Annotated in this window: 52 protein-coding genes and 4 pseudogenes (1 of these 56 running past the window's edge); 47 read left to right on the top strand and 9 right to left on the bottom strand. The window is 35.4% G+C overall.

Translation table 11 applies throughout. From position 1 onward, the window contains the following. Positions 1–674, top strand: the final stretch of a protein-coding gene (locus ACQKII_RS20025) for an amidase (protein WP_427462240.1). 787 nt of this gene lie to the left of the window's left edge; 674 of the gene's 1,461 nt are visible here — the last part of the coding sequence; the start codon falls outside the window, past its left edge; its stop codon occupies positions 672–674. Between the two features lie 81 nt (positions 675–755). Further along, positions 756–914: a hypothetical protein gene (locus ACQKII_RS20020; RefSeq protein ID WP_427462239.1), complete on the top strand. Its 159-nt coding sequence runs from the start codon at positions 756–758 to the stop codon at positions 912–914. Between the two features lie 126 nt (positions 915–1,040). Here ACQKII_RS20020 and ACQKII_RS20015 read toward each other — a convergent pair whose 3' ends face one another. Further along, complete coding sequence (locus ACQKII_RS20015; protein WP_427462238.1) at positions 1,041–2,198, bottom strand: Ger(x)C family spore germination protein; 1,158 nt, start codon at positions 2,196–2,198, stop codon at positions 1,041–1,043. A gap of 904 nt (positions 2,199–3,102) precedes the next feature. On the opposite strand from ACQKII_RS20015, the gene ACQKII_RS20010 reads away from it, so the two are divergent. The 4 genes from ACQKII_RS20010 to recQ all read left to right on the top strand — a co-directional run bounded on the left by ACQKII_RS20010 (position 3,103) and on the right by recQ (position 8,571). Further along, positions 3,103–3,882, top strand: a complete 780-nt coding sequence (locus tag ACQKII_RS20010) for a GNAT family N-acetyltransferase (RefSeq protein ID WP_427462237.1) — start codon at positions 3,103–3,105, stop codon at positions 3,880–3,882. Between the two features lie 389 nt (positions 3,883–4,271). Then, positions 4,272–5,453, top strand: a complete 1,182-nt coding sequence (locus ACQKII_RS20005; protein WP_427462236.1) for a CynX/NimT family MFS transporter — start codon at positions 4,272–4,274, stop codon at positions 5,451–5,453. Between the two features lie 134 nt (positions 5,454–5,587). Then, on the top strand, positions 5,588–6,802 hold the full coding sequence (locus tag ACQKII_RS20000) for a hypothetical protein (RefSeq protein ID WP_427462235.1): 1,215 nt from the start codon (positions 5,588–5,590) through the stop codon (positions 6,800–6,802). A gap of 8 nt (positions 6,803–6,810) precedes the next feature. Continuing rightward, positions 6,811–8,571: a DNA helicase RecQ gene (recQ, locus tag ACQKII_RS19995; RefSeq protein WP_427462234.1), complete on the top strand. Its 1,761-nt coding sequence runs from the start codon at positions 6,811–6,813 to the stop codon at positions 8,569–8,571. A gap of 220 nt (positions 8,572–8,791) precedes the next feature. Here recQ and ACQKII_RS19990 read toward each other — a convergent pair whose 3' ends face one another. Next, the gene (locus ACQKII_RS19990; protein ID WP_427462233.1) at positions 8,792–9,082 is read right to left on the bottom strand and encodes an MBL fold metallo-hydrolase; all 291 of its coding nucleotides are present in this window, start codon (positions 9,080–9,082) and stop codon (positions 8,792–8,794) included. Between the two features lie 228 nt (positions 9,083–9,310). Continuing rightward, a complete protein-coding gene (gene msrA / locus ACQKII_RS19985; protein ID WP_427462232.1) occupies positions 9,311–9,832 on the bottom strand; it encodes a peptide-methionine (S)-S-oxide reductase MsrA in 522 nt (173 codons plus the stop codon). A gap of 173 nt (positions 9,833–10,005) precedes the next feature. Here msrA and ACQKII_RS19980 point away from each other — a divergent pair, with 173 nt between their 5' ends. The 3 genes and pseudogenes from ACQKII_RS19980 to ACQKII_RS19970 form a co-directional block, all read left to right on the top strand. After that, positions 10,006–10,956 carry an LCP family protein gene (locus tag ACQKII_RS19980; RefSeq protein WP_427462231.1) on the top strand — a complete coding sequence of 317 codons (951 nt, stop codon included), beginning with the start codon at positions 10,006–10,008 and terminating at the stop codon, positions 10,954–10,956. 64 nt (positions 10,957–11,020) lie between these two features. Continuing rightward, positions 11,021–12,220, top strand: a complete 1,200-nt coding sequence (locus ACQKII_RS19975) for an AI-2E family transporter (RefSeq protein WP_427462230.1) — start codon at positions 11,021–11,023, stop codon at positions 12,218–12,220. A gap of 161 nt (positions 12,221–12,381) precedes the next feature. Beyond that, positions 12,382–12,624: pseudogene (locus ACQKII_RS19970) on the top strand (hypothetical protein); the annotation flags it as partial. 121 nt (positions 12,625–12,745) lie between these two features. On the opposite strand, the gene ACQKII_RS19965 reads toward ACQKII_RS19970, so the two are convergent. Next, a complete protein-coding gene (locus tag ACQKII_RS19965; RefSeq protein WP_427462229.1) occupies positions 12,746–13,921 on the bottom strand; it encodes an aminotransferase class I/II-fold pyridoxal phosphate-dependent enzyme in 1,176 nt (391 codons plus the stop codon). A 246-nt stretch (positions 13,922–14,167) separates the two neighbouring features. On the opposite strand from ACQKII_RS19965, the gene ACQKII_RS19960 reads away from it, so the two are divergent. Next, complete coding sequence (locus ACQKII_RS19960; protein WP_427462228.1) at positions 14,168–14,980, top strand: hypothetical protein; 813 nt, start codon at positions 14,168–14,170, stop codon at positions 14,978–14,980. A 52-nt stretch (positions 14,981–15,032) separates the two neighbouring features. Here ACQKII_RS19960 and ACQKII_RS19955 read toward each other — a convergent pair whose 3' ends face one another. Beyond that, positions 15,033–15,830: an enoyl-CoA hydratase/isomerase family protein gene (locus tag ACQKII_RS19955; RefSeq protein WP_427462227.1), complete on the bottom strand. Its 798-nt coding sequence runs from the start codon at positions 15,828–15,830 to the stop codon at positions 15,033–15,035. 365 nt (positions 15,831–16,195) lie between these two features. Here ACQKII_RS19955 and ACQKII_RS19950 point away from each other — a divergent pair, with 365 nt between their 5' ends. Continuing rightward, positions 16,196–17,071: a tyrosine-type recombinase/integrase gene (locus ACQKII_RS19950; RefSeq protein ID WP_427462226.1), complete on the top strand. Its 876-nt coding sequence runs from the start codon at positions 16,196–16,198 to the stop codon at positions 17,069–17,071. A 202-nt stretch (positions 17,072–17,273) separates the two neighbouring features. On the opposite strand, the gene ACQKII_RS19945 is transcribed toward ACQKII_RS19950, so the two are convergent. From ACQKII_RS19945 to ACQKII_RS19935, 3 genes are all read right to left on the bottom strand, one after another. Then, on the bottom strand, positions 17,274–18,128 hold the full coding sequence (locus tag ACQKII_RS19945) for a transglutaminase family protein (protein ID WP_427462225.1): 855 nt from the start codon (positions 18,126–18,128) through the stop codon (positions 17,274–17,276). A 61-nt stretch (positions 18,129–18,189) separates the two neighbouring features. Further along, positions 18,190–19,155, bottom strand: coding sequence for an alpha-E domain-containing protein (locus ACQKII_RS19940; RefSeq protein WP_427462224.1), 966 nt, complete (start codon positions 19,153–19,155; stop codon positions 18,190–18,192). Next, positions 19,109–20,596 (bottom strand): circularly permuted type 2 ATP-grasp protein, encoded by a 1,488-nt coding sequence (locus tag ACQKII_RS19935; RefSeq protein ID WP_427462223.1) that lies wholly within the window; start codon positions 20,594–20,596, stop codon positions 19,109–19,111. Before ACQKII_RS19935 ends, ACQKII_RS19940 begins: the two co-directional genes overlap by 47 nt. 77 nt (positions 20,597–20,673) lie before the next feature. On the opposite strand from ACQKII_RS19935, the gene ACQKII_RS19930 reads away from it, so the two are divergent. The 32 genes and pseudogenes from ACQKII_RS19930 to ACQKII_RS19775 form a co-directional block, all read left to right on the top strand. Beyond that, entirely contained in the window at positions 20,674–21,096 is a 423-nt protein-coding gene (locus tag ACQKII_RS19930; RefSeq protein WP_427462222.1) for a hypothetical protein, read from the top strand. 324 nt (positions 21,097–21,420) lie between these two features. Continuing rightward, a complete protein-coding gene (locus ACQKII_RS19925) occupies positions 21,421–22,395 on the top strand; it encodes a tyrosine recombinase XerC (RefSeq protein ID WP_427462221.1) in 975 nt (324 codons plus the stop codon). A gap of 121 nt (positions 22,396–22,516) precedes the next feature. Continuing rightward, positions 22,517–22,666: a transcriptional regulator gene (locus ACQKII_RS19920; protein ID WP_143998710.1), complete on the top strand. Its 150-nt coding sequence runs from the start codon at positions 22,517–22,519 to the stop codon at positions 22,664–22,666. A gap of 331 nt (positions 22,667–22,997) precedes the next feature. After that, positions 22,998–23,171, top strand: coding sequence for a transcriptional regulator (locus tag ACQKII_RS19915; RefSeq protein ID WP_427462220.1), 174 nt, complete (start codon positions 22,998–23,000; stop codon positions 23,169–23,171). 343 nt (positions 23,172–23,514) lie between these two features. Next, positions 23,515–25,215 (top strand): sensor domain-containing protein, encoded by a 1,701-nt coding sequence (locus ACQKII_RS19910; protein ID WP_427462219.1) that lies wholly within the window; start codon positions 23,515–23,517, stop codon positions 25,213–25,215. A gap of 242 nt (positions 25,216–25,457) precedes the next feature. Beyond that, the gene (locus ACQKII_RS19905) at positions 25,458–25,784 is read left to right on the top strand and encodes an ArsR/SmtB family transcription factor (RefSeq protein ID WP_427462218.1); all 327 of its coding nucleotides are present in this window, start codon (positions 25,458–25,460) and stop codon (positions 25,782–25,784) included. After that, positions 25,781–26,197 carry an SRPBCC family protein gene (locus tag ACQKII_RS19900; protein ID WP_427462217.1) on the top strand — a complete coding sequence of 139 codons (417 nt, stop codon included), beginning with the start codon at positions 25,781–25,783 and terminating at the stop codon, positions 26,195–26,197. The genes ACQKII_RS19905 and ACQKII_RS19900 overlap by 4 nt, the downstream gene beginning before the upstream one ends. A gap of 182 nt (positions 26,198–26,379) precedes the next feature. Beyond that, positions 26,380–26,523 (top strand): hypothetical protein, encoded by a 144-nt coding sequence (locus ACQKII_RS19895; RefSeq protein WP_427462216.1) that lies wholly within the window; start codon positions 26,380–26,382, stop codon positions 26,521–26,523. A 427-nt stretch (positions 26,524–26,950) separates the two neighbouring features. Continuing rightward, positions 26,951–30,121, top strand: a complete 3,171-nt coding sequence (locus ACQKII_RS19890; protein ID WP_427462215.1) for an ATP-binding cassette domain-containing protein — start codon at positions 26,951–26,953, stop codon at positions 30,119–30,121. Between the two features lie 429 nt (positions 30,122–30,550). After that, positions 30,551–31,837: an NtaA/DmoA family FMN-dependent monooxygenase gene (locus ACQKII_RS19885; protein ID WP_427462214.1), complete on the top strand. Its 1,287-nt coding sequence runs from the start codon at positions 30,551–30,553 to the stop codon at positions 31,835–31,837. Between the two features lie 307 nt (positions 31,838–32,144). Further along, positions 32,145–32,801, top strand: a complete 657-nt coding sequence (locus ACQKII_RS19880) for a TetR/AcrR family transcriptional regulator (protein ID WP_427462213.1) — start codon at positions 32,145–32,147, stop codon at positions 32,799–32,801. Between the two features lie 48 nt (positions 32,802–32,849). Continuing rightward, positions 32,850–33,764: an ABC transporter ATP-binding protein gene (locus tag ACQKII_RS19875; RefSeq protein ID WP_427462212.1), complete on the top strand. Its 915-nt coding sequence runs from the start codon at positions 32,850–32,852 to the stop codon at positions 33,762–33,764. A 16-nt stretch (positions 33,765–33,780) separates the two neighbouring features. Further along, the gene (locus ACQKII_RS19870; protein WP_427462211.1) at positions 33,781–34,662 is read left to right on the top strand and encodes an ABC transporter ATP-binding protein; all 882 of its coding nucleotides are present in this window, start codon (positions 33,781–33,783) and stop codon (positions 34,660–34,662) included. 15 nt (positions 34,663–34,677) lie between these two features. Further along, positions 34,678–35,463 (top strand): ABC transporter permease subunit, encoded by a 786-nt coding sequence (locus ACQKII_RS19865; protein WP_427462210.1) that lies wholly within the window; start codon positions 34,678–34,680, stop codon positions 35,461–35,463. A 94-nt stretch (positions 35,464–35,557) separates the two neighbouring features. Then, positions 35,558–36,769: a YhgE/Pip domain-containing protein gene (locus ACQKII_RS19860; protein WP_427462209.1), complete on the top strand. Its 1,212-nt coding sequence runs from the start codon at positions 35,558–35,560 to the stop codon at positions 36,767–36,769. Between the two features lie 222 nt (positions 36,770–36,991). After that, complete coding sequence (locus ACQKII_RS19855) at positions 36,992–37,270, top strand: ArsR/SmtB family transcription factor (RefSeq protein ID WP_427462208.1); 279 nt, start codon at positions 36,992–36,994, stop codon at positions 37,268–37,270. A 97-nt stretch (positions 37,271–37,367) separates the two neighbouring features. Next, positions 37,368–37,754, top strand: a complete 387-nt coding sequence (locus ACQKII_RS19850) for a VOC family protein (protein WP_427462246.1) — start codon at positions 37,368–37,370, stop codon at positions 37,752–37,754. A 241-nt stretch (positions 37,755–37,995) separates the two neighbouring features. Next, a pseudogene (locus ACQKII_RS19845) lies at positions 37,996–38,301 on the top strand (PhzF family phenazine biosynthesis protein); the annotation flags it as partial. Between the two features lie 233 nt (positions 38,302–38,534). Then, positions 38,535–38,660 (top strand): hypothetical protein, encoded by a 126-nt coding sequence (locus ACQKII_RS19840; RefSeq protein ID WP_427462207.1) that lies wholly within the window; start codon positions 38,535–38,537, stop codon positions 38,658–38,660. Positions 38,661–38,830: 170 nt separating this feature from the next. Beyond that, complete coding sequence (locus ACQKII_RS19835) at positions 38,831–39,451, top strand: DUF2306 domain-containing protein (protein ID WP_427462206.1); 621 nt, start codon at positions 38,831–38,833, stop codon at positions 39,449–39,451. A 729-nt stretch (positions 39,452–40,180) separates the two neighbouring features. Beyond that, the gene (locus ACQKII_RS19830) at positions 40,181–40,546 is read left to right on the top strand and encodes a DUF2089 domain-containing protein (protein ID WP_427462205.1); all 366 of its coding nucleotides are present in this window, start codon (positions 40,181–40,183) and stop codon (positions 40,544–40,546) included. A 13-nt stretch (positions 40,547–40,559) separates the two neighbouring features. After that, a complete protein-coding gene (locus tag ACQKII_RS19825; protein ID WP_427462204.1) occupies positions 40,560–40,949 on the top strand; it encodes an SHOCT-like domain-containing protein in 390 nt (129 codons plus the stop codon). A gap of 10 nt (positions 40,950–40,959) precedes the next feature. Further along, positions 40,960–41,241, top strand: a complete 282-nt coding sequence (locus ACQKII_RS19820) for a hypothetical protein (protein ID WP_427462203.1) — start codon at positions 40,960–40,962, stop codon at positions 41,239–41,241. A gap of 1,121 nt (positions 41,242–42,362) precedes the next feature. Next, positions 42,363–42,947, top strand: a complete 585-nt coding sequence (locus ACQKII_RS19815) for a CGNR zinc finger domain-containing protein (protein WP_427462202.1) — start codon at positions 42,363–42,365, stop codon at positions 42,945–42,947. 123 nt (positions 42,948–43,070) lie between these two features. Continuing rightward, the gene (locus ACQKII_RS19810; protein ID WP_427462201.1) at positions 43,071–43,625 is read left to right on the top strand and encodes an HPP family protein; all 555 of its coding nucleotides are present in this window, start codon (positions 43,071–43,073) and stop codon (positions 43,623–43,625) included. Between the two features lie 239 nt (positions 43,626–43,864). Then, complete coding sequence (locus ACQKII_RS19805) at positions 43,865–44,272, top strand: hypothetical protein (RefSeq protein WP_427462200.1); 408 nt, start codon at positions 43,865–43,867, stop codon at positions 44,270–44,272. A gap of 150 nt (positions 44,273–44,422) precedes the next feature. Continuing rightward, complete coding sequence (locus tag ACQKII_RS19800) at positions 44,423–46,579, top strand: ATP-dependent helicase (protein ID WP_427462199.1); 2,157 nt, start codon at positions 44,423–44,425, stop codon at positions 46,577–46,579. Positions 46,580–47,298: 719 nt separating this feature from the next. Next, on the top strand, positions 47,299–47,640 hold the full coding sequence (locus ACQKII_RS19795) for a hypothetical protein (RefSeq protein ID WP_427462198.1): 342 nt from the start codon (positions 47,299–47,301) through the stop codon (positions 47,638–47,640). Positions 47,641–48,985: 1,345 nt separating this feature from the next. Next, complete coding sequence (gene bluB, locus ACQKII_RS19790; protein WP_427462245.1) at positions 48,986–49,678, top strand: 5,6-dimethylbenzimidazole synthase; 693 nt, start codon at positions 48,986–48,988, stop codon at positions 49,676–49,678. 23 nt (positions 49,679–49,701) lie between these two features. Further along, positions 49,702–50,229, top strand: a pseudogene (locus ACQKII_RS19785) (GNAT family N-acetyltransferase). 418 nt (positions 50,230–50,647) lie between these two features. Next, positions 50,648–50,878: a hypothetical protein gene (locus ACQKII_RS19780; RefSeq protein WP_427462197.1), complete on the top strand. Its 231-nt coding sequence runs from the start codon at positions 50,648–50,650 to the stop codon at positions 50,876–50,878. Between the two features lie 950 nt (positions 50,879–51,828). Then, positions 51,829–52,035: pseudogene (locus tag ACQKII_RS19775) on the top strand (DUF4037 domain-containing protein); the annotation flags it as partial. Positions 52,036–52,157: 122 nt separating this feature from the next. Here the strand turns inward: ACQKII_RS19775 and ACQKII_RS19770 are convergent. Continuing rightward, positions 52,158–52,433: a YqhV family protein gene (locus tag ACQKII_RS19770; protein WP_427462196.1), complete on the bottom strand. Its 276-nt coding sequence runs from the start codon at positions 52,431–52,433 to the stop codon at positions 52,158–52,160. 596 nt (positions 52,434–53,029) lie between these two features. Between ACQKII_RS19770 and ACQKII_RS19765 the strand changes: the two genes are divergently transcribed. The 4 genes from ACQKII_RS19765 (at position 53,030) to ACQKII_RS19750 (ending at position 57,201) form a co-directional block, all read left to right on the top strand. Next, positions 53,030–53,899: a PhzF family phenazine biosynthesis protein gene (locus ACQKII_RS19765; RefSeq protein ID WP_427462195.1), complete on the top strand. Its 870-nt coding sequence runs from the start codon at positions 53,030–53,032 to the stop codon at positions 53,897–53,899. Positions 53,900–54,379: 480 nt separating this feature from the next. Next, positions 54,380–54,604 carry a hypothetical protein gene (locus ACQKII_RS19760; protein WP_427462194.1) on the top strand — a complete coding sequence of 75 codons (225 nt, stop codon included), beginning with the start codon at positions 54,380–54,382 and terminating at the stop codon, positions 54,602–54,604. 116 nt (positions 54,605–54,720) lie between these two features. After that, on the top strand, positions 54,721–55,287 hold the full coding sequence (locus ACQKII_RS19755; protein ID WP_036130195.1) for a TetR/AcrR family transcriptional regulator: 567 nt from the start codon (positions 54,721–54,723) through the stop codon (positions 55,285–55,287). Positions 55,288–55,344: 57 nt separating this feature from the next. Then, positions 55,345–57,201, top strand: coding sequence for an alpha/beta fold hydrolase (locus ACQKII_RS19750; RefSeq protein WP_427462193.1), 1,857 nt, complete (start codon positions 55,345–55,347; stop codon positions 57,199–57,201). The last annotated feature ends 470 nt before the right edge of the window (positions 57,202–57,671 follow it).

The raw sequence follows: 57,671 nt of genomic DNA, 5'->3' as shown, positions 1-57,671 counted from the left end.
CAAAACTGAATTCAGGTGTACCGGTGGATGAGGAGTGTTTAAAAGCACTCTACGAAACTGTTCAATTATGCCGAGAGTTAGGTCATATTGTAGTGGAGGCTTCACCGCAATTCGAGCAAGAACCATTCGCTAATGCAACGTTAAATATATGGACGGCGAATATTTATAAAACGATTGAAGTTGCAGCGAGTTTAACTGGTAAAACACCTTCTGAGAAAAATATTGAAGCGGCTATCTGGCAATGCTATCAATATGGGAAGGAATTAAAAGCTTCGGATTTATTAGATGCGATTAATACTAATGCAATGGTATCCAGACAGGTCGGGGGATTCTTTACGGATTACGACATCTTATTATCGCCAACTTTGGCAAATTTGCCGGCAAAAATTGGTGAACTAAATGCCAATAATTCGTCGATTAATGCACAAGAATGGCATGAACAAATTTTCTCGTATGCACCATTTACGAATTTATTTAACGTAACTGGCCAGCCTTCAATTTCATTACCTTTGAAGATGAGTAGTACTGGTTTACCTATTGGGATGCAGTTTGCAGGCAGATTCGCTGATGAAGCTACGTTACTTCAATTAGCGGTGCAATTAGAACAAGCCTTACCATGGAAAGATCGCAAACCAAGCGTGCATACATCGAACATTTTAGAGAAAATCAATTGAAATAGGGGCAAGTGAAAAATCCCCAGTAAAAAAATGGAGGGCACTGAAAAAGTCCATTTCGTTCACTTTGTGAGGTATTCGATGATTCAATCGTCGAATACCTTTTTTCATTTAGCGTTGTTGTTCCTCCCTCTGTTGTTAAGCATTCCACTCGCTTTCTCGATCGAACATCCGATTGCTACGGCACAAAATCCGATGCAAGGATGGATTTGCAACGAAGAAAAGGAAAAAGTGTACTGACCGGTGGATCATTACGGCATGGAAGGAGAGCGTAAGCAATCATGGTTTATTGATGGGGTTATCAAATACCATCGAAAAATATCAACGATAGTACTCATTAATTTTGAGCCTGGTCATTTTGTTTGGTTATTCTTCAATTGTTTCACTAAAATTTTTTCTACCAGGATTAACTTTATTTACATGAATGTCTATTTTGCTAATTGAATCTTCAGTCAAGGGTATTTTGCCGTCACTCTCCAGATTTTTCCATACTTTTACGTTTTCTCGATATAGTTGTTCCGATAAACGATAAATGTCAACATCCAATTTTAATCCCTCTTCATAGGATGTTTTTATTTCTTTTTTAACCTCCTCTATAATATTTTTTCTTATCTCACCTGAAGTTACTTTCCCTTTAAAACCATTCACGGTAGCATTAAATGTTACTGCTATTTCAAATTTAACGTGATTGTTTTTTACAATTGGTTTAACGTCTAGACTTATTTTTTCTAAATCTACTGTTAAGTAATCCCTTTTACTACTTTTGATTTTAAAGGTTATTTCTCCACGGCTCTTTTTTTTCTGCATCCATTGCATACCTCTTATAGCATCATCCTTGATAAAACCTTTAAAACCATCTTTTGAAAGTACCCCTACACCTGTCAATGCAGTTTCCTCATATGACTGGTCTGTTGTCCGCCATTTTTTATTAATAGTCACTAATGGAATACTGACTTCATGGCTTGGCTCATTTAACTCGATAATTAAATTGCGTAAATTAATGGGCTGAATAAATGACTCTTGTGCACCTAAATTGAGTGGGTTACTCAGTTTCGATGCTGTAAGAGATTTTTTTATGATAGGTGTGATTAAAAGAATCTCTTCAATAGGATCCTGTGTGCAATAGGTCCAAATTTGATATCTTGTTTCCCTATGACGTAAAAAACTGTCGATTATAGGTACAGCATGTTCACTTTCCATTGCTTCCTCAGACAAAATAAAAAAGGTCATATGTCCCCAAAATACTTTTTGATCGATGGAACGATATAATTTGAAAAACGCCTCTTCCATAGTTTTCCCTTTTGCACGTCCCACTTCAGCCTGCGTTGAAGTGGGATTAAGTTGCTCAGATTTAGCTATAGTTGCAAAGTCGATAATTTGCATGAATACTTCATATTGATCGTCTTTGAAATCAATACCGATCCCAAGAATGTAATACATTTTTTGAGGTTCGTTAACATCCCAACAAGCAGATAGTAGTAATGTAACGCTTAAACTTACTATTAATGAAATTTTTTTCTTCACTATTTATCCCTACTTTTTGATGTGCGTGTATAAACTAGAGAAACTGGGGCTTTATTGAAATCTACACAGCTTTTTGGCGATAATCGAGAGAAGCTCTCTAATGTTAATTAATACATTTTAGTTTAGACAAAAAGTGAGATGGTTATAAGCTGTGACAACTTAACTTTTCCTTGCTTGAAGCATCAATTTGTCCAAATAAAACTTGAACTGTCATGTGGCTTTATCAGTATCATTCGAAAAAATTATTGTAGTGAAAAATGGACCCATACTGGTAACTCATTAGATTTGCAGAATGGTACAATGACAACTGATCGTTTGATAGGCCTGTTTATAACAACTCAGCAGTGTAGAAGTAAATAATAAATTACACAACTTGTTCAGATTTTGGTCAGACCGATGTAGTAATCTAACGATGTCAGGGTTAACAAACGAACACGCATAGCAGTAGAGGCCAGCAAAGCTAATTAGCCGAGCGTGTCAGATGAAATAATCTTAACCTTCTGTAGTTGGCTACTTTTTATAGATTTTAAATCAAGTTCGATAATTGCTAGTAGAATGAGATGTTTGTCTGTGAATATAAGTGTTCAGGGTTTATCGACACTTAAATTACTGTTTAGTCAGTAGAATCTGACTAAAAAAGGCTACAAATTCTGATGGCATCTCTTATAATATATGGCCATAAATCTCCATTCTTACATATAATCAGCTCAGTGATTTGTAGGAGCTTTACATTTACCATTCGACATAAGGTGTATAAAGTTAGAATTGCAGGAATTATATGTTTTTTAGTGAGAGTATAGTAACATAGTTATAGTGTTCGGAATGTGTGATTGTTCACTCGGTATTTTAACAAATTGTTTGAGTAATTAAAAAAGACATCAATGATGAAAGAAGAGGGATAGACATGGAAAAAGAAGCGCTTATTTCAATATTTCATAAAGAGCTACGGCAATATGCAGAGGTAGAAGGTTACATAAGAGAAGAAACGGAATATGTTGTGCGTCATATATCCCAGTTCGGTGAGCAAAGTTTTATTATTTCTTCAAACCTAACCGATACTAATGTAGAAAAAGTTATTGAACAAGAAGTTAACTATTTTCGAGAGCTGAATCAAACTTTTGAATGGAAGGTATATAGTTATGATAAACCGACTAATTTAAAGGAGCGGCTTGCTCAGCAAGGCTTTAAAATCGAAGATCCTGAAGCGGTGATGGTTTTAAAATTGGATGAACAGCACTCTCTACTCTTGGAGCAAACACATCTCAATTTGAAGGAAATAACGGATGAACAAGGTATTCAAGATATTGTTAAACTAGAAGATTCAATTTGGAGCGTTTCACATCAAGACTTGGGAAAAAGACTTTGGCGTGACAAACAAGCTATACCTGAATCTCTTCACCTTTACGGTATTTATGAAAATGACCAACTGGTGAGTGCAGCATGGATGTATACTGAAAATAATTCATCCTTTGTCAGTTTATGGGGAGGTTCAACATTGCCTGACTTTCGAGGAAGGGGATACTATTCTGCACTTTTAGCGGCAAGGGCAAAAAAAGCACTTGAAAAAGGCTATTCTTATCTTACTGTCGATGCTAGTCCGATGAGTAGACCCATTCTTGAAAAATTTGGTTTTTGTTGTCTTTCTTATGCTTATCCCTGTGATTCGCCATCGAGTATAAGATAACTATTTTTGTCTGATTTACTAGAAGGAGACTTTATTGCTGTAAAGTTTTTATACAGAAATATTACTTCACAGTATTCAACTCTGAATAAATAAATACAATGAAAGTCACATCCAATAGGGTGTGGCTTTCTATATTGCCTTTAAGTGCTAGCAAAATGTATTAGGAGCAAAAAGTTTATAGATAGTCAATTCGTAACAGCGAAGCATATTAAATGCGAGTGGAACAGTCAAGATTACATTACAAATACATTACAAAGTGCTTTTAAGGATTTGACTTTGCGGTAAGAACTGACTTTTGAAGCAAAAGAAATTTGAGGTTTGAAATTGTTTTCATTCCTAGAATATGTTTTACTAGTAGTGAATTGGAAAAGGAAAGGTTTTAATCGTGTATGAAAAACAAACAATGGACAGTTTCGATGGTTATGGTAGTTGTCAGTATTTTTCTTGTGGCGCTTAATATGCGTCCTGCTGTGACAGCTATAGGACCACTTTTTACTATATTGATGGAATCACTTCAAGTGTCTAATACGCAGATGAGTCTATTAACTTCCATTCCAGTGTTTTGTATGGGGCTCTTTGCAATAGTTGCTGTTCCGCTGCAACGAAAGTTTGGTACGAAGACGGCGATCATGCTACTTGTCATAATCGTCGCATTCGCAAATGGTTTGCGGTTTCTAAAGGAAAGCTATCTACTGCTTGTGGTCACAAGCTTCGCGGCTGGTTTTGCCATTGCGATTATCGGGCCAATTCTAAATGCCTATATTAAGGAGAAATTCCCAAATCGCTTTGCTACAGTCGTTGGTGTTTATTCTTTCGGAATTGGAACGGGCGCCACATTGAGTGCGTCATTGACCGTGTCATTTTATCATCGTTTTAACCAAAACTGGACGGTAGCACTCGGTAGTTGGGCAGTGCTTGCAGTTGTTGCACTCGTTGTCTGGTCAGTCGTTGTTCGAAAGGAGCAGGACAATACACAGATTCAAGGAGAGATTGCACAAGGAACGGCACGCAATCCCTGGAAAAATCGTCGTGCATGGACAATCTTATTTTATTTTGGTTTACAAACCTCATTATTTTTTTCGATGATGTCATGGCTATCGCCAATGCTACAGGATAAAGGTTTTTCACTTGTTACAGCAAGCTCACTTTTAACATGTCTGTCGATTGTTCAAATGATAGGCAATATAGTTATTCCGATGCTTATGGAGAAGTGGTCAAACCGTATCACATGGCTCCTTGCATTAGGTACTCTTGGTATCATAGGCTTTATATTATTGTGGGTAGGCGCAGGCCCAATGTTATGGATAGCAGTATTCATGATCGGTATCGTGTTAAGTGGTTTATTTCCAATCGGCTTATTACTACCTCTTGATGAAGCACGCAATCATGTAGAAGCAAACAGTTGGTCTTCAATGGTGTTATCAGGTGGCTTTATGATGAGTTCCATTATACCCATAGTAATCGGCTATTGTTATGATGTGACAGGTAATCACACATTTACGTATGTTATTTTTATCGCATTGATGCTTGGTATTATTGGGACAACATTTATGTTAAAGAAAAATATTTAAAAGACATGCTACAAATAAGTAGCATGTCTTTTCTTACCAATAAAGCAACTTCTGTGGGTAAATGTACATGAAATTGTATAGCTAAATAGCAATTTAATAGGTGTTTAGATAGAGGTGATTGGAGAGCAGTTTAAATGTTGAAACCTAAAACTCCAATAATAATATTATGTAAACTTGAAACGTGTGAAAACCTTGTTTATGATAGAAAAGGAGAAAGAAGCTTAATAGAAAGTTTTGGTGAACATATGCGAAAAAAGATGCTCATACTCGGAGCGGCAAGTCTGCTTTTAACAGGCTGTGGTGATCAATCGGTTGCTGAAATATTTCAATCAGAAAAGGCAGAGATGAAAACGGAAAAGCCAGTGAGTAATTCGGAACAAAAGATTGTACCAGAGGTAAAAGTCATTGGGGAGAACGGGATTGGTGCAGGTATTATTGTGAAAAAGGAGCCAACAATGCTCTATATCGTTACAAATGGTGCCCTTGTCGCTTCGAAGCCCACCGCTCTTGTTCAATTTAGTAATGATAAACTTGTTGCCGCTGATGTTTACTATATGTCTACTGCCCATAATATCGCCATTTTACAAGTTAAATACAAAGCTTCGGTAAATGTTCCTGTTGTCTATAATGGTGAACTAAATCGGCTAGCTGTTTACGTGGACGGTTTACCACACACAATCAATAAATATAGCGATAAAGTAGCTGCCTATTATGTAGATGCGGATGAAGAATTACCACTGGGTAGCCCAGTGATGGGGGCTGAGAATGGCGAAATCGTGGGCATTTATTTTAATCGTCAGCACGAAGGTGTTTCCCAACCATACATACTGCCATTTAAAGATATCGTACAGTTACTAGATGAATGGATCGCAAAGGGAATGAGGCCAAAGGATCGTTTATCACAATCCAAGAACTTATATGCCTATATTGAAGAAGGCGATAAAGAGGCCGTCAAACAAGCAGTTGATAAGTACGGTAAGAATGTTTTTGCCTACAATTCTGATGAAGTGAAAATCTTTATAGATACATTTCATGAGCATTTAAAAGCTGCCGTCTTAATCGATGATGCAAGCGTGATGCAAAATTTAACAGGCGCAGAAGATTTGCAAAGTACTTTGGATGGTATGGTGGCTTACTATGCATCAAAAAATGCAAAAATCCACTTCTCCAATACGACCATTAAAAGTATGGACTTAGTAGGACAAAATATTGTTGTACGTGCAAAAACAGAGTATGTGCTGACAAATTCAGCGGGTCAGGAGGCACTTGCCAACTCCCTGATGAGATATGAAATTTTCAAAAATGAACAGGGCGAATATAAGCTTATTCGTCTTACTGCTGAGGAGTGAGTAATACAATGGAGCAAGCAAAACAAATGCTACAACACCACTTTGGCTACGATTCATTTCGCATCGGACAGGCTCAAATTATAGAGCAGGCCCTAAGCGGTCAGTCAAGTCTTTGCGTTATGCCAACAGGCGGTGGGAAATCCATCTGCTATCAAATACCTGCCCTTATGTTAGAGGGGATTACGATTGTCATTTCACCGTTAATTTCGCTTATGCAAGATCAGGTAGAATCGTTACGTGCAGCAAATATTCCTGCTGCTTATATTAATAGTACGTTATCCACTCAAGAAGTGGATGAAACGATGCAGTTAGCGAGTGCAGGTTATTTAAAGTTGCTCTATATTGCACCCGAGCGACTAGAGAGTACATCGTTTTTACAGGCACTCTCTCATTTCCATGTCCCTCTACTTGCTGTTGATGAGGCACACTGTATATCGCAGTGGGGTCATGATTTTCGACCAAGTTATCGTGCCATTCAAAAATTATTTACATTGTGGCCAAAAAAGCCGACAGTTTTAGCACTTACAGCTACAGCGACACCAGCTGTGTGTGAGGATATCCGACAGTTATTAGATATTGATGAGTATGCGACAGTCATTACTGGATTTGCACGTGAAAATTTGTCTTTTTCAGTGTTAATTGGTGAAAACAAAGAGCGTTATATTAAAAATTATCTAGAAAAAAACGAAAATGAGGTGGGCATTATTTATGCGGCGACCAGGAAAGCGGTAGACGGGTTGTATGAGCTGTTATCTCGCTTTGGCGTATCTGTCGCAAAATATCATGCGGGCCTACCTGAGGACATGCGTACATCTGAGCAAGAACGCTTTTTAAAGGATGAGGCACGAATCATGGTCGCAACCAACGCGTTTGGCATGGGGATCGATAAAAGTAATGTACGTTTTGTTATACATTATCAAATGCCGCGTAATATGGAGAGCTATTATCAGGAAGCGGGTCGTGCGGGTCGTGACGGTTTGCCAAGTGCTTGTATGCTGCTTTATGCATCTGGGGATGTACAGACACAGCGTTTCCTAATCGAGCAAACACAGGATGAAACACGCATTGCGCAAGAATTAGCAAAGCTACAAATTATGGTGGATTATTGTCACACAGAAAGTTGTTTGCAAAATGCTATTTTAACGTATTTTGGCGAGGTAGCAGGGGAGCCGTGTGGACATTGTAGTAATTGTATTGATGGACGTGAGGTCAAGGATGTAACGCTAGAAGCGCAAAAAGTATTAGCTTGTGTAGTGCGTATGGGACAAAAATTTGGCAAAACAATGGTGGCACAGGTATTAATTGGCTCCAAAAACCAAAAAGTCTTGGAATTTGGCTTTACTAGACTTTCGACATATGGCATCTTAAAAGGCCATTCTTCCAAGGAAGTATCGAACTTTATTGAGTTTTTAATTGCAGAGAGATTACTCGCTGTGAAACATGGTACGTTCCCAACGATTTATGTTTCTGAAGATGGCAAGGCAGTGCTTCTTGGAGAATATCAGGTAATGCGCAAGGAAGCAGTCACTGTACGTAAGCTTGCAGAGAATGATCCATTGTTTGAGCATTTACGCTTGTTGAGAAAAGACATTGCTGATGAGGAAAGTGTTCCCCCGTTCGTTGTGTTCTCTGATAAAACATTGCGGGAGTTATGTGATCAAAAGCCAACAGAGCTAGAAGGGCTTCGCAATGTGAGTGGTATTGGAGAAGTGAAATTTGAGAAATATGGCAAGCGTTTCTTCGATGCACTACAAGCTTTTACGGAATAAAGGGATGAATTCGCTTATTTACTATACATGCACCTTCAATAAAAAGGTATATGGTGTGAAAGATTTTTGTGTTGCATGTGCGACATGTTCATGATTGCAAATAAATAAAAATTAACGTTAAATTTACCAGAAGCTGGCGGCTCTATATGTTTGGAGGCAGCCAGCTTCTGTATATATGAAAATCTTCGAGTTAAAATCTAATTTTCTTCCGGAACTTAGTCTACAATGCTTGGAACTGTTTTTTTACCTGAATGTTACAGGATCCTCCGTGATAACAAATCACAGATTCGATATCAAAGCTCAAGAATTTTTTCAACGAGAGGCGTGCGGTGTTGATATCTAACATTGTTTGTAGTACTGGACCTCTTAAGAAACCGCCAGAACATATCAAGGCATCTCCCGCAACAAGCGCTTTACTCCGCTTTACATATAAACTAATATGCCCGGGTGTGTGCCTAGGTGTATGGATAACTTCAATTCCCCCGAAATGAAAGTGGTCTAACAGTTTCATTTTTATGATAATTTTAAATGCAGGTCAAAACAAAAATGTTTGATTGTAACATAAATAAATATTTTTTTAATATATTTTTATTAGTGTATTAAGCTGATTTTTGTGTTTTTTAAAGCTTGACGAGTGGGCTTTAAGACAAATAAAAAGAATCCATTTTCATAATGGATTCTTTTTCAGTAGATGTAAGACAGAATTTTATCAACGATGGTATTTCCTGCACACTTGGCTTTATTTCTCCCAATGTTGCGCGATAAATGTATCACGTCCTGAGGTAGTACGATCCTGCTTATAATGTTCGGGTTCTTTTTTATAATAATCCTGATGGTAATCTTCTGCTGGATAGAAGTGTTGGGCATCACGAATAATGGTTACAATAGGCTTATCAAAGCGACCACTTGTAGCTAGCTTTTCCTTCGATGCTGCCGCCATGTGCTTTTGTTCTTCCGTATATGTAAAAATCGCTGTCGCATAAGAAGCACCACGGTCATGGAATTGACCAAATGCATCGGTTGGATCAATTTGCATCCAGTAGATATCCAATAGCTGTTCATAGCTAAAAATCGTTGAATCAAATTCAATTTCGACCACTTCTAGATGGCCAGACGTCCCTTTTTTGACATCTTCATAGCTTGGGTTTTCTACATGGCCACCCATATAGCCAGAAGTGACCTTATGTATACCATCCCACTCAACGAACGGCTTTACCATACACCAAAAACAACCGCCAGCAAATGTAGCTTTTTCAATCATTACACTCATCCTTTCTTTCGTGAAAATAGTATAGCATTTTTTAGCTCATTACTGGTAATTTAGGTGTAGAATAACGGGTAGATAGGTTTTAAGGGGTTACAAGAATAAAAAATGAAACTTTACTTACTATCAATCGTTAAAATAACTATAAAAAATAGAGGAGTTATGGAGTTATGGAAGAGGAAGAATATACAAGACGCTCGCAACGTCCAAAAAAACGCCGTTTACGGAAAGCTAGAGCAATATTTACGCTTTTACTACTATGTGCCGTAGTAGTAGCTGTTTATTCAGTTATGCAATATCGAAGCGGTTTAAAATTAGCATCGGCTACAAAAGTGGCACAAGAGGATTTTACAGGTGATCAAGTACAATGCGATATTGAAAACTATTTGTTATTAGGCGTTGATACACGTGGTGAAGAAAAATCACGTACAGATACAATGATGGTACTATCTTGGAATAAGACAACGAATGATGTGAAACTTGTGTCGTTTATGCGAGATATTTATGCGGATATACCTGGCTATCAGTCCTATAAATTAAATACAGCATACTATTTAGAGGGTGTCCAACTCTTAAAGGATACAATTAGCAATATGTTTGGATTACCAATTCACCATTATGCACTTGTCGATTTTAAAAATTTTGAATCACTCGTTGATATTTTAGCACCAACTGGTATTGAAATTAATGTAGAAAAGGATATGTCCGAAAAAATCGGCGTTACACTTACGCAGGGCGTGCATAATTTAAACGGTCAGGAATTACTCGGTTATGCTCGATTCCGTCAAGATGCTGAAGGAGACTTCGGACGAGTGGCACGTCAACAGAAAGTAATTGAAGCATTGAAAAATGAAATATTAGCTCCTCGTAACATCCTGAATTTACCGAAATTCGTTGGTGCTGCACAAGGCTATATAACGACCGATTATTCGTCAGCTGGTGAAATTCAGCAAGTACTGAAGATGGTATCTAAAGGAAAAGTATCGATTGAGAAAGCAACAGTGCCAATTGAAGGTAGTTATGATTTCCAAAACTTTAGCCACGCTGGCTCTGCCATCGTTATTGATAAAGAAAAAAACAAAGAATTTTTACGTAAATTTTTAGGCATTTCTTTAGAGTGATTTTTCGCAAAAACCAACATTATCCTGTAATATAAAGGGAGAGCAACTGGATTGGGGTGAGTATATGGAAAAAGAAAGACCGAAAGAGCGATCAAATTTATTTTCGACGAAATTTATTCGCTTTCTAGGTGGTAAAAACTTATTATTTACATTGTTTATTTTATTATTAGTCGCATGTGTTATTTTCATGTTTGATAAGGTTTCCTTCATATTTACCCCGCTTCAAGTATTATTCGAAGTGGTGATTTTACCAGGTGTACTGGCAGTCATCGGATACTATTTATTGCGTCCGTTACTAGCCATTTTAGAAAACTGGCGAATTCCAAGAATTTGGGGTATCTTAATTTTATATATTGGTGTTATTGGCGTAATTACTTTACTTGTAGTGCTTGTCTATCCATTTTTGCGTGAACAATTCACTAATTTAGCACAGGAATTCCCAGGGTATTTTATGGCACTAACGCAAAATATTGTGGATTACTTGAATAATACACGTATTAACGAGTACTTAGCTAACATTAACTTTAACTATGAGCAAGTTGTTACGAATTTTACAACTGATATCGTCGAAACAGTGAAAGATACAGCTGCCAATTTAGCGCAAGGTGTCGCTACAGGTATTACAGGCTTTCTATCAACTTTAACAGGAATCATTCTATCGCTTGTAACGGTACCATTTATTTTATTTTACTTATTGAAGGATGGCGAAAACCTACCGAAGTTTGTCATTAAGATTTGCCCACCACGTATGCGTAAAGGTTTACATGAGGTTTTGCACGATATGGACAAACAAATTAGTTCATACATACAGGGTCAAATTTTAGTATCCATGTGCATCGGGGCAATGGTAACAATGGGCTTCTTGATTATCGGCATGAAATATGCGTTGTTACTTGGTTTCCTTGCGATGATTACGAGTGTTGTGCCATACCTAGGGCCAGTTATTGCGATTACACCCGCAGCGATTATTGCGCTTGTGACATCGCCATTCATGCTCATTAAACTAGCGATAGTGTGGACAGTCGTTCAGCTAATTGAAGGGAAATTTATTTCTCCTCAAATAATGGGGAAATCATTGAGTATCCATCCGATTTCCATTATTTTTGTCTTGTTAACAGCAGGTTCGTTATTCGGCGTTCCAGGTGTCATCTTAGGGATTCCAGGATACGCAATCTTAAAAGTATTTGTAAGTCATATGTTTAGACTATTTAAACAGCGTTACAACCGCTATGAGGACGAAGAACGTCAAAAATATGATGTGTGAATGTAAACAGTTGCTACGACTTGTAGCAGCTGTTTTTTTATGAAATAACTAGAACCCTGCCGATTGAGTAGTGCCTTCAATAGCATCATTTTCTTGTATATTATTTAAAAAGAAAAATTTTGTCTTGTTTTGATTAAAACATAGAACTTGGATCAGACGGTATTTCGCTGCACCATATACATCGTAATCCTTTACTACAACTTGCTCGGTTAGGTACATGATATGAGCCGTATGCCTTTCGTAATTCTAAAGAGAACAAACGTTATTTCATTTTAGTTGGCTACTTATTACAGCTATAGCAAGACTTAACGGATAAGGCAATTGCACTTTATGTTCGACAAATATTAGGGTTACATAAAGCCCAAGAAGAAATACAAAGAAAAAAACGGCAAGAAACAATTCACAATCGACTAGCATTCATGATAAAGAATTGTATGAAATATTTTGCCAGTAAACAAAAGAAAAAGGTCCGTTCAAAAGCTGAAAAATCGGCAAATTGAACAGACCTAATATTGTTTATGGTTTTTATCGTTGTAGCTGTACTTGTACTTGTGCTAAACGATTAATGGCTTCTTGAAGTACTTCTTTAGGTTGTACTAAAGCTAAACGCAAATAGCCTTGTCCAGCAGATCCAAATACTGTCCCAGGAACTGTGACAACCCCTACTTGCTCAATTAGCTTGAATGCAAGTTCTGTGCAATCAACATCGTACGGATATTTTGCCCAGACAAACATGCCACCATCAGACGGCGCCGCATCCCAACCTAGGTCACGTAAGCCGTTCATCAATGTTTTATGACGCTCAGAGAATGTTGCGCGCAAGTTTGCTGTAATTTCCTCTGCGTTATCTAACGCGACCACTGCAGCGTCTTGAATTGGTTCAAAGATACCAAAATCTAAATTGGATTTAAGTTGCTTGATAATGGCAATGATCTCAGCGTTGCCGGCAATATAAGCAATACGTGTACCAGCTAAGCTAAAACTTTTTGAAAGTGAGTTAATCTCCATGCCAACTTCTTTTGCGCCAGGGGCTGATAGGAAACTAATTGGGCCATCTCCTGTAAAGTAAAATTCTGAATAAGCAGCATCATGTAAAACGATGACGTTATATTTCTTCGCAAAGGCAATCACTTTTGCAAAATAATCTAAAGAGGGCATTGCAGGGACTGGATTCCCAGGTAAATTTAAAATAAGTAGTTTGGCCTTTTGAGCAATCTCTTCCGGTACAGCATCTAAATCTGGTAAAAAGTCATTTTCAGCTGTTTGTGGCATGTAATAAGGTGTTGCGCCTGCTAGATGGATGCCAGCATCGTAGGCAACATAAGCAGGATTTGTTGAGAGAACAATGTCTCCAGGATCACAAAAGGCAATTGGTAAATGTACTAAACCTTCTTGAGAGCCAATGGTTTGGATAATTTCAGAAGCGGGATCTAAATCCACATTGCTGCGTCTTTTGTAATAACGACTAACAGCCTCATAAAATCGTTGTGTACCATTTAATGTGTAACCATATGACTCAGCTAGGTTCGCTCTAAATGATAAATGTTCACGAATTTTTTCATGGGGTGGGAGATCCGGGCTACCTAAACTTAAATCAATCATAGTCATGCCTTGTGCTTGTTGTTGTTTTGCAAAGTCTTTTAAATCTCCAAAAATAGCAGGTGTAAATAATGACATTTTTTTTGATGGTACGATTTTCAAACTAGTACACTCCTTATAGTTGTATATCAGAATAGTAGTACACATTTTATCATACTAAAGCACAGAAAGGGAAAGATATTCTGAAAAAAGAATATATTTTTATAATGGAGAAAATGAGCGTATAGACTAGCTGAAATATTTTAGTACTTTGGTTAAACTAAGAGAAATTAAATGTTATCCATGATGATAAGACGAAAATTTTATGAGAAATTCTGTTATCATATTGCTAAAGGAGGGGGGACTCTTATGAAGGTATGTTCGTTAAGTGGACCGAGCGGAACAGGAAAAAGTACCAGTGCGCTTGTCTTTGCGCATAGGGTAGGAATCGAGGCCATTATAGATGATGGTCTACTGATCGTTAACGGCGTCAAAGTAGCGGGTGTATCCGCAAAATTTGAGAAAAATACAATAACAGCGGTCCGACGCGCCATTTTTTCTGATGACGCACATTGTGAGGAAGTAAAAAAAGCACTTGATACATATAAAGTACAAGCAATTTTACTGATTGGTACGTCTGATAAAATGACGAAAAGTATTGCTAAACGATTAGAGCTTGGCCCAATCAGTACGTATTACTATGTTGAGAATGTTCGTTCACAAAAGGAAATCCAAAAAGCACGTTTTATTCGAGAAACGCAGGGTAAACATGTAATGCCTATACCATATCGTCAAGTTGAACAAAACTTCTTTAAACGATTCGTGCAAAAGGGCAAAGAGATTTTCTCCCCAAAACGTGAAAAAATTGGTGAAACCACTATCGTTCGTCCAGATTTTCAACAAGAATATATCGAGATAGAAAAACAAGTTTATGTGCAACTTATCACTTATAGCTGTCTACAACAAGAAATCGTTCACAAGGTGGAACAAGTGCAATTTATTCTTGGAGAACAGGCTAAAGCTAATATTGCCTTGCAGTTAAAGATGCCAATTGATTATCCGCTACGAGATCGACTGCATCAGTTACAAGAAGCGGTGCAGACAGCTTTTTATCAGCATTTTGGCTACGAACTCGATGCCATTCATCTTCATATTAAGTCTGCAGTGTTAAAGAAGAAATAATAAAAACAGGTACGCTATTTGCCAGAAGGCAAGAAGAGTACCTGTTTTTTATTTAGATTTTAGATTGACGCTTGAATTGTGGTTGACGTTTTTCAACAAAGGCAGCACAGCCCTCTGAAAAATCAGTTCCTACAAATGGTGTAGAGCCTTCCCATAACTTCGGTACGCTATCTACGCATTCTTGTACAGATTGCTTTACAGCGAGTAAGGATTCAGGAGACATACCAGCGACAAGCTTCCCCATACGAATCATGTACTTGTTTATGTCCTTTTCAGCGACTAAATAGTTTAACAGTCCAAGTTTGAAGGATTCTTCTGCTTTAAACATACGACCTGTAAATACTAGATCCTTCGTTGTAGACGGGCCAACAAGCTGGACTAAGCGTTGAGCAAATTTGTTATTGAGGGTAATACCTAATTTGCCCACAGGAATACCTAATTTTGCTTTTTCAGAGCCAATACGGATATCACAGGCTAATGCGAGTTCTAAACCAGCCCCCATTGCAGGCCCATTAATGACACCGATTGTCGGAATCGGTAATCGTTCAATTGTTGAGATTGTTTTTTCCATATGTACAAACGCTTCTTCTGCTTTTTCAATGGAAATCGCGTTGAATTCTTTAATATCGGAACCTGCTGTGAAGTTTTCACCAGAACCTCGTAAAATAAGCACTTTATTTTTAGGATTATCCAATACTTGTAGCGAAATCTTGGCTAATTGATCCCACATATTTGCCGTTAGTGCATTTTTTGCTTGAGGACGGTGGATTGTTATAATGGCAAGTCCAGCAGTTTCCTGATAGATAATTTTAGCATCCTCTGCTTCAAGTCGTGTCGTTCTTACTTGCATAATTAAAAAGCCCCCTACATTAAATGATAAACTTATTATATAACACAAACAGTAATAAACACTAAATTATACGAATTTTCATGTAAATTTAGCCTGTTATACAAGAAAAGAGTCATATTGAAGAGATTGTACTACAACAGGGATACGTAGATTTACTATTGTAATAAAGCAAAAGATGTGAGAAACTCTTTTGAGAACATTTGTTTCTTTATAATGAAAGGGGCATTTGCATAGTAGAAGCGGTGACGTTATCAACACTACAGATTATCCGACATTAAGTTTTATAAAAATATACATTACACACACCTCAAGTTAATATAAAATAGAAGATAAATACCTGCACCAGCCAATAAGGAGGTCTTTAGATGATTACTTTAAGTGATGCTTGGGAAAGTTACATATTATTATTAAACTCTTTGAAGAAAAGTGCCGCAACGAAAAAGCAGTATAATATGGATGGGAAGCAATTTTTAGCGTTTGCTAGTGAGGAAAACTTTCTGTTTTTGGATAATCAATTTCAAGAATTGTTATTTGCATATAGTAATTATCTGAAGGAAACGTATTCGAATGTGAATACGTACAACCATAAAATTGCTACACTTCGTAGCTTTGTGGAATTTGTATTTTTACGAGAGTGGGTGGAATCATTTGATTATGAAATCATTTTACAACCCAAGAAAAGAGGGAAAGAGGCATTAAGAGTACTGTCCAAAGAACAGTTAATACAAATAGTAGATGTATGGCCGACGTATTTTCAATTTGCAAAAACGAAGGAGCATGCCTGGTTAGCAAGAAGAAACGGCTGTATCGTACAAATGTTAATGGAGACAGGGTGCAAACCAGCGGAACTTGTGCGCATGAAATGGGCACATTTACTTACAGATGCATCGCTCATATATGTCTCAAATCAAAATGGCCGCAGAGAAATTAAACTTACAAATATTCTAATTGTGATGTTGCAGCAATACAAAGAAGTAACTGAAGAAATTCATCAGGAGGAGGTTGGGGAGTGGCTATGGGTAAGTGAAGCGAGCCAAACAAAATCCATCACTACAAAGACTGTGGAGCGCATTTTTCAAATGATTTCAAAGGATATTGGGACGGCTGTTCGAGCAACAGATTTACGTTATACAGTTCTGCAAAAGGGACTACAAAGTGAAAAAACAATTGAAAATATCCAACAAACGATGGGCTATGTACGGAAGTGGGTATTAACGGAAAGAGGCGAACGTTTTAAATAACGCGTGCAGAAATAGCTTTCATTAACCCGTATAAACCGATCAGTAAGACGCTCACCACAAGTTGAAAACATAGCACGAGTTAATGAGGTGGTCGATTAATATCAACTGGCCGTAAACGCCCGATTGGTTCAACTAACAATCAGTGGGGAATGAAGAATACCCCACTAATTGAGTTTCACTCTACGAATCGCTGCACGCTATTTTACAAGTGATTCAAAGCTTTAACACTTACCTTCACTGATAAATCGTGTTTACCGCCTGTATAAACACCTTCGACAGGGCTTATATCTGAGTAATCACGTCCAATACATAATATGATGTGATTTTCTAGTACTTCCACATTATTTGTTGGGTCTAAACCAATCCATCCAATACCGGGAATCATTACTTCTACCCAAGCATGTGTAGCGATATCGCCGATTAAGGCAGAGTTTTCATCACCGTATAAATAACCACTAACATAACGTGCGGGAATGCCCTTTGCTCGTAAAACGGCAAGCATCACATGCGTGAAATCCTGACAAACACCTCTTTTAAAAATGAAAGCCTGACTTGCTGTAGTGGTTACATCCGTTGCTTCTGGGTCATATTCAAAAGTTGAATATATATACTGCATTAAATTAAGAGAAAACAGCACTGGATTTTCAGCATGACCAATCGCATGATAAACATCCTCTAACTGTGCTTCTGTCATAAACGTAAAGTTAGTTGACTTTAAATAGGGTAAATAATGCTCATAAAAAAGTTGAGAATGAAAAATTGTCTGCATCTCTGGTGAATATTGAATACGGTGAATAAATGGCGCTCTTTGAATACTAACAATAGATGTCGTCTGAATTTCTAGTTCTTGATGTTGCTCTGGGATATAAAAAGTTCCGACAGTGTTTCCCCAAATATCTAAATGCTCACGCGTGAGTGAAGAAGGTGTAATTGTAATACGATAGGTTAATAATCGCTGCCGTTCATCGCTCCGAGGCTTTAAGCGGATTGTGTTCAAACTTTGATCGACTTCAGACTCATATTGAAAAATATTTGTATGCTGAATTTCAAATTTCATAGTGTCCGCTTCCTTTGCATTACTGATTTGCTTGTTGAAAGGGAGCTGAATATTGTTCCTTTCATAATTGTGCGCTGGGTTCATATAAATGATAAATTGTTGCAAATGTATGACTAAAATCAATGCATTGCCACAATCTTTCCTCCATTGAAAAAATAGCTTCTTCTAATGTAATCGTCAATACGTCTATATTAATCATTGCTACTAATAACGCTTTTAACGGATTATTGACTGCTAAAAATCGAGCAGATAGATGATCTTTTTCAATATGCATAAAGGCCTCTTCTAGTTTTTTAAAACAAAACATTACTGAGCGTGGAAAATGTTCATCATGTAATAGATATTGAATGACACAAGCCAAGTTAGTTTGGCGATGCTTTCGTAAGTAAGATTCTGTCGCTTTCGATAAATCTAACAGAAACGCTCCGTCCACTTCTTGTATGGAATTTGCCATCTGTTTTTGTTGCTCCAGCATAATTAATGCCATACGAATCGTTTTTTCCGCCCGTTCAAGCCATTTTCCGACTTGCATAAAATAAAAAGGTAAATCCCGATCCATGGCACCTTCAATTAACCCTGTTATAGTCAAGGATGTCTTCCGAACATTTTGTAAAAAATAATTAAGCGATATGAGTGGAAAAGGTTTTTCACGTTCAATAATTTCTTGCTGCAAATATAAATAAAAAGAGTTCTGCAATTCCCAAAGCTCGATTGGGATACTATCTCGTGTTATACGCGCATTTTCTCGAATTGCACGCAATGTTGCAAGGAGGGCATTACTATTTTTTTCGGAAAATAATAGATACTCAATAAGTGGATTGACACGTCTGGATTCATAATACGACATAAATTCTTCTTTTGATGCACAAATATCTAATATGGCTTCCCAATGATCGATATATTCATTTTCCTTCCCAGATTGCTCCAACATATTCAACAGCTGTACTTGTAATATATGTGCGTTAGTTTCTGTTCGTTCGCTATATCTTGCCATCCAATATAGTGCATCCGCTACTCGACTTAGCATGCTGTATTTCCTCCTTTAATATCCACGTATCTTTTGCTCCTCCACCTTGTGAGGAATTGACAACTAATGATCCTTCTTTTAGGGCAACACGTGATAAACCACCAGGTAGTACATAAATGTCATCACTCTTCATTACGTACACACGTAAATCTACATGACAAGGATAAAATCGCCCATCTTGATAAGCCGGGGCACGTGACAATTGGATAGTTGGTTGAGCAATGTATTGATGAGGATTTTCTAAAATTTTCTGCCGGAAAAGGGCTATTTCCTCGTCACTAGCGTGTGGGCCGATAAGCATATCATAACCACCGGAAGCACTGACATTTTTTACAACAAGTTCATGTAAATGATCGAGTACCCATGCACGTTGCTCATCATCATGTAAAAGATACGTTACCACATTTTCTAAAATTGGTTCCTCTTTTAAATAGTAACGAATCATATCGGGCACATACGCATATATGGCCTTATCATCCGCTACGCCATTACCTACAGCATTTAATAAAGCAACATTCCCTGCCTTATAAGCCGCCATGATATTGGCTACACCTAATAAAGAATCCTCGCGAAATACTGTTGAATCTAAAAAATCATCATCAATTCGGCGATAAATAATATCTACCTGCTCTAGCCCATAGATTGTCTTCATGTACACCATATCACCCTGTACAATCAAATCTCGCCCTTCTACAAGCGGAATATTCAGCTGCTGTGCTAAAAAGACATGATCATAATAGGCTGAATTATACATGCCTGCTGTTAATAAGACAGCTTTAGGGTCAGCGCTCGCATCTAACTTACGAGGGCGATGTGCAAGGAGTGCCTTTTTCATAAGCGCCATCTGTCTTTCGAGTGAAAGAATTGTATGCTTTGAGAAAAATTCAGGATACACTTCCTTCATGACATATCGATTTTGGAATACATACGACATGCCTGAGGGATTACGTAAATTATCTTCTAACACACGATACACACCATTTTCATCGCGAATTAGATCGATACCAGCTAAAAAAATATGATTATCAATGGGTACTTGTACACCTAGTATTTCTTTAAAATAATATGGATTGCTCTCTACGAGCCATTTCGGAATGACATCATCCTGTAGTATACACTGTTCATGATAGACATCATGTAAAAAACTATTCAAGGCTTCAACACGTTGTTTCATACCCGCTTCAATCACTGCCCATTGCTTATTAGGAATGATAATTGGTACAAAATCGAAAGGCATTGTTCGCTCCGTTCCACCTTGTGCACCATATACAGTAAAAGTAATACCTTGTCTCAGGAAGCTCGATTGGGCTTGTTGATTTTTCTCTTCTAGCTGTTCTTTTGAAAATGCGCTTAATTTACGATGGAAGGACCGGTAATGTGGTTTGGGTTGATTACCATCCAGCATTTCATCAAAAAACAAACCGGATTCGTACAATTTCATAGGTGAATCGCCTCCAAATTTAAGTAGTAGTGACAACATGTTACACTAGTAAGAAATACATAAAAGGAGCTAGTAAAATGACAATTATTAATTTAATGCAAGCATATGAGCTGGACAAGCTTTCAAAACTAGGTTTAACAGAAGAGGAGATAATACGCACTTTACAATCTGGAGATGTATCAGCATGGCAGGAAAAGGTTCCTCAATTTGAATTTCATGAAACTAAAGCACTCTTTCAAGAAGAAGAACATTTGTTCCTAGATGCGTTGCATGGCAATTATCGTGTGAAGTATGTAACATTGCCAGGAATTCAACGTTTACTACAACTTCGCTTTCAACTAGAAGAAGGTGAGGATTATCAATTATTAGAAACAGGCATTCAATATTTGTCCTGTAATGAGGAGATCGTGACGAAGCTACAAAATATGCTATCAGCTAATTGGCATCTTATAAAACAAGTTGATGGAACATATAGTATTTTTGTAAAACAATTACAATGAACCAAATAATGCCACTCGTGTTATGAGACGAATCGACACGTATAGTTATCCATCTATTTGTTTTTCAAATCGTCTCACAGCATTTTTCCATCCTAGAGTTTAATATTCGTATAGTTGGCTATTTATGCTTAAAATCAAATTAATTTTATAAAAAGCAACAAAAAGATGGTTTTCTAGAGACTTAGAAATCCATCCTTTTTTCATCGCAAAAACAGAACATTTGTTCTGAGTGGTAAAAAAGGGCACTTTTTTTACTATAAAGTTCCCAAATTTATATTTGGGAACGTTTTTTCATGATAAAATGGAGAATAAAGAGGTGATTTTATGCAAAAAACACAACTCCCAAAAATAATAAAAGATTTCCTGGTGTATTTATCAACCATCAAAGGGAAATCACAGCGAACGAGAAAGGAATATGAATACGATCTTACATTGTTTTTTCGTTTCCACATGGCCATACAAAATGACATGGATATAACACAAATCGCTGAAATAAATATTGCGACTATTACAATAGAAGAAATCCGTGAAATTACACTGGAGGATTTGTATTTATTTATGGAGTATTGTGAAGTGCAACGTCAAAATTCAGCTTCTGCTAGAGCGCGAAAAGTTGCGACATTAAAATCGTTTTTCAAATACATTAAAGGAAAACGTCGTCTCCTTGAGGAAAATCCAGCAGATGAATTAGAAACACCTAAAATTGCACGTAGGAAACCAGTTTATATGAATATGGATGAGGCAACTCAATTTATAGATGGAATTCAGCCGAATCGTGCTTCACCTCGAAACTACTGCATGATGATGTTTTTCTTGAATCTAGGTATTCGAGTAACGGAGCTTTGTCAACTAAATAAATCATCGATTCAAGGTCGGTACCTAACCGTTATCGGGAAAGGAAATAAAGAGCGTACCGTTTATTTAAACGATAGTTGCATGCAGGCTCTTGCTGATTATGAGCAAAGTGGAAAGACAGCTTATAAAGAAGAAGGTGATGAGCCGCTGTTTATTTCTCAAAAGGGTACACGCTTTACACGTCAAACAGTTGCCAAGATTGTTAAGCAAATTAACAAACAGTCTGGACTACAAAAGGAAAGACTGACACCGCATAAGTTACGCCATACATCTGCAACAATGATGTATAAGGCAGGGGCAGATATACGAAGTCTTCAGCATATTCTTGGGCATTCAAGTGTTGCGACGACTCAAATATATACACATATTGAAGATGAAGAGTTGCAACATGTACTTGAAAATAATCCGTTTAACATTGTTCGTGAAAGCGATGGTCGTATATGACTATCGTTTTAATTTTTGAAAATACCAATAAATTAATTGACGAACGGACCATTCTGTTATATATTAAATAAAAATAAAACAAACTGTTATAAAACAGTTTTACACCTAGGAGGACTTTATTATGTCAAAGTATCGTGATGGATATGAATTTTATTGTGAAATGTGTGAGCGTTACGGTTTGGAGCCAATCTCATTCCGTTATTATGTAATCCAGCTATCACAGGAGCAGTTGTCTGCATATAACATGCAGGCTAAGCAATTAGGCATCTAATTATTATTGCACTAAAGGAAGTGATTACTACGGAAGTCGATGCGGATATTTTATGAAAAGCCCAGCCATACTAATAAATATGGACTGGGCTTTTATATTTTTATAAGAAATATCTGAAAATATATTATTGACTTAGTAATCATGCTGTTATATATTATTTATACAAATTAAATTCTGTTATAGTACAACGAAAGAAATTGAAATGTTACAGTATCTCATCGGGTTTGACCTTTGTTTAAAGAAATCCTAGCAGTTGATTTGGTACCAATTAATTTCTACTATATAGAATACTACTACGAAGCAGCGTTACTGATGAAAGGAAGTTATTAAGATGGCAGACTATCGAAAAGGCTATGAATTTTACCGACAAATGAGTGAGAAGCATGGTTTGGAACCAATCAATTTTCACTACTTTATTTTAAATTTATCGCAAGAACAATTAGATGCCTATAATGATGAACATGCAAAAGCTACGGGAGTTGAAATTGAATATGAAGTTTTCTAACTTGTGAAATGCCTTACTGACAAATGTGACAGTAGGGCATTTTCAAACGATATATTTTTCATGACAAAAAGACTGGTTTTCACATAACGGATAGTGCTAAGGTAATTGTTTTGTCTGAAAAAAAGTTGTAAAAAGTACTTGAAAGGTCATTGTTTTTTGTCTAAATTATAGAAATCTATGAAATGTTGAAGATACAGTTTTTAGATTTGGGTTGAATTAACTGCTTTTCTAAGACTATAATATAATTACATAAAAAAGGGCGATATACCGCAACTTTATACCTCTCTATATACATAAAGCAAAAGTACCAAACCCTTCTTATTTCAATGAACGGAGAATGAAAATGATGAATATCACGCCTGGTATTATAAATCAAGTTAACTACAGCCTGAAAGAATTACAAGATATTTTTTCAGCAATGAACAGTTCAATCATTGTAGCGATTACAGATCGAACAGGGAAAATCACTTTTGTTAATGATCATTTTTGTAAAATTTCTAAATATATGCGTGAAGAATTAATGGGCCAAGATCACCGTTTACTCAATTCAGGATTCCATCCAAAGTCTTTCTTCAGAGAAATGTGGAAAACAATAGGAAAGGGGGACATATGGAATGGCGAGGTATGCAACCGGGCTAAAGATGGTAGTCTTTACTGGGTAAAAACTACGATTATTCCTTTCTTAGATGATAATAACAAACCATATCAATATATCGCTATTCGCGTCGATATTACCGCACAAAAGGACATTAAAAAGATAACACACATTGCCTATCACGATGAATTAACAGGACTGCCAAACCGTCGTAAACTAGAGCAGCGTTTAGAAAATGAATTCCATCAATCTCGACGTACAGGAGAGAAGTTTGCGTTATTTTTCATTGATGTGAATCGTTTTAAAAACATTAATGATGGATTGGGTCACATCATCGGAGACATGTTCCTAGTAGAAATGGCAAACCGTTTACGCAATATTGATCATGCTGCCAATTCTTTCTATCGTTACAATAGTGATGAGTTTGTCATGATTTTAAATGATGTCAATCGAATCGAAGAGAAGGCAAAGGAAATTATTAGTGTTTTCAATGAGAGCTTTATTGTAGATACGTATGAATTTTATGCAAGTATTAGTATAGGGATTAGTGTCTTCCCAGATCACGCAAACTCAATTGAAGAGCTGTTAAAAAATGCAGATATAGCGATGTATGCTGCGAAATCTACACGTGGTAATCAGTACCGCTTATATCGCCCAAATATGGATGAGGCGAATGATAAATGGATATTACTAGAAACTAAACTACATCAGGCGCTTAAAAAAGATATATTAGAACTGCATTATCAACCGAAAATCGATTTAAAGACTGATAAAGTGGTAGGTATGGAGGCATTACTTCGTTGGTACGACCCTGAATTAGGACAAATGCCACCAGATCGTTTTATTCCGTTCGCTGAAGAATGCGGGCTTATTAATGATATTGGTGTATGGGTATTAAAGAAGGCTTGCGCGCAGGCCCGTGCTTGGAATCAAACATACCACTTAAACTTACGAGTTGCAGTTAATATTTCACCAATTCATATTAGTACCTTTGGCTTTGTAGACATGGTACGTGGAGTAATCGCAGAAACAAAAATAGACCCGCATGCATTAGAAATCGAAATTACTGAAATGAGCATGCTTGATTATACGGAAGACCTGATTAACACCATCGAGCAGTTAAGATCACTCGGAATCACGATTTCTCTGGATGATTTTGGGACAGGTTATTCATCGCTCAATTACTTAAAGAAATTCCCGGTAGACGTGTTAAAAATTGATCGTGCCTTTGTACGAGACATTGTGCCTGAAAAATCAGGCATTGCGATGATTTCTGCAATGATTTCTTTAGCACATGCATTAAACCTCCAGGTAGTAGCTGAGGGTGTCGAGGAAGAGGCTGAATTAAATGTGCTACGCGAATATGGCTGTGAATTCGTACAAGGATACTACTTTAGCAAACCACTATCAGTGGAAGACTTCACAAATTCTATCTTAAATAATGTGTAGATAAACGAAGATGTGTAAATCAGCTTAATATTTGCGTTTTATAAAAGGAGTCCTAATTTTTATTGTCCCATTTTATGGGCATGAAAGTTAGGACTTCTTTTCATATGGGGAATAGCAATGAAACTTGACGTGTCACCTTTTGGTGTCCTATAATCATTATGACAACAAAAGGTGTCCTATTTGTTATTATGCAGTTTAATTGTTGACATTACAGGAAATAATAATGAAAAGGTGGGGGGATTTTGAACGAGAAAAGGCAAATGAGGGATGTTTATGACGCTGTTGCCGATCCAACAAGGCGAAAATTACTTCGAATGTTGGCAGATGTTGAAGAATTACCCCTACATGAGCTTACAGTTCATTTTCAGATGGGTCGTACAGCAGTTTCTAAGCATTTAGCTATCCTTAAAGCTGCTGATCTCGTAATTGCTCGAAGGGTTGGTAGAGAAACAAGGTATCGGTTGAATGCCGCTCCTTTGAAAGAAATACAAGATTGGGTATCTTTTTATGAAGGATTCTGGAAAGAAAGAATTGTTAAATTAAAACTTTTATTGGAGGAAAAAAAATGAAAGCAGATGTATCATTAGATTTTCAATTTACAAGTACAATCGAGCAGGTGTGGAACGCTTTAACAGATTCGGATACTCTTGCGCAATGGATATGGGATAATGACTTTAAACCAGGCGTTGGACATAAATTTCAGTTTCGTGCAGAGCCTTCCGAATGGTGGGATGGAATTGTAGATAGCGAGGTGCTCGAAGTCGACGAGCCTAATAGATTATCTTACACTTGGGTAAGTGCAGGAGAAAGCACGACTGTTACTTGGACTTTGAAAAAAGGCTCAGATGGAACTATCCATCTCCATCTCGATCAAACTGGATTTAGTGAAGCAACAAAAGCTCGCAAGGGAGCAATCGAGGGAGCTAAATATGCTTGGACGAACATGGGGGAGCAGCTCGAAAAAGTGTTAACAGCACAGTAAAAATGTTTTCTTCATCCTCTATGATCTGCTTTTTATGACAAGCCTTTTAGTCGGTACTTGCATAATCAATCAAATAGAAATTGATCCCGCATGAACGGTCAGTAATTTATCTGTTCCGAGAGCGAAGCGTCAGGTACAAGACGCATACCTCAAGTTGAAAAATGAGAACGAGTACACGAGATATGCGATCAACTGACCGTAAAAGCCCGATTGGTTCGGGGCAACAGGATGTTTTATGTGCGAAAGCGAAGCGTCAGCAACAGGATGTTGATCACACAAGCTTTTTCACAGGATGTGAAGGTTTTAGCTTGTGTTCCTCTATTTAATGTGGGGGATAAGGAAAACCCCACTGATTGAAGTTTCACTTTATAATTATACAAATAAACCATTCTTCAACAATAGGGCGCAATTCCGTAGCAAGAATTGTGCTCTATCTTTATGAGAAGGGCGCATTTCTGAAGCAAGAAAGGCGCCCTTCTTATTTCTCACCATATGGGATAACAGAAATTAAAAATAAACGAGCAATTATCTGGAGTATAATTGCAGCCAGTATTCTTTAAAAGATCTTCAACAATCAGGCGCTTTTCCGGAACACGGAAAGCGTCATTTTACTGGAATAAAGAATTGCGTTAAATAAATTGTAATTTAGCAAACGTCGCAGGATGGTTGTAGAAGCTTATATAATACAACAAATTCATTTGAAGTTTTACTAACATGGCTATACTAAATTTAGAGAATGGAGAGAATATCACTATGAAAATAAATCAATTAATGGCGAACAATATTAACAAATTAGATGCAGTACTACCAGTAGATAAATCGTTAGGAATAGCTGGTTTGTCGGGATCTGGGAAAACTACTTTTTGTCAAGCAATTGGTGAAGAATCCAAGAAACGTCTCGTATCCTTATTACCAAAGGCAGAGTATCAGTATTTATTTCCTGATATTATGGAAACTAATTTCAGCGCCATCAAAACGGAAGAAATACCTCTCGTACTTTTTCTCGGAAAATCATCCATTTCTTCCAATCCGCGTTCAACAATCGGCACACATTCTGGTGTGTTTAAAGAAATTCGTGTTACTCTTGCTGAAAAATTTGATCTTTCACCGGAAGTTTTTTCATTTAATAATGCATTAGGCTGGTGTCCAGATTGTAAAGGTCGTGGAACGACTAAAAATGTCGAATGTAAAAAGTGTAAGGGGAAGCGCTATAATCCAGAAGTTGAGCAATATAAAATCGAATTATTTGATAAAGCACAGAATATTTCCGATATCAATGACTTAAGCATTGAAACCATATTTTCACTAGCAGAAGTTTTAAATATTAGTGAAGCGAAACAACATATTCTAAAAAATATGATCAATATGAATATTAGATACTTAACATTAAATCGCATTATGGGTACATTGTCAGGTGGAGAATTAACCCGACTTTACTTGGCAGAATTCATGGCCACAAGTGAAAATACAGTTATTATAATTGATGAAATCTCCGTGGGTCTTGATCACCAAACACTATTGAAAATTTTAGATGAGATTAAACAATTGGGGTATAAGAATCAAATTTTGCTTATTGACCATTCTGACACGGTGCTTAACACAGCGGAAGAGCAATTGTTCTTTGGACCTGGTAGTGGTAAATATGGTGGGAAAATTGTTGAAGAATCCCCACGTCCAAAACCAATCACTTGCGATAAAAATCAGGCAATACCAACAGAATACTATCAATTTCATGATCTTTACTGTCGTAATATTCAAATGGCTGAAATTCAGATTCCCAAAAATAGAATTGTCACTTTTACAGGGGAGTCTGGATGTGGTAAATCTACACTTGTCAATGCGTGTATGGCCAAAGATTTTCTGAAGCGCTATCCAAAAGATAAACTTGTCATGGTTGGTCAAGATCGAAACCAATCGATTACTAGTCGGTCAACAGTTGCGACGTTTCTTGATATTAAAAAGAAACTCACAAAATATAGTGAAGATATTGACGATATTTTTCAGCGCTCGATTGAAGATATTATTGATGAACTGCCAAATGAAGACATCGCTCATAAACGTTTGAGCTTATTGATCAAACTTGGACTTGGTTACTTGACATTGGAAAGAAAAACACAGTCTTTATCGACGGGTGAATTTCAATGTGTCCATTTAGTTTCTGAGCTGTTTGCCAACTCAAGAAACCCACATACGCTTTTTATTTTTGATGAGCCTTCAAAAGGTTTATCACAAAATATTTTAAATCAATTCATTGATAGTGTCAGGGGCATTTTGCAGGATGAATCTGTCTCAACGATAATGATTGAACATAATTTTTATATGCTAGAAAACTCTGATTTTATCGTTGATTTTGGTAAAAGACAGCTTGCACCTGTGGAGCACCTTGATGTTGTCAGTCATGATGATTATTATCGTCAACAAATCAGTATGGATAGCGTTGCGCCATTGCAAATTTCTTCAACTATCAATCAACAAAATGGCATTAACTACTTAAAAGAAAATCATATTGCCTATTTTAAAAATGCAGAAAACGTCTATAAGGGCGGCATCTTAAAAAGCTTATCTTCAATGGCTCGTTTGATTTATGGTGAATACGAATCCGATACAATTGCACCGGTCATCGCCATTGATCTGGAACGTCACTTGTATAGTCAATATAGTTTTCTCTATGAAATGGGTGGATTGATCAACCATATTATTGCGGCGCATCCAACCAATAAAGATACGAGAAGCTTCGATTTTTATTATCAAGACAATCATTGTCCAAGCTGCTCTGGCCGTCGGGTGATTGAAAAATTTGATATTGATATTGTAATTCAGGACAAAACTGTGCCATTCTGGGATGGCCTATTGCATCCTGACGTCATGGAGGTATTAAAATATTATCAATATCCGAAATTACAATTCCTTTTTGATGAGATTAAGAATGAGCTCGGTCAGGATATAAGTAAAAGTTATAATGACATGACGGAAGCAGAAAAACATACCTTTTTATACGGGTATTGGGAAAAGTCATTCTATGATAAAGCAGGCAAAGCATCGAGGACTTGGGAAGGCTTTAATTTAATCATCGGGCGCTATATATTTGTATCGAAATCGATTATTAAAGAGCAAATGAAAGCATCCAAAGAGATGATTACCTGTCCAATCTGCCAAGGAACTGTGCTAAATCATCATAAAAAGCTAAAATTTGACGACATGGATATTCGTGAGATTATTCAGCAGCCTCTTGATCAAGTGATGAAAATAGTTGGCAAGTTACAGGTCCTAGAAAAAATGAAAGCTATTGTTGGCGGCGATATGGCTTTGACGGAAGATGTCTCTCTGTTGCCTAGGAATACACAAGTCGCTCTGAAAATGCTTGAACTAGAGCTGGCAAGCTTTGCCCACTATGAAATCGTTTTACAAAATGCCCTGCCATTCTGGGACAGTATTAGCGGCAATATTGTAACGATCAGCATGAATAATCGGATAACCATCTGTGATTTTGCCAATATAACCGAAACGAGAGAAACGATTATAGATAAGTATTTCACTAATGGAAAATACAAAAAATTGACGTATGTCTATGAAGCGTTAGGTTACAAAAAAATTGTCACCCTCATTAATAAGGTTAAAGCAAGTCATCCATGCCCATTCTGTAAAGGGAAGAAAGTAATTTCGGAAGATGGGCTCCATGATGGCGTTTATAAATTATCGGTACCCTGTGTTAGTTGTTTTGCAAGTGGCATTAATGATGAAGGGCGTAAGGAAATCGTCGAGGGCATTGACGTGCAAGCATGGCTAACTGGCAAAGTAAGTGATGTTGTTACTGAAAGCTTAAATCTTGAGGCTGTTGCAGATTTGCCAATTTTCAAGCGTATTCGTGAGTTGAATAAACAAGAAATGATGGCGATTTACCAATTTCTTGAACAAAATAATTAGAATTATAATTATATAAAAATCTAATTCAATAATCGCACGCTTTAAAGAAGTAACGGAAAAGCCTATTTTCTCTATTTTATTTACAGAAAAATTGGGCTTTTTATTTTAGAATTTCCTTATAACAATAGCTTTAGGATTCCTTAATTGAAGAACTGAAAGAAGTAGCATTGACGAGGAAGGATTAGATACATGAAGATTTAGAAAACCAACATGTACCTATGGCATGGTGTAGTCAATTATTATTAAAGAGTGTTTCACCTTACATACAACTACTGCCAATATATAAATAACTAGGAGACTAATAAAATTGCCATTAAAGTTGTTAAATAAATCATAATTTTTTAAAATTTCCTTTATTTATTGCAATATTAACAAATAAAATATAATATGATAATGATAATCATTTTCAATTAAAAAGGAGAGAGTTAATTGACGACCAAAAGACATCTTATAATTGGCATGCATTTAGCAGTAAATGGTGAAAATGGCAAGAAAGGCGCGTTTATTGATGAACATATTGCATTTGCACAACGTGCTGAGGCAGCAAAATTAGATTTTGTATTTAAGGCCGATTATTTAATAGCTCATCCGGAGTTAATGGCTAAAACAAAAGGAACAGCAGGGCTAGATCCTAGTTTTTTAATGGCAACAGTAGCAAGAGAGACTAAACAAATTGGCTTAGTAACAACCGTTTCAACATCATTTATTCCACCTTATATTATAGCACGGCAATTACAATCCTTGAATTGGATTAGTGAGGGGCGTTTAGGTTGGAACTTAGTAACATCAATTGATGGGGCATATAATTTTAGCAACGAGTTGATGCCCTCATCAGAAGAGCGTTATGCCAAGGCAACAGAATGTAAGGAAGTTGTACAGCAGCTATGGCATAGTAACCCTTATGAACTATTAGAGACAGACGGTAATTTAGAGAAGATTAATGAGCTTGTGAAGCCCATTAATCATGAGGGACAGTATTTTCATGTAAAAGGTCCATTAAATATTCCTATGCATCCAGCAGGTGATATTCCGCTATTTCAAGCAGGAGCATCGAATACTGGGCGTCAGTTTGCAGCAGCAGTATCGAATGCAGTTTTTGCTGCCACGCCAGCTATTGAAGTAGGTATTGAATTACGTAATGATTTACGCGAGCGCGCTATTATAGCAGGTCGTTCGGCAGATGACATTCGTTTATTACCTGGCTTGTATTTCTTTATTGGTGATACATATGAGGAAGCATTAGAAATGCATCGTAAAGCACATGAACATCTTACAACTGAACGCCGCTACAACGCTTTAGAATCTGTAATAGGCATGGACATTCGTCATTTATCTCTTGTGGATTATGTAACAGCAGCTATGTTGCCACCAGAAGATCAAAAAGTTCGTAGTAAAACGCATGCACAACTTGTGCGCCGTTATATCATTGAAAATGAACCGACTGTTGAAGAATTATTAGCACGCCCAGAAGTAATTGGCTCTGCACATTTGGTCGCAATTGGTACACCACAAGATATTGTGAATCAGATTGTGAATTTTTATGAGAAGGGAGCATTAGATGGCTTTATTGCTGTGCCAGGTGGTCCTGCAAAATCTTTAGATTTATTCTTTAGCGATGTTATACCGATGTTAGTAGAACGTGGTTTATTCCGAGCTGAATATGAAGGGAGCACATTACGTTCACACTTAGGATTAGATACATTATTACTTAATTGATAGAATTGAATAAGGCAAATATGTTGTGAATAAACACATTTGTCTTTTTGTAAGTTTTAATGATGTTAATTGATATTGATAAAGCGACCGTACTTGGCTCTTGTAATCATTCAAAAAATACATATTTTGTTGAATGAATGTATGAGTAAAGACAAATAAACAAAAAATAAGCCTGTTCAAATGAAAATTTGAGCAGGCTTTTAAAATGTTCTATATACGTTAACGTCTATATTGACTTCTTATATATTACTATTTATAATCAAATTAGTGAGTGAGTACTCACTTTTTTAAAAAAGGAGGAATAGAATTGTCTAATCCAATATTCGATGCAATCCTTGCTCAAGGACTTACAAAATGGAAGACGGAAAAGCAGAGAAGTGTTGTTGAGACGTCGATTAAAATGTTTGCTGAAAAAGGTTACGCCAATACATCGACCGCTGAAATTGCAAGGGCAGCAGGGGTATCAGAAGGAACAATTTTTAAGCATTTCGGAACAAAAGATCATTTATTACTTTCGATCATTGTGCCTTTTGTAAACGACTTTTTTCCTGTCATGGTCAAAGAAGTGCTAAACGATACTCTATCAGAAAATACAAAGACTTTTGAGCAATTTTTACGAGATTTATTAAAGAATAGAATTGCTTTTGTTACAGAAAATAAAGAAATATTTCAAGTTTTTATAAAGGAAGTTATTTATAGAGAAGAATTAAAAAGAGAGTTAGTGCCATATTTCAAAAAACTGGTTCCACCGTTATTTACAAATATTGTGGAACAATTCAAAGAAAGTGGAGAGTTGATTGATCTCCCAGCTGATCGAATCTTAAAAACGTTACTCACTTTATTGGGAGGATTTTTTGTTTCACGCTTTTTGCTTATGGAAAACTACATTATAAGTGAAGATGAAATTGAGGATGTTGTTCAATTTGTTATGAATGGATTAAGAAAAAATCAGACTGCTGAGTAAAACGAATTATTTGCATAGAAACTAAATATGAAGGGAGTTTTCATTTATATGGCTGTCATACAGATTGATCATTTAACAAAAGATTATGGTCATAATCGTGGCGTATTCGATGTTTCGTTCAAAGTAGAAAAGGGAGAAGTATACGGGTTTTTAGGACCAAATGGAGCAGGGAAGTCAACGACCATTCGCCATATTATGGGCTTTTCACGTCCACAAGTCGGGCAAATTTTCGTAAATGGAAAGGACAGTTGGAAGAAAGCTAGCGAGATACAGAAGGATCTTGGATACTTACCTGGTGAAATAGCCTTACCGGAATCCCTGACTGGAACAGAGTTTATTGACATGATGGCACAATTACGTGGCATCAAAGATATGAAATATACAAATTATTTAATAGAAAAATTTGAGCTAGAGCCGACTGGTAGCCTGAAGCGTATGTCTCTCGGTATGAAACGGAAACTCGCCATAGTCACTGCTTTTATGCATGATCCTGCGGTTCTAGTTCTTGACGAACCGACTAGCGCTCTCGATCCCATTATGCAAAATGTTTTTATTGAATTTATTAAAGAGGAAAAAGAAAAAGGGAAAACGATATTGCTTTCAAGCCATATCTTCAATGAGATTGACGCTACATGCGACAAAATTTCCATTATTAAAGAGGGAAGACTAATAACTACATTTGTTGCAGATGATTTGCGCCACAATGAGGACAAAACGTTTAAGTTGGAATTCAATACGAAAGAAGTGTTTGAACGTTTTAAGGGCAAGGTACCTTCTCATGAAAAACTAAATATAATCTCTCTAAAACCCCATAAAAACCAAGCTGAAGTTAGTATAAGCGATAAAGATATAAACTATTTTATAGCTTTTATAAGTGATTTCGATTTGAAGTTTTGTTCAGAAATCAAATTTACCCTTGAAGATTATTTTATGAAATTTTATGACCGTAATCCAAACAATTGAGGAGGGGGCAAACAAAGTGCCGTTAATTGAGATAAAAAATATGACCAAAGATTATGGGGAAGGACGGGGTATATTTGATGTCAGTCTCTCAATCGAAAAAGGTGAAGTTTTTGGCTTCGTTGGAACGAATGGAGCAGGTAAGACTACTTTAATCCGTCATATGATGGGATTTTTAAAACCGCAAAGTGGCAGTGCAACCATTAATGGAATGGATTGTTGGAAAGATTCAGCCGAAATAAAAAAAATGATTGGCTACATTCCAGGAGAAATTGCATTTACTGACGCGCCAACAGGAACAGAGTTTCTCAAAAGACAGGCGGAACTGTTAGGGCTGACAGATATGTCTTATGCAGAGTCAATTATTAAAAAGTTACAGCTTGATCCTACTGCAAATTTAAAAAGAATGTCCAAAGGTATGAAACAGAAAACAGCTATTGTTGCCGCTTTGATGGCTGATTCTGATATCTTGATTTTTGACGAGCCGACAACTGGACTGGACCCTCTTATGAGAGAGGTCTTTATAAATATTTTGGATGAACAAAAGGAAAAAGGAAAAACGATTTTCATGTCGAGTCATATGTTTGATGAAGTCGAACATACATGTGATAAAGTTGCGCTCATAAAAGATGGGAAAATTATTTCCGTTAAATCTACAAAAGAGATTAAATACAATGAAAATAAGGTGTATAAAATCGAGTTTACTTCGCATGAGGACTATAAGAAATTTTTAGCTGAGCCATTTGATTTTGCAGATAAACGTGAAAGTCTGAATCAAGTAATACTAAATGTGCATGATAGCCAAATTAATATGTTCTTTAAAACGTTAAAAAATTACAATATTAAGTTCATTTCAGAAATTAAATATACGCTGGAAAAATATTTTAATAGTTTGTATTAAGAGGAGGAGAAATGATTGTTAAGTAAAACTATTTTTAAACAAACATTAAAAGCGAATTTTAAGTTATGGATTATCTTCACAGTAATAACAAGTGTTATGCTTGCTGTGATGATTGCCGTTTTTGAACCAACTACGATATCTGGCGTGACAGATATGATAAAGGATACAGCACTTGGGGATATGCTGAAAAATACGACGTTCCTTGGCATGCTTGCTTCTACTTTCTATTCATTACATGGTGTCCTTCTGCCAGTCATTTTTATCATTATGACTGCAAACAGTCTAATAGCATCACAAGTTGATAGAGGATCAATGGCTTATTTGCTGTCTACACCTATTAAAAGAAGCACTGTTGTCCGTACACAAGCTTTTTATTTGATTGTTGCGCTTATGATGATGTTTGTCGTTGTAACTAGTTTGGGTCTTGCGTCAATTCAAATTTTTCAAAGCGATGTAGATATTAGTATTTCAGATTTTCTTATGCTTAACTTAGGTTTATTTTTATTAATGTTCGCAATTAGTGGCATTTCTTTCTTCTTTTCTTGTTTGTTCAATTTAACAAAGAATTCATTAGCTCTCGGTGCTGGAATACCAATCGCTTTCTTTCTGTTCCACCTAATGGCACAAATAAGTAAGAGTCTTGAAGGGATTAAATATATATCATTGAATACGCTTTTCGATACAGATGCAATTTTAAATGGAGATAGTATAGCAATCCAATTTATTATGCTTATTGGTATAGGTATAGTACTTTATGCACTTGGTATTCGTGTTTTTCAGCAAAAAGATTTACCGCTTTAAAAATTAGTAGCTAAGATTTATTTTTAACTACCGAAATAAATTATCAACAAGTTATTTGATTGTATATTTTAAGTAGGAGAGGGGAAAAGAAGTTATGTTCAAAAACAAATTGGTATGGTTGACACCTATCATTGCCTTGGCAGTTATATTTATCTTTTCACTAACTTTATTTCCATCTGTACAACCTAAACCGAAAAATTTGCCAATTGCAATCGTAAATGAGGATCAAGGAGTAGAAATTCCGAATCAACCAAAATTGAATATGGGAAAAACAATCGTTGAAATGATACAAACTACTTCTGAAACAACGAAGGATGAAGACCCTGCTGTAAAGTGGGTGAAAGTAAAAAATATAGAAGAAGTACAAAAAGGTTTAAATAATCAAAAGTACTATGCAGCATTAGTGATACCTAAAGATTTTAGTGCAAAGCAAGCATCTTTAAGTACACCAGAACCTTCTTCACCTGAAGTACAGATATTTATCAATCAGGGAATGAATACAGCGGCATCAACAATGGCAGGACAAATTCTCAACGGAGTAGTTGATAATATGAACAATAATGTTCGTACGCAACTACTAACAGGATTTGAAGCACAAGGCGTAACATTAACAGTAGAACAGGCATCAACCTTCGTGACACCTATATCAAAAGTTGTCACGAATGTGAATGAAATCGGAGAAAACAGTGCAAACGGCAATGCTCCCGTTTCTTTATTCCAACCATTATGGATGGCTAGTATGGCTAGTGCAGCCATTGTCTTTATTGCCGTAAGCAAAATACCAATTAGTACTCGAAAAGAGAATCTTGCTACAAAGATTAGTCAAATTTTTATAGGGGCAATTACTGCCTTTGTTGTGGGATTTGGAATTACTTGGATAGTAGATGGAATGGTAGGAATCAATATTCCTATGTTTATGGACACAGCCTTATTTTTAACTATTACATCTTTTAGTTTCTTTTTATTAATATCTGCAGTTGTTTCTTGGTTTGGAATTAAGGGGATAGCCATATTTGCCTTAATGCTATTCTTTGGGGGGCCATTACTTGCATTGCCTCCTGAAATGATGTCATCGTTTTACAAAAATTGGATTTATTCTTGGTTACCAATGCGATTTATGGTAGAAGGTCTCCGAGAATTATTCTTCTTTGGCAAAGGATTGACTTGGAACAATCCTGTAGCTGTCCTTACATGGATTGGATTCGTAAGCATGGTAACAATATTAGGGTCTGCTTTAAAAAGAAATACAGCAAAGGAACAAATTACAGAGGAAAAAATTGTAATATTACCCAATTCAAAAAGTTAAAGGTTTAGGTTTTGTGCAGAAGTGATAAAAAATTACGAGTGTGTTGATCCAATCAGGATTAATGCACTTTTTTGTTGAAATTCAGTTTATATTTTTATAATGATTCAAACTACAATTATATGACTATAACTTGTTAAGATTGCATAATACGGTTCCTTTATCACGCAACTCTACAGTTACTTATGTTAGACAAGCAACCGTATAGTTGCATGTAATCGACATATGGATGGGGACAAAGATGTTATATTCAAAGCACTTGGCGACTCGACTCGGCGGCTTATTTTAGATGAACTTTCTGAACGCAACGAGCTAACGTTGTATGAACTTACGGCACGTCTCGTTATGAAATACAACCTTTCCATTTCACGACAGGCAATCGCAAAACATCTTAATACATTGGAAGATGCAGGGCTCGTATTATCAAAACGAAAGGGAAAATATCGGGTACTTCTGTTTAACAGAGAACTACTTAAAAATTTACTGAAAGGATGGGTAGATTAATTTTATAACGTATGACGAATGTATGAGTTTTTCTATTTGTAGCCAGATTGTTAGAAGATAACCACACATCGCCAATATCAAAGGAGGCCAAGACATGATGAAAATCATTATTACTAGTATATTCGTTCAAGATCAAGACAAAGCATTAGAGTTTTATACAAAAACGTTGGACTTTGTAAAAAAGCATGACGTTCCCAGCGGAGCATATAGGTGGATAACGCTTGTTTCTCCTGATGAACAAGACGGTACCGAGCTTTTACTCGAACCTAATGATCACCCTGCTGCCAAAGAGTATCAACAGAAGTTATTTGCTGATGGCATTCCAGTAACAATGTTTGGGGTTGCAAATATTCGTAAAGAGTACAAACGACTAGTAGAAAAAGGCGTAAAGTTTACTATGGAGCCAACAGAAATGGGCGCAATCACACTAGCTATCTTCGATGATACATGCGGAAATCTTATTCAGATGATAGAGCAGAAGTAACGTTTTGACGAAAGAACCTAGTTTCTAAACGACACAAGACCGGTGAAGTGTTATTTCAAAAATTAAACAACTATATGTTAACCCCGTCCTATTATTAGAACGGGGGTTTTACATTTTTAAGGTCAAAAAACAAATGAAATTGTTGTCATTTTACAATGGAAATGTAACATTGTGAGTATGTTCATTTATAATGGGGCGCTTCTTCAAAATGGTCTTTCAAAAAGTTCTTCCTTGAACCTCTAATTTATCCCCCGATTTTGCTAAATTAGCGCAATTTCCAGAAGGACTTGCAGTTTTTGTGACTGCAAAGGGAAGAGCAGTTGATTTTGTATCCAGAGCTTTTTGGCCAAAGTTACAGGTAAACGAAGATCCAGTTTGTGGCTCAGCACATTGTAGCTTAACTCCTTTTTGGGCAAAGCGACTAGGAAAAAACGAAATGATTGCTAAACAGCTTTCTAAACGTGGTGGAACACTATACTGTAAATACTTCGGGGACAGAGTAAAAATTAGTGGTTCTGCTGTTTTATATTCAATTGCAGAACTCTAATTATAACAAAATAGCACTATTTTAAATGATATGTTTTTATCATTCCACGATAAAGGATTGTGAGGGAAGTAAAAGATAAGAATGGTGATAGTAAACTATGAAAACAAGAATCTTTAATCCAAGAAATTTTTTAGCTAGACGCAATCCTGACATTTTTCCTTCCTGCGCAAAATGTCAGTAAGGATAGAAAACACTCTGTTTAACAAAATAAGTATTTAAAAAGGAGATGTAGTATGTTTAAACATGAAATGATTGTACGGTTTAGCCAATACGACTCTTTAGGACATGTAAACAATGCCAATTGTTTGACTTTCATTGAAGAAGCAAGGAATGAACTGTGTGTAAAGGTCGTTGTGTAGGACGTGCAGCACCTTATATTAACTTACTTCCAGTATGGACGATATTATTAGAAGTTCTTTTATTACAAGAGCAGTGGAATCATCACTATTTTTGGGGCTATTTTAGCAAGTTTATAAAATTGCTAAAATAGCGTCAAATTTAATTTATACTATTTGTATGGGGGCTACTTATGAGAAAACAAAAAATACTTGTAATCGGTTTATTTATCATTGCTTTTATGTGGATCATGCATACATTATCGAAAAATTTTATGGTGGATCCCAATTTTGAAAAGTTCCTAAAGAAAAAGGATGAAATCATCTCTAATCCAACAGTTTGGGCTGTCATGTTACGTATACATATTGTTCTAGCTGTCATTGCTTTATTGACAGGACCAGTAGGAATGATGAAAGGTTTACGGAATAAACGATTATTATTTCATCGTTATAATGGTCGAATCTATATCCTCTCAATTGTATTTAACTTTATTCCCGGTATATATGTTTCTCTATTTGCAACAGGGGGATGGCTAAGTACAATCGGATTTTTTATTTTAAATACACTCTGGCTGATAACAACAGTACTCGGTTATAAATTTATTAAAAGAAAAGACATTGTACGACATAGTCAATGGATTACTCGTAGTTTCTTTCTCTCTTTTGCCAATACAATCATTTATATTATTGTGGCAGTTACACATAATGGATTAAATCTTTCCTATGGTTTTGCCTATACAATTGCAGTGTGGCTAAGCTGGATTATTAATTTAACCATAGCGGAAATTGTGATTAAGAAAAAAAGTCTAGCATGATATTACTAATAACTTGAACCTCTCACGACTGAAGTCACGAGTGTTCTCGTCGAAGCCAATGACTTTTTATGAAAATAAGGTAATCTATACTATAATTATGAGCAGTAGTTAACGTTTCCAATGTTAGCTTACTGTTTATTTTTTTAGATTAAATACTGCATATACGGATGTCATTTTAGAATACTTATAGTTCTAATGTAATGGAGGGAAAAAATAAAGTTAGTTAAGTGATTGAACTTGGAAACATTATGGTTTAGTGGAGGATCAAACGCCACTGATGAAGGGTATTTTAGAACAGATTGAGACTTTAACTGGCTGCAATTATTGCGGATCTATTTTGACATCTACTTCACCGAATACTTTAACCATATAGAACAAATAATTAAAAACAAAATTGTTTTTATTTTCACCTTATCTTCACCTCTTATTACTCTTTTTCTTCCTTCTATTATCGTTGAATTGAATATATCCCCATATTAAGTTACTTCTTCACATTGTTAAAAAATACCTGCTTAATTCAAAAAAATGAATATTCTATTTAGTTACATCAAGGAGCAGCAACCTATACTAATAGAGTCTTGAGAAAAAAGACTAACGAAAACGAATAATCAATAATATTAAACAACAAATTAATATTATTGATTTTTTAAATGAAAAAATTAATTTTTTTATTTAAATTTTTGATTTCTTGTTATATAATCGAATCAACTAAAAGAAAGGAATTCCATTATGGCTTATAAAGTAATCACAAATTGTCCTGTCTGCAGTAAAACATTGAAAATTACAAAATTACAGTGCTCCCATTGTCACACTACGATTGAAAATGAGTTTGAATTATCTAAGCTGGCATCCTTATCAAAGGATCAGCTTCATTTTGTGGAAGTATTTTTAACATGCAGAGGGAATATCAAAGAAGTTGAAAAGGAACTGGGGATTTCATATCCAACGGTTCGAGGCAAGTTAACGGACATCATTTCATCCCTTGGATATGCGCAGAAGAAGAAAAATGAAGTAGACGAGAAAAAAGTTGTCACCATGTTGGAAAATGGCGAAATCACACCAGAAGAAGCCATTAAGCTCTTAAAACAGGAATAGGGAGGCATTTATCATGAAAGAGGAAATTACAAGAGTGTTAACAATGGTTCAAGAAGGGAAGATTGATGCAGATAAGGGAGCAGAACTGATTCAAGTATTAAAAGAGAAAGAAGAAACAGGTAGTAAGCTTTTTGAAAAACCGACTAAATATTTAGATAAAACATTAAAAATACGTGTTGTATCAGTCGAAAATGATAACGTCATGGTCAATGTGCCTATAAAACTTGTCAAGGTCGTATTAATGGCTGGACACAGCATCGCAGCGAGTATTCCTCAAGCGGAAAAATACGTGAAAGATATAGACATAAGCCTTATTATTGAAGCAATCGAAAACGAATTAGATGGCCAAATTGTTGATATTAAATCGGCAAACGGGGATACCGTTTCGGTCATCATTGATTAGTGATTTGCTTATGATGCATGTAAAAGTGAAAGCAAAAGACGTTCGGTTTACCATCCCAGTTCCATATGCTATGTTAAATATTGTTATTTCCATTTTATCGTCAAAATTTATTCAGCAAAATGCAAACAAATGGACAAAAGTACACTTCGAAAGAAAAAAACTGGACTTTACGTTTCCACAAATAGACAAAAAAACGCTAAAGCCTATCATCAAAGAACTGAAAAATTACAAGGGGATCGTGCTAGTAGATGTCAAAGCTAAGGACGGTACTGAGGTTAAGGTTAGACTATAATTTATTATAGAATACACCGACCACTGACTGGCATTTTGAAGAAAACGCCTAATTTCTCGCTTACAATACCGAGAAAATTGTAAAAAGACAATAAAGTTATTTTTAAAAGCTCAAACAAGCATAACCCCGTTCTAAATTTAGGACGGGGTTAAAAATATAGTTGTTTAATTTTTAATGTAAAATAGTGTTTAAAGATTTTTTTAGAAGTGAATAGGGAATGAGTTTAAAATAGATGGTCCGAAGAAATTGTTCACAAAAAAAGTTATAAAGAATCTTTCACTAGAGCAACAGCTTCTTTTAATACGGGGGCAAGAGTTGCAGAAAGCAGTTAACATAAGAACAACTATCTGTGGTTCAACTAATGGCACAAGTATGTTAAACAAGCTGGGAATATATGATAAAAATTTAATTGAAATTGGAACTTATATTTATCTCAACCGTATAAAAATAATAAGTTCATTGAAGTTTATTATGAGGGAGTTGATTTGTTTGATATTCTTCGCAGAAGTTTTACGTGCAATTTCAATAGGAGTGCTAATTATTAGTTCCTCTTTTTATTTTCGACATCTGGCAAAAACGAAAAAACAAAGAACACTGTCAAGCTTTGAATTCACAATGTACATAATAATTCAGATTGCTTATGCATTTTTTACAATCAGTTTATTGATTTATATATTTGTAGAGTGATTGTTGCAGGGTGAAAATGAGGCTTCTATGGAAGGGAGTAAAAAAGCCTGACCACCAATATCTTTTTGAGCGCTTTGAAACAACTTGATGTTTCGCCAAAGCATGGTGTTTATATTGGTGACCATCCTGAAAATGAGGGAAAGCAGCCCAAAACGTAGGGATGAAAGGAATATGGAAAAAAGATACCCATATGCTTTAAAAGAGAATAAAGAGAATAAAAAACTACTATTATTTAGTCTTGTAGTACCAATTGCAGTCATAATATATTTTATTATATGTATTTTTGGCTTTGTTACAATAACTCAACTCCCATGAAAGAACTTTATTATCTTTCGTAGCAGAGAAAAATTATTGAGTTGTATTGAAATGAGGTATAATGATTTTGTAACCTATTAATTAATACTTTAATGGTTAGAAGAAAGGAGATTATCTAAATGACTGAAACAAAAAAATTCCCACTTATATCAGGGTATCCTTCTCTTGATTTAGTAAACACGGAACTAGTAAGACGTGGTCAGCGTCAGGATTTATTGTTATCGGAAGAGGATGTTTTGGACTGGCTTTATGTAATTAACCAAGAAAACTTTTTTTGGGATGATAAGCTATACTCAAAGGTTAAGGAGAGAATAGGACAGGTATTATTATGTGTGCTAGAAATTCGTGCCGTTTTAAGAGATAGTTTTGAATCAATAGCAGATGGAGAGACCATTCAAGATGAATTTATCAATTTTTTAGAAAAAAAGATTGATAGAGCACCTTTCACTTATAGATTAATCAATCAAAAACTGACTCCCATTCCTGTTGGAGAGGTAGAGGATGTTCTTCTATCGTTGATTGCTTTTGATGCTTTAACTTTAATTGAAGAAAATAAACTTACCTTCCTCAAACGATGCTCAAATCCGGAATGCGTCCTTTTATTTATTGATGAGAGTGGAAGACGAAAGTGGTGTTCAATGAAAATATGTGGAAATAGAAAAAAAGTAGCCAGATTTCAGCATCGGAAATCTGATGATAGGTAAAGAACCAACTTATTCGAGGAGTTGGTTCTTTTTTTATCCATTTTTAAACTAACCCTTTAAAGTTTATTTGACAGGTTAGTTTGTTTTGTATAAAGTTAAATATAAATAAAGGGAGGGGAAATAATGGATCAGAAAACAGTAGCAAGGAAAGAAGAAACACATTTGTCTAATGTACGTTATTTATCAAAAATGAAGGGAAAAGGGAGGAGTACATTACAGGTAAATGTAAAGGACGCAATAACTGCGCTAATCGGAGGATTTTTAACTATCTTTGCTTTGGTTCTTTTAACAAATATGACATCAGCCAAATGGTTAATGGCTCCATTTGGTGCAAGTTGTGTTCTAGTATTTGGTGTTTGGAACGCGCCATTATCACAACCACGTAATATTATTGGTGGTCATTTTGTTTCAACATTCGTTGGATTAACTGTCTATCATATTTTAGGTGATGAACCTTGGGCGATTGGATTAGCTGTTGGCTTAGCTATTGCGATGATGATGATAACAAAAACGACCCATCCACCAGCAGGGGCAGATCCCCTCATTGTTATGTTTGGCGAGTACAGTTGGAGTTATTTAATCACTCCTGTTGTAATTGGCTCTGTGATGATTGTTCTCTTCGCTTTGTTAATCAATAATTTACGAAGTAATCGGAAATATCCAACTTTTTGGATTTGATTATGAATATTTGAGGAGGTTTTAGGATGGGAAACTACATTTTCAAACAGTTAAAGTTTGTTCGGGGAAATACCATTCGTCATGTGGCTGAAATGAATGATGAAGCAACGCTTTTCATGTCCTGATGCCGATTTAAATAATCTAACAGGGTAGGTTGGAGAATACATAACACCAATTCACCATCATTTTGGGCAGCTAATTACAAGAGAGTTTTTATCTACCTATCATCAAGGCTTAATATGCATTTTTCAAGTGTTAAAGATATTGAAAAAATATATGAAACTATTGAAAATTTTAAGCTTGACAGCGAACGAATAAATTTTCAATTAAGAGCAGTTTACTTCGATGACAAATCTACAAACTATCTGGCTTTTGTAGATTTTATAGTAGATAAGAGTGTACTTACAGATGAGGATCGTTCTCCTTTCAAAAAAAGTGAATTAGAAGAAATAGCAGAGGGGATGGAAAGGCACCTGCCTTATTGTATAGAAGTAGAACGAAACGAAGAAATGATCGGAGCAATACCAATTAAATGGGATATTAAAGGATATGTAGAAAAAATGTCTCACGATGGATACGATCCACATGGTAAAGAATATTATGTACCTTATATGGAAAACTTTAAAAGTGGGATACCAAGACGTTAAAATATAGATTTAATAAAACGAGGCGCCCACTGAACAATAGGTGGGCGCTATTTGACGCTTTCTATGCTTTAATATTGTGCGGCTTTCCTCGGATGAATCCTCATCATTTGGTATAATAAAGTATAGACTTTTTAGAACGGAGCAATTGATATGAATGGAGCGCAAAAAGCGTTTTTTGAGGAAAAGGAGCGTTCACTTGGTGTTCGTCTAAATGATGTGCAGACGCAGGCGGTGTTGCAAACGAATGGCCCGCTGTTACTATTGGCATCTCCCGGTTCAGGAAAAACGACGACGATTATTATGCGTATTGGCTATATGATTGAGGCGCTTGGTGTGAATCCTTCTCGCATAAAGGCTGTCACGTTTAGTAAGGCATCGGCCGGTGATATGAAGTCACGTTTTGCAAAGTTTTTCCCGCATTTGCCACCGGTTGATTTTTCGACGATTCATAGTTTAGCATTTCAAGTTGTGCGGCAGACACTTGAACGTCATGGCATTTCTTACGGCATCATTGAAGAATCGGACAAACCTGGTGTTGTTTCAAAAAAACGAGTGCTTCGCGAGATTTTTGAACAATTAAATGGCTCAAAAATTACCGAAGATCAGTTAGACGAGCTACTGACGTACATAACGTTTATCAAAAATAAAATGCTGCCAGAACAGGAATGGGCAATTGCAGAAGTAAAGGTGCCAAGAAAAGTTGAGATTTTACAGCGTTATGAGGAATATAAACGCACAGGTAGTGACCGTTTGTTAATTGATTTTGACGATATGCTATTAATGGCGAATGATGTTTTCACGAAAAATCGAGAGGTGTTGGCGCAATATCAACGCCGCTACGATTATTATTTAACGGATGAAAGTCAGGACACATCGCCAGTTCAACATGCGATCATCGCGAAACTCGTCGCAGTCCATCAAAATTTATGCGTCGTTGCAGATGAGGATCAGGCCATCTACAGCTGGCGCGGTGCAGAGCCAGATTATTTGTTGAATTTCCGAAAGATATATCCGGAGGCGCATGTTTTACTTATGACGCAAAACTATCGTTCATCTGCAACCATTGTAGAACCAGCCAATATATTCATTCAGCGAAATAAAAAGCGTTATAACAAGCAAATGTTTACGGAAAATCCTGCAGTAGAGCCAATCTCGTTTAAAATCCTAGAGAATTACAATTTACAGGCCAAATATTTAGTGGACCAATTGAAAAATCTGTCTAAGCGCAGCTCAACGGCTATTTTATATCGAAATAATACATCAGCTATTCCGCTTATGGACGCGTTTGACAGAGCTGGTTTGCCTTTCTATATGAAAGATTCCACGATTCGCTTTTTCACGCATTGGGTCGTGGAGGATATTAAGAACTTCATGCGTCTAGCGTACAATACAAAAAATATCACGGTATTTGAAAAAGTTTACAGAAAAATGAATGCTTATATTACACCAACGCAATTGAAGGTGCTACAGAAAGTGCAGGAGGATGGCTGTGTATTCACACAGTTGTTAGAACATGTTGAGTTAAAGGATTATCAGCCTGAATATATTAAGCGGATTCGCAAAACGTATGATAGCATTCAATTTGATAAAACGACGCCAACAGCCATGCTAGAACATATCCGTTATGACTTTGGTTATGAGCGTACCTTAAAGAAAATGAGTGAGAAACTCGGTTTTAATTATGAAAATTTATTAGATATTGTGAATATACTTGGTTTAATTGCTCGTCATACGGCCACGATGACCGAATTTGCGGGTCGTTTGAAGCAACTTGAAAATTTAGCACGTTCGTCTCATATAAAAAATGAATTGAATGCAATTACACTGACAACATTGCACGGTTCAAAAGGCTTGGAATTTGACCGTGTGTATTTGATTGACTTAATTGAGGGGATTTTACCTAGTGAGGCAGAAGAAGAAATCGAGGAAGAAACACGACTCTTTTATGTCGGTATCACGCGTGCGATTCGCCATTTGGAATTAATTTCGTATAGTAAGCGCTTTAAAACAAGTGTGGTGCCATCGATTTTCATGAAGGCGTTAAAACAAATCGTCTCCCCGCAGGAATTGCCAAAGAAAGCACCGAAAAGTCCGAGGAAAGCACTGAAGCAATACCGTAATGAGCGGACGATTACAACCGAGTCAGCGTTAATCGTTGGCTCAAAAGTAAAGCATGTGATTTTTGGAGAAGGTGAAATATTAGCCATTACGAGTACCACGATTGAATTGTCATTTGCTACGGGGATTAAGCAGTTTCTGACGGATACATGTTTACAGCAAGGCTATTTAGAAACGATGGAAGATTAAATGAAGCGTATTCTGGACTTTTTCGAATGTACAAGCGTCCTCTTGGTCAGTTCCACGTCGCATCATCTTTAAAGTGGCGAGTAAATTGGTATAGACGCTCACAGTAGTCCAACACCATATCCCTGATTTAGTTGTGACGATACAAAATCATAAATATGCTCTATCGGTTTTAACAGAAATTACTCGCACAACTGACAGGACAGGTGCAAAAACTATCAAAGCCAGGGAACAGGATTTCATAAAAAAGGATATAAGCCTATTTGGTTTATTGAGCACAGTAGTTAGCAGTCGATACTGATAAAAATTCTCTTGTTTTCTGGACTAGTGAACCAGCTGCACTACAGGAGCATAATGAAGTGATTGATAGTAGATAGGGTGCTTTATAATCCTATAATTTTTAAAATTGTATGTGTGACAATAAGTGCAGCTACTAATTATAGGCTGTTCTTCAACGACAACATCAAAAACTACTGATAACAGTAACAACACATAGGTGTTGCGTGGTTGGAGTTAGTATAAAAATGTCTGTGGACATGAATCTACGGACACCCGAAAAGTCATGAAATAAGAATTCTTTAGAATATGTCTGGACAAACATGTTAAATTTTTTATATAAACCAAAAAGAAATAGTTGTTGATGGATAAGACTCATCTCAGTTGGAGAAAATATTTGTGAACTTAAAAACATGTTCAAATTTCAAGGATTGGGAGGACTAAATATGTCATCTGAAATGGGAGATATACATCGTACTGGTCGAGACATTAACGACGATATAGTACATTTTGGTGGGCAAGCTGAGAGTGTTTTTAGTTCATTGGCTGAACAAGGTCGAGTTTCAATACAAAAGAAAGCAGACGAATTAGCTGCACAGTATCTTGAAAGTAATCCTAAACCAGACTATTATGATTGTGTTAAAATTGTAGCAGAGGGAGTTTTTACAGCAGGGAACGAAATAAAGGCTAGCAGTGGTTCTTGGGGAGAATCAGTAGATGCAGCACTTGATGCTGGTGTTGGAACTCCAGCAGCAAAAATAGCTTGTAAAAGAATAACGATGCATTAATTTTAAAAAGCATAGGCGTAAAAAGCTTATGCTTTTTGATATTTATTGATTTCTTTTATCCTCTCCTCAATAGTAATTTTAGTTGTCTGGACATTCTTGTCCATATACAAAAAGTACAGATATTATGGGGAATTGACTAATTTAAGCCCTTGTCTACGCCAATTAATTTTAGTTTACATAATATATATACCTTGGTCACAACTTTCATATTATCGAAAGCTTCCTATAATTTATCATTCATAAGGGGATTATTCGTTTAAATAATGCTAATTATCGTTTAATGTAGATTTGTCCAATATTCATTAGAGTGACAAATTTAGCTGGTTGTTACAGAATCAAGATACATGTTGGTTGAAGAATAAATGCATATATTATTGATTTTAGAACGGGAATACCTGAAGAGTCGAACGTGCAAATTTGTATGCTCGACTCTTCTTAATTGAGTTACATAATATTTAGAACAATTGATAAATCTGTTTTAAAATATTGCTGAAGCGTTTAGATTTAAACGGGGTCCCTTTAGAAAAATGTGGATTTACAACGTTAAGGCAAATATGAATAAACAAGAGCAAGCACAACCTTATTAGGTGTTGTGTTTGCTCTTGTTTCAAATAGCGATAGATTGTGGCTTTTTGCGATGCACCTCGGCTTTGTAGCTAGACCTACGTTAAAATAAAATAATAAAAATATTTTAATTTTATGCAACTAATTACTATTCAGAATGCTCTAACGGTATGTAAGGAAAGAAGAGGTGCTATAGATGGAATCTGAATTTCTAGTATAAAAAGCGCATTTTGATGAAGATTTAGATTCGGCGTTAGATGTAATTGAAAAACTGTTACATTTTCCACGAATAAACTTCGTTACATCTGAATTAAGCCCTAATCAAATCCGTAAAATAAATAATTCATCCCAATCAATTATTCCTATCCCATTAGAGATATTTAATGAATTATATCCTTTGTTCATTTTTAATACATTAAATTGATAACACGCTGAAGTATGAACTCTTTCACAGCAAGAGCTTCGTTGGCTATTAGAAGGACTATCGATTCAAAAGCCAAAGGCAATTGTGAAATCTGCAAAAGGTGTCTTTAAACCGGTCTATTATGAATGGGGCAATCATCCATATTTGAAACTGAACGGAAATGTGGTAATCGGTTTGACGAATGTTAATCCGAAGTAAGAAGGGGTGGAGTCAGATTTATGCGGATATACAACGATAAGTACAAACACACCCAAATCACGCTTTGGTGCATTATTACTTCAACTTACGTGGCAGAATAATGAAAAATCATTTAATATTAAAAATAAACATTTTTATAAAGAAAAAGGAGAGAAATTTATGTTTTCTAATGAAGAAAGAGAGTCTATTTATAAAGTTATTTATAATAGGAGAGATATTCGAAGTTTTTTATCGACTCCTATCCCTGAAAACATTATACATAGAATATTAAATGCAGCTCATCATGCACCTTCAGTAGGATTTATGCAACCTTGGAACTTTATTTTGATTTCCACTGACGAAATTAAAGAAAAATTGGCTTGGGCAGCAGAAAAAGAAAGCCGAGCATTAGCTATTCATTATGATGGGGAGAAAAAAATGAAATTCCTTGATTTAAAAATTGAGGGTTTAAAAGAAGCTCCTATAACTATTTGTGTTACATGTGACCCTACAAGAGGAGGTTCCCATGTATTAGGACGAAATTCAATTCCTGAAACAGATATTTTATCAACAGCCTGTGCTATTCAAAATATGTGGTTAGCAGCTTGTGCTGAAGGACTTGCGATGGGGTGGGTAAGTTTTTATAAAAAGAATGATATTAGAGACATTTTAGAAATACCACCACACATCGATCCCATTGCGCTTATATCAATCGGTTATACTGAAAATTACCCAGAAAAGCCCATTTTAGAGTTAGCTAATTGGGAAAAAAGACGTTCTTTAGAACATCTTATTTTCGAAAATAAATGGGGACAAAATAAAGATGCTGTTAAAAAGGGGGGTATTTCAAACTCGCTACCTTTACATATCTAGAAAATAACGGGGGGGAAGTTATAATGGCAGTTACTTATTGGACAGGAAAAAATACGAGCTATTCAACCTGAAGATATCATAATATTTGAATCATTAGATGATGAGATTCTACGAAATATGGACTCACTTTATTTTCCTCGTTCAGCTGAAAAAATGAGAGAATGGGTAGAAGGACAATTGGAAGAGAACGATGATTTCCGTTTTATTGCAGTTGATAGAGACAATAATATTGTTGGTATAATTGAAACATTTGATTGTGATCGAAAAAATGGAACCTTCGATTATTATTTAGCTGTATTTGAACCATACAGACGTAATGGGTACGCTAAAGAAATGATCCTTATGGTTCTTCGTTTCTTCTTTTTAGAGCTTTCTTATCAAAAAGTGAATACGACTGTTTATTCTTTTAATACTCCATCGATGCACTTGCATGAGAAGTTAGGTTTCCTAAAAGAGGGACAACTAAGAAGTATCATTTTCACCAAAGGATTCTATTATGATGGTATTTGCTTGGAATGACAAGACAAGAATTTGACATGAAATACGCATAATATTTGTACTTGTAAAAATTATTTAAATATAAAATACTACATAAGTCGTATCATGGGTAGTTTTGAAACACAAAAAAAGCTAAGTCTTCCTTAAAGATTGTAAAGCAATGTACTTAAAGTAACGGAGGCTTTAGTGCAACAAGGTTTTATAACTTATACATAAATAAACCTAATAACGTTCCCGAATCAGACTTTGGTGACTCTACGAAGAAAGCTTTCCAAACGACGCTTTTGGGAACTTTAAGTTTCATCATTTCAATACGTAATTATGTAAAATTTTGGAATAACCATTACTTTCACAGGGTATTATATATACTAAAACACACTTGAATTAACACAATTTTTATTGTTATCTTTGTAGAATCTAATTACTATAATAAATTGCTGTGAAATTCAATTATATAAAGGGAGTGCAAAGGTGGACCTATTACTTTGGATAACTATTGGTTTCATAATAATTGGATTTGTTGTTCTCACTTCTATGAAAAAAGATATGGAAAGTAAGGTCGCTTTTATAAAAGCAAATATGGAAGACGAGGAAAATTCATCAAAAGCTAAATCCGTAATTTGGTGGATATGGAGTACCACTGCTTGGGGGATAGTGAGTATGTTTCTTGTTGTTTGGTGTTTTCATAATCACTTTGGATAACTGTTGGCTTCAAATGTGCTTAAAAAAACAGGTACTTTTGTATTAATTGTTTGAAGTATTACTGTAATGTCTATACTTCTATATACATTATAAATTCAATAAACGTTCCCAAATGAAAGTTTGGAAATACACCAAAAAGCAGCGAGTGTTGTTAAATCAACGTTTCGCGGCTTTTTCTATGATCATTATTTATACCACTTTTTATGCAGGCAGCGTAAACACTTGATACATCAATATTTACACGATTATAGCGTACCGTTTAGTGTGCATAAAATCCAGTATATTTCTTAATGTTGTAAATCCATATTTTTCTAGAGATACCCCTTTTTATAGTATCTTTTTTTGAAGTCTTCTAATATGGAAATGCATTTCCAAGGAGGATTTAAAGTGCTTGTTAAGCAATCGGGCGCGATTGTTGAGCAACACCATTACGAAATGATCAAACTTTTTTAAAAACGAAACTAATATCTGCTGATAAAGAATCCATTTGATCAATCTTTTTTCAAAATGGATTCTTCACATTTATTGTAAAAAGCTGATTTGTGGGATTGGGACTGACTTATTTGCAGGAAATAGCGTAGATGCATATAATAAAATCCTAAATATTTATGGGAAAGATATATTCATTCAAACTTTATCCAGGGATAATGCACTCGCAAATGCAATGAAATCAAGCCCTCCACTTCGCCAAAAAATTTTAGTTTACATAATATAAATACCTTGGTCACAACTTTCTAATTATCGGATTCTTCCCATAATTTATCGTTCAAAAGGGAATTATTTGTTTAAATAATACTGATTATCGTTTAATCTAGATTCTCCTTAAGACGAATAAAATATTCAGTGTAACAATTAATAGCACTCAAAGGTATTAACTACAGGTGTAAACTGTCCAATTAAAAATATAAGCAAAACAGGAATGACTATAATGTAGACAGGAATCATCCAGGTATGTGCATCATCCTGCATTTAAGTGGATGCAGTATAATATTGAACAAATGAGAATCAAACCTAAAAATCTCTATGATCGAATGACCAATATTTTGTTAAGAAAACCAGAACACAGTGTTTTTGAATTGGAAGTAGTAATTGAAGAGGTACTAATTCTTGTTGAGAAATACTTCCCAGAATTGAATATAAGTGAACAAAAGAAGTAAATTGGATTTGTGAAGTAAGGGGCAGTACAAATAGATATGTACGTTGTAATTAAGCAGCCGTTAGATTTTTAAGTAAATTTGTCCCACGTTAACTTTATTATTTTTTTAGGAATACTTTATTATTACTTAACATGTGAGCTAATAAAAATAAGTGTGATTCCCGTAAATAGGCAAATGATTCTCGTCACAGGAATTTTATCAGCTAGTCCAAATAATGCAATTGCAGTCGTTACGATTAAAACTGTTGGACCAACCAAAGCAAGCATTGTATTAATATAGAATGCTTTTTCTAAACTATTAAACTTTAGCATCAACAATCCAGCACTTACTTCAATACTTCCAGACAATACGCGTAAAATAACCATAGCAAGAAGCGATTTTTCAATAATTGTCATCATCCTATCTTTATAGATAATTTTCGCTTATATTATAATTCCATCATTAGGATAATTATAGATTTCTGCTTTAATGAAATACTAAAATCAATATATGTATGATTCGTATCAAATATTCTTGTTCTATTATGCTTTATAGTGTTAATTTAATAAGTGATTTTCTAGTTAAAAGTTCAAAGAATTTATTAATAGAATCAGTTTTATAAATCCATTTTCTGTTTTTAATAGGAAAATAGTATAGGTGCATATAATAAAATCCTAAAGATTTATGGGAAAGATAGTATGGATCTACGTCAAGACTTTAGACATTTTCAAGTTAACTTTTTGTTTTGCGCAACGTCCGTTTTGGAGTGTTCCACATACCGGGTAGCCAGTCAAAGTGAAAAGAGCCTTTGACAGCCTACCCGGTACGTTAATATCACTTTAAATATTTTGGAGGAATGTACTTAAACTAACAGAGCAGTTTAGTTACATAATGAATAATTTAAAATTTGATTTAATGTTAATATTAGTTTAAATAAATTTTTACATAAGCAGGAGGATTAAAATGGAATTTCGTTCAAATATAAAATCGATATACAATTTGGAGGGATCATATTATGAAGTTAAAAGTTTATACATTAAATTCATTTGCAAAATCCATTGAGGGAGGGAATCCTGCCGGAGTGGTACTTAGCGCTGATTATCTATCAGATGAGGACATGAAAAAAATAGCAGGTATCATCGGTTTTAGTGAGACTGCTTTTGTCATGAAGTCAGACCTTGCTGACTTCAAGGTTAGATTCTTTACACCTAATGAAGAGGTTGATCTTTGCGGCCATGCAACGATAGCAGCGTTCTATACACTTTCAAGCCAAGGATATATTAAACCAGGAAAATATTCTCAAGAAACAAAGGCTGGAATTTTAAATGTAGAAGTAATGGAAGACCTATCAATTATGATGGATCAAAATGCTCCAAGCTATTATGAAATAATAGACAAGGAGGAAATTGCAGATTCCTTAAATATTACTATAGATGAAATGTTGGGGGATCTACCAGTGCAAATTGTATCTACTGGTCTTAGGGATATTCTTGTACCGATTAGAAACTTAGATATATTAAATTCTATAAAGCCAGATTTTGAAAAAGTAACAAATATCAGCAGTAAATATAATACCATTGGTTATCATATTTTTACCCTTGAATCACTAAAGGATTCAAATGCTCACTGTAGAAATTTGGCACCTTTATATGGAATTCCAGAAGAATCAGCAACTGGTACATCCAATGGTGCTCTTTCATGTTATCTGTATAAATATGGTAAATTTAAACCTGAACGTGTTATTAATATATCTGTTGAGCAAGGTTACTCTATGAAAAAACCTTCAGAAATAGTTATAGCGTTAACCACTCAAGGGAAAGAAATTATTGAGGTAAAGGTGGGCGGAAAAGCATTGAATTTGTCTGAAACAGAGGTTGAAATATAATTGTAGAATATAAATTTCTAATAAATTGAAATAATAAGATAGCCGGATTAGGTGTTATGTTACATCTAGTATGGCTGTTTTTTTCTTATAGCGTTTGTAAACAGACCGTCAAAGCATTTACGGACTGAAAAGGCATTAGTTTTAAGGTGCTCGTTTAAGTATAGAAATTGAGACACAAAATAGAATCCAATTACTTACTGAAGTAGAAGTTGGATCTTGCAAAATCTATTAGAAGACAGAAGTGCAGCCCAAGTTCGCTTAGTATTAAATATAGCTAATGAAATATTTAATACATACGAAGAATAGAGCTTTAATTAAGATATAAAAGTCTAGATTTGGCTTTGAATTAATGATTGATCATTTTGTATAAAGTCAGATAATTATTTATAAAAAAGTTTGATACAATTTATTTACTTGATATGCCGAAATCCTAAGTTCAGCAATCGGACCATTATAGATCATATAAGTGAAGGTGATTTTTTGAAAAAACCAGTTGATTTAAACTCTTTAGTGAGCAGTTATAAAAATTTGTCAGAAGATACTTTTAAAGAGCTATTACGTTTGTTCAATTTTACTATAAGAGATGATGAGATTGAACAACTCTCGGCTTTTATTAATAATTTACAAGTAGATGATAAGTTTCTTGGATATTTTTATGTCGGGTATATTCAGTTCAACTTTGTTCAAAATGAGATTAATTTTTAGCAGTAAAATCAATTAAAGTATAGCTTTTTTGATCAATTTTTTTATTAAACTAAAAAAAATACTTGCAACACCTATTATAGTACTGTACAGTACTAATTATGACAAGGGGAAAATTAATGAATCAAAAACGTGTGATTGAAGTAGCTGCAACATTATTTTTAGAAAAAGGGTTTGCTTATACAAGCATGGATGAATTAGTTCGTGTAAGCAAAGTTTCAAAGTCTAATGTGTATTATCACTTCTCTAATAAGGAAGAATTGTTGGAAGGGGTCGTTGATTATTGGATTGAAATGTATCAATCTGCAATTGATGGCTTACTATCTCAAAACCAATTATTAGTTGAAGATCGTATCCAACTGTTTTTAAAGCAATTATCACAAGGAGTTCAGACGAGAGAATATAAGGGGAGCTGTCCATTTATTACGCTTTATATTCAAAGCCCTACAAATGCCACAAAAGTAAAAGAAAAAATAGGTCTTTTTTTTGCAGGATTACAAACGAAAGTTTCTCTATTACTTAAACAAGGGGTAGAGAATGGTGAATTTAGAAAGACAATTAATATTGACGAGGTTGCATCTCTTTTTATTACAAATCTTGAAGGAGCGCTATTTATTTCAGAAACACTGAAGGATGCAACTGTAATCATGAAAACAGCAGATCATTTTTTTAACTTGCTTCGATAAAAGAAGCATTTTTTTTACATCAAATTAGTACTGAATAGTACTAAAAGGAGGATTTATATGAGAACAGTATTTTTAACTGGTGGAACAGGTTTTATTGGAAAGCAATTAGTGAAGAAATTAGCCAAAGAGCATGTTACAATTCTTCTATTAGTGAGATCGAAAAGTAAAGCAACACGCATTTATCAAGAAAGAGGCATCTTAAAAGAGGCAGTTATGCACTTTATTGAAGGTGATTTGACGAAAATAGGCTTAGGTCTAAGTGCTGAAGATAAGGAGAGGGTATTGAAAACGGATGTGATTATTCACGCAGGAGGCCCCATGGATATTCAAGCGACAAGCAAAGAGGCAGCTTCCGTATTTTTGAATGGTGCCCAACATATTAGTGAATTCGCTAAAAATATTCATCAATTGAAGGGATTGCAACAATTTATTCATGTTGTAGGCTATATGAGTCCCTTTGATGATAAAAATAGCAAGATTGCGATAGATGTGTTTAAAGAAGGAAAAAATTTTTTGAAAATAAAAAATCCATATGAGAGAACAAAGTTTTTAGCAGATCTTTATATCCGTCAGCAGGCATCAACAGTAGGTTATCCGCTTTCAGTAATTAATCCACCAACTGTAGTTGGTAGTAGTAAAACAGGGAGTACGGAGCAAACAGGAGGCTTAGGCTTGCTTGTGATGAGTATGCGAAAAGGGCTCATGCCAGTGATTCCTGGAGGTAAGGAATATAGATTACCACTTATTGCAAACGATGAACTAGCAAAGTTTATTGTGCAGGTTTTCAGATTGGAGCAACCAACTATACAAACATATACACTTGTTGAAGATAAACAACATGATCAGAATATTTCAGAATTATTAGATGCTATGTCAGAAAGTATGAATATGACAGCACCTAAAATTTCTGCCCCATTGCCATTTATGAAAGCACTTATGAATAGTGGCGTAAGCAAAATAACCCAAATTCCTGCTGATGGGCTAAACTTTATTACAAATCGAACATTTTCAAATGGTTCAGCGAAAAAGATTATGGGAGAAGATTGGTTTAAGGAGACAAATGTAATGAAATTTTTCCCAGCCGTAATAGCTGATCTGGATTATCGCATGATGTATCAAAATGGCCAGCACAGTCATTTATTTAAACGAACATTATGTAATAATACTACCATTTACCAATCACAAGGAGAGGGTAAACCGTTTATTTTATTACATGGTTTATTGAGTGATGGAGAGGATTTATTTCCTTTAGGGAAAGAGCTTCATGAAAAAACGGGTCGACCTGTATGGATCATGGACCTTCCAGGTTTGGGACGTTCTCCTTTTAAACGAGAGAAAAATCTTTTAAATATCTATTTGAATGAATTGAAAAAGTTATTGGAGAAAGCTACTAATGGTGCCCATCTAATTGGCCATTCATTTGGTGCGTATATTCTTTTGGAAGCATTAGTACAAAAGTACATAGATAAGAAGTATACAATTACTTTACTTCAGCCACCTGTTGCTAAAAGAAATGCTAAATCGATAAATGTTCCTCAATTTATGAACAAATGGACATTGAAATTGGCAACTACTAATTTGATAGAGCGTTATTTATTAAGTAATGGTTTATTTGAAAGTACGGAGAGCATCCCTGAACATTATATTGAAAAAATAAGCAACAGTTTTACTTCTCCTAGAATTTTAAATACTACGGTTCAGCTTAACAGTTTACTATTGAAAAACGTTCAAGGTGATTTCAATGAAGTAACAAAGTATAATCTTCGCATTATTTGGGGGGATTATGACAGAGGCTATTCTGCTCCTTCGCATCTTGGTAAGGTTGATTTTGTTCCATATGGTCATCATTTTCCTATTAACCATCCGAGTGAAACGGCTAATTTGGTAATAAAAAATAGTAGTACTAGCAGATGAGAGTGTGGGATAAATAAAAAGTGGGTAGTAAGATCGTTGTGTCTTTGAAATAAAGTCGTACTGTTTGAAAAAAAAGATTGTAAAAATATGATTCATGCTTATGACAAAATAAAGTATGATAAGGAGAAGAAATTCGTTTTCGATATAACTAAAATTCCTTCTTGTGTACCAAAGCAGGATGCAGAATACATTTATAAAGATTTATCCAAAGTAATTCAACATGTCTGTAATAATGCTCATATGAAGATCAAAATCACCAACCGTAAAAAGCCTTTTATAGTTAATGCCCTGCGGAAATCTATTTTTGAATCGGGATATGCAGAAATAAATAATACTTTTGTATGAAGAAATAGAAGCAATGGATATCGCGTAAGCCCGAATTATAAAAAAATAGGCGCACCTTTTCGGTACGCATCACGAATAGCCGTATATCATTGATTTTTTTATCAGATATACGGCTATTTTATTTT

It is taken from the genome of Lysinibacillus sp. NPDC048646 (genome assembly GCF_050272295.1).
Taxonomy (GTDB): Bacteria; Bacillota; Bacilli; order Bacillales_A; family Planococcaceae; genus Lysinibacillus.
This window is presented reverse-complemented; position numbering and strand designations above follow the sequence as displayed.

Bases quoted from the DNA above. Each gene is read 5' to 3' on its own strand.
- ACQKII_RS20020 (WP_427462239.1), top strand. From the start codon at position 756: ATGATTCAATCGTCGAATACCTTTTTTCATTTAGCGTTGTTGTTCCTC.
- ACQKII_RS20010 (WP_427462237.1), top strand. From the start codon at position 3,103: ATGGAAAAAGAAGCGCTTATTTCAATATTTCATAAAGAGCTACGGCAA.
- ACQKII_RS20005 (WP_427462236.1), top strand. From the start codon at position 4,272: ATGAAAAACAAACAATGGACAGTTTCGATGGTTATGGTAGTTGTCAGT.
- ACQKII_RS20000 (WP_427462235.1), top strand. From the start codon at position 5,588: ATGTTGAAACCTAAAACTCCAATAATAATATTATGTAAACTTGAAACG.
- recQ (WP_427462234.1), top strand. From the start codon at position 6,811: ATGGAGCAAGCAAAACAAATGCTACAACACCACTTTGGCTACGATTCA.
- ACQKII_RS19990 (WP_427462233.1), bottom strand. From the start codon at position 9,082: ATGAAACTGTTAGACCACTTTCATTTCGGGGGAATTGAAGTTATCCAT.
- msrA (WP_427462232.1), bottom strand. From the start codon at position 9,832: ATGATTGAAAAAGCTACATTTGCTGGCGGTTGTTTTTGGTGTATGGTA.
- ACQKII_RS19980 (WP_427462231.1), top strand. From the start codon at position 10,006: ATGGAAGAGGAAGAATATACAAGACGCTCGCAACGTCCAAAAAAACGC.
- ACQKII_RS19975 (WP_427462230.1), top strand. From the start codon at position 11,021: ATGGAAAAAGAAAGACCGAAAGAGCGATCAAATTTATTTTCGACGAAA.
- ACQKII_RS19960 (WP_427462228.1), top strand. From the start codon at position 14,168: ATGAAGGTATGTTCGTTAAGTGGACCGAGCGGAACAGGAAAAAGTACC.
- ACQKII_RS19955 (WP_427462227.1), bottom strand. From the start codon at position 15,830: ATGCAAGTAAGAACGACACGACTTGAAGCAGAGGATGCTAAAATTATC.
- ACQKII_RS19950 (WP_427462226.1), top strand. From the start codon at position 16,196: ATGATTACTTTAAGTGATGCTTGGGAAAGTTACATATTATTATTAAAC.
- ACQKII_RS19945 (WP_427462225.1), bottom strand. From the start codon at position 18,128: ATGAAATTTGAAATTCAGCATACAAATATTTTTCAATATGAGTCTGAA.
- ACQKII_RS19940 (WP_427462224.1), bottom strand. From the start codon at position 19,155: ATGCTAAGTCGAGTAGCGGATGCACTATATTGGATGGCAAGATATAGC.
- ACQKII_RS19935 (WP_427462223.1), bottom strand. From the start codon at position 20,596: ATGAAATTGTACGAATCCGGTTTGTTTTTTGATGAAATGCTGGATGGT.
- ACQKII_RS19930 (WP_427462222.1), top strand. From the start codon at position 20,674: ATGACAATTATTAATTTAATGCAAGCATATGAGCTGGACAAGCTTTCA.
- ACQKII_RS19925 (WP_427462221.1), top strand. From the start codon at position 21,421: ATGCAAAAAACACAACTCCCAAAAATAATAAAAGATTTCCTGGTGTAT.
- ACQKII_RS19920 (WP_143998710.1), top strand. From the start codon at position 22,517: ATGTCAAAGTATCGTGATGGATATGAATTTTATTGTGAAATGTGTGAG.
- ACQKII_RS19915 (WP_427462220.1), top strand. From the start codon at position 22,998: ATGGCAGACTATCGAAAAGGCTATGAATTTTACCGACAAATGAGTGAG.
- ACQKII_RS19910 (WP_427462219.1), top strand. From the start codon at position 23,515: ATGATGAATATCACGCCTGGTATTATAAATCAAGTTAACTACAGCCTG.
- ACQKII_RS19900 (WP_427462217.1), top strand. From the start codon at position 25,781: ATGAAAGCAGATGTATCATTAGATTTTCAATTTACAAGTACAATCGAG.
- ACQKII_RS19895 (WP_427462216.1), top strand. From the start codon at position 26,380: ATGCGATCAACTGACCGTAAAAGCCCGATTGGTTCGGGGCAACAGGAT.
- ACQKII_RS19890 (WP_427462215.1), top strand. From the start codon at position 26,951: ATGAAAATAAATCAATTAATGGCGAACAATATTAACAAATTAGATGCA.
- ACQKII_RS19875 (WP_427462212.1), top strand. From the start codon at position 32,850: ATGGCTGTCATACAGATTGATCATTTAACAAAAGATTATGGTCATAAT.
- ACQKII_RS19860 (WP_427462209.1), top strand. From the start codon at position 35,558: ATGTTCAAAAACAAATTGGTATGGTTGACACCTATCATTGCCTTGGCA.
- ACQKII_RS19855 (WP_427462208.1), top strand. From the start codon at position 36,992: ATGGATGGGGACAAAGATGTTATATTCAAAGCACTTGGCGACTCGACT.
- ACQKII_RS19850 (WP_427462246.1), top strand. From the start codon at position 37,368: ATGAAAATCATTATTACTAGTATATTCGTTCAAGATCAAGACAAAGCA.
- ACQKII_RS19840 (WP_427462207.1), top strand. From the start codon at position 38,535: ATGTTTAAACATGAAATGATTGTACGGTTTAGCCAATACGACTCTTTA.
- ACQKII_RS19835 (WP_427462206.1), top strand. From the start codon at position 38,831: ATGAGAAAACAAAAAATACTTGTAATCGGTTTATTTATCATTGCTTTT.
- ACQKII_RS19830 (WP_427462205.1), top strand. From the start codon at position 40,181: ATGGCTTATAAAGTAATCACAAATTGTCCTGTCTGCAGTAAAACATTG.
- ACQKII_RS19825 (WP_427462204.1), top strand. From the start codon at position 40,560: ATGAAAGAGGAAATTACAAGAGTGTTAACAATGGTTCAAGAAGGGAAG.
- ACQKII_RS19820 (WP_427462203.1), top strand. From the start codon at position 40,960: ATGATGCATGTAAAAGTGAAAGCAAAAGACGTTCGGTTTACCATCCCA.
- ACQKII_RS19815 (WP_427462202.1), top strand. From the start codon at position 42,363: ATGACTGAAACAAAAAAATTCCCACTTATATCAGGGTATCCTTCTCTT.
- ACQKII_RS19810 (WP_427462201.1), top strand. From the start codon at position 43,071: ATGGATCAGAAAACAGTAGCAAGGAAAGAAGAAACACATTTGTCTAAT.
- ACQKII_RS19805 (WP_427462200.1), top strand. From the start codon at position 43,865: ATGCATTTTTCAAGTGTTAAAGATATTGAAAAAATATATGAAACTATT.
- ACQKII_RS19800 (WP_427462199.1), top strand. From the start codon at position 44,423: ATGAATGGAGCGCAAAAAGCGTTTTTTGAGGAAAAGGAGCGTTCACTT.
- ACQKII_RS19795 (WP_427462198.1), top strand. From the start codon at position 47,299: ATGTCATCTGAAATGGGAGATATACATCGTACTGGTCGAGACATTAAC.
- bluB (WP_427462245.1), top strand. From the start codon at position 48,986: ATGTTTTCTAATGAAGAAAGAGAGTCTATTTATAAAGTTATTTATAAT.
- ACQKII_RS19770 (WP_427462196.1), bottom strand. From the start codon at position 52,433: ATGATGACAATTATTGAAAAATCGCTTCTTGCTATGGTTATTTTACGC.
- ACQKII_RS19765 (WP_427462195.1), top strand. From the start codon at position 53,030: ATGAAGTTAAAAGTTTATACATTAAATTCATTTGCAAAATCCATTGAG.
- ACQKII_RS19755 (WP_036130195.1), top strand. From the start codon at position 54,721: ATGAATCAAAAACGTGTGATTGAAGTAGCTGCAACATTATTTTTAGAA.
- ACQKII_RS19750 (WP_427462193.1), top strand. From the start codon at position 55,345: ATGAGAACAGTATTTTTAACTGGTGGAACAGGTTTTATTGGAAAGCAA.